General features: G+C 72.4%; 33 protein-coding genes and 1 pseudogene. 18 read left to right on the top strand and 16 right to left on the bottom strand.

Annotated features, from left to right (window positions below):
• Both ABZ808_RS28845 and ABZ808_RS28840 read left to right on the top strand, forming a co-directional pair.
• Positions 1-223, top strand: a pseudogene (locus tag ABZ808_RS28845) (hypothetical protein); the annotation flags it as partial.
• 168 nt (positions 224-391) lie between these two features.
• Positions 392-1,186 (top strand): hypothetical protein, encoded by a 795-nt coding sequence (locus ABZ808_RS28840; RefSeq protein ID WP_357012469.1) that lies wholly within the window; start codon positions 392-394, stop codon positions 1,184-1,186.
• Between the two features lie 228 nt (positions 1,187-1,414).
• Here the strand turns inward: ABZ808_RS28840 and ABZ808_RS28835 are convergent, their stop codons facing one another.
• From ABZ808_RS28835 to fabG, 4 genes are all read right to left on the bottom strand, one after another.
• Positions 1,415-2,194 (bottom strand): HAD-IIA family hydrolase, encoded by a 780-nt coding sequence (locus ABZ808_RS28835; RefSeq protein WP_357012468.1) that lies wholly within the window; start codon positions 2,192-2,194, stop codon positions 1,415-1,417.
• A 45-nt stretch (positions 2,195-2,239) separates the two neighbouring features.
• Positions 2,240-3,268 carry a ferrochelatase gene (locus tag ABZ808_RS28830; RefSeq protein WP_357012467.1) on the bottom strand — a complete coding sequence of 343 codons (1,029 nt, stop codon included), beginning with the start codon at positions 3,266-3,268 and terminating at the stop codon, positions 2,240-2,242.
• Between the two features lie 98 nt (positions 3,269-3,366).
• Positions 3,367-4,134, bottom strand: a complete 768-nt coding sequence (fabI, locus tag ABZ808_RS28825) for an enoyl-ACP reductase FabI (protein ID WP_357012465.1) — start codon at positions 4,132-4,134, stop codon at positions 3,367-3,369.
• A gap of 27 nt (positions 4,135-4,161) precedes the next feature.
• Positions 4,162-4,866 (bottom strand): 3-oxoacyl-ACP reductase FabG, encoded by a 705-nt coding sequence (fabG, locus tag ABZ808_RS28820; RefSeq protein WP_357012464.1) that lies wholly within the window; start codon positions 4,864-4,866, stop codon positions 4,162-4,164.
• Between the two features lie 153 nt (positions 4,867-5,019).
• Between fabG and ABZ808_RS28815 the strand changes: the two genes are divergently transcribed.
• From ABZ808_RS28815 to ABZ808_RS28800, 4 genes are all read left to right on the top strand, one after another.
• On the top strand, positions 5,020-6,258 hold the full coding sequence (locus tag ABZ808_RS28815) for a histidine kinase (RefSeq protein ID WP_357012462.1): 1,239 nt from the start codon (positions 5,020-5,022) through the stop codon (positions 6,256-6,258).
• Positions 6,255-6,917 (top strand): response regulator transcription factor, encoded by a 663-nt coding sequence (locus ABZ808_RS28810; RefSeq protein ID WP_357012461.1) that lies wholly within the window; start codon positions 6,255-6,257, stop codon positions 6,915-6,917. Before ABZ808_RS28815 ends, ABZ808_RS28810 begins: the two co-directional genes overlap by 4 nt.
• A gap of 99 nt (positions 6,918-7,016) precedes the next feature.
• Positions 7,017-7,910: an alpha/beta hydrolase gene (locus ABZ808_RS28805; RefSeq protein WP_357012460.1), complete on the top strand. Its 894-nt coding sequence runs from the start codon at positions 7,017-7,019 to the stop codon at positions 7,908-7,910.
• Positions 7,907-9,148 (top strand): acyltransferase family protein, encoded by a 1,242-nt coding sequence (locus ABZ808_RS28800; RefSeq protein WP_357012459.1) that lies wholly within the window; start codon positions 7,907-7,909, stop codon positions 9,146-9,148. The genes ABZ808_RS28805 and ABZ808_RS28800 overlap by 4 nt, the downstream gene beginning before the upstream one ends.
• A gap of 340 nt (positions 9,149-9,488) precedes the next feature.
• On the opposite strand, the gene ABZ808_RS28795 is transcribed toward ABZ808_RS28800, so the two are convergent.
• The 3 genes from ABZ808_RS28795 to ABZ808_RS28785 are packed head-to-tail and all read right to left on the bottom strand — an operon-like array spanning position 9,489 to position 12,531.
• Positions 9,489-10,439 (bottom strand): VWA domain-containing protein, encoded by a 951-nt coding sequence (locus tag ABZ808_RS28795; RefSeq protein ID WP_357012458.1) that lies wholly within the window; start codon positions 10,437-10,439, stop codon positions 9,489-9,491.
• Entirely contained in the window at positions 10,436-11,437 is a 1,002-nt protein-coding gene (locus ABZ808_RS28790) for a DUF58 domain-containing protein (RefSeq protein ID WP_357012587.1), read from the bottom strand. The genes ABZ808_RS28795 and ABZ808_RS28790 overlap by 4 nt, the downstream gene beginning before the upstream one ends.
• Positions 11,416-12,531 carry a MoxR family ATPase gene (locus tag ABZ808_RS28785; protein ID WP_357012457.1) on the bottom strand — a complete coding sequence of 372 codons (1,116 nt, stop codon included), beginning with the start codon at positions 12,529-12,531 and terminating at the stop codon, positions 11,416-11,418. The genes ABZ808_RS28790 and ABZ808_RS28785 overlap by 22 nt, the downstream gene beginning before the upstream one ends.
• Positions 12,532-12,771: 240 nt before the next feature.
• On the opposite strand from ABZ808_RS28785, the gene ABZ808_RS28780 reads away from it, so the two are divergent.
• The 3 genes from ABZ808_RS28780 (at position 12,772) to ABZ808_RS28770 (ending at position 15,644) form a co-directional block, all read left to right on the top strand.
• Entirely contained in the window at positions 12,772-13,005 is a 234-nt protein-coding gene (locus ABZ808_RS28780) for a hypothetical protein (RefSeq protein ID WP_357012456.1), read from the top strand.
• Positions 13,006-13,381: 376 nt separating this feature from the next.
• Positions 13,382-13,921 carry a PH domain-containing protein gene (locus tag ABZ808_RS28775; protein ID WP_357012585.1) on the top strand — a complete coding sequence of 180 codons (540 nt, stop codon included), beginning with the start codon at positions 13,382-13,384 and terminating at the stop codon, positions 13,919-13,921.
• Positions 13,922-14,315: 394 nt separating this feature from the next.
• Entirely contained in the window at positions 14,316-15,644 is a 1,329-nt protein-coding gene (locus ABZ808_RS28770) for a PH domain-containing protein (RefSeq protein ID WP_357012584.1), read from the top strand.
• Between the two features lie 221 nt (positions 15,645-15,865).
• Here the strand turns inward: ABZ808_RS28770 and ABZ808_RS28765 are convergent, their stop codons facing one another.
• The gene (locus ABZ808_RS28765; RefSeq protein ID WP_357012455.1) at positions 15,866-16,930 is read right to left on the bottom strand and encodes a phosphatase PAP2 family protein; all 1,065 of its coding nucleotides are present in this window, start codon (positions 16,928-16,930) and stop codon (positions 15,866-15,868) included.
• 138 nt (positions 16,931-17,068) lie between these two features.
• Here ABZ808_RS28765 and ABZ808_RS28760 point away from each other — a divergent pair, with 138 nt between their 5' ends.
• Together ABZ808_RS28760 and ABZ808_RS28755 are read left to right on the top strand one after the other, a co-directional pair.
• Positions 17,069-17,473 carry a hotdog domain-containing protein gene (locus tag ABZ808_RS28760; RefSeq protein ID WP_357012454.1) on the top strand — a complete coding sequence of 135 codons (405 nt, stop codon included), beginning with the start codon at positions 17,069-17,071 and terminating at the stop codon, positions 17,471-17,473.
• Positions 17,470-18,300: an MBL fold metallo-hydrolase gene (locus tag ABZ808_RS28755; protein ID WP_357012452.1), complete on the top strand. Its 831-nt coding sequence runs from the start codon at positions 17,470-17,472 to the stop codon at positions 18,298-18,300. The genes ABZ808_RS28760 and ABZ808_RS28755 overlap by 4 nt, the downstream gene beginning before the upstream one ends.
• Positions 18,301-18,408: 108 nt before the next feature.
• Here the strand turns inward: ABZ808_RS28755 and ABZ808_RS28750 are convergent, their stop codons facing one another.
• Positions 18,409-19,344, bottom strand: a complete 936-nt coding sequence (locus ABZ808_RS28750; RefSeq protein WP_357012451.1) for a PfkB family carbohydrate kinase — start codon at positions 19,342-19,344, stop codon at positions 18,409-18,411.
• A gap of 96 nt (positions 19,345-19,440) precedes the next feature.
• Entirely contained in the window at positions 19,441-20,592 is a 1,152-nt protein-coding gene (locus ABZ808_RS28745; protein WP_357012449.1) for an XdhC family protein, read from the bottom strand.
• A 453-nt stretch (positions 20,593-21,045) separates the two neighbouring features.
• Between ABZ808_RS28745 and ABZ808_RS28740 the strand changes: the two genes are divergently transcribed.
• Positions 21,046-22,185, top strand: a complete 1,140-nt coding sequence (locus ABZ808_RS28740) for a lytic polysaccharide monooxygenase (RefSeq protein WP_357012448.1) — start codon at positions 21,046-21,048, stop codon at positions 22,183-22,185.
• 78 nt (positions 22,186-22,263) lie between these two features.
• Here the strand turns inward: ABZ808_RS28740 and asnB are convergent, their stop codons facing one another.
• Complete coding sequence (gene asnB / locus ABZ808_RS28735) at positions 22,264-24,225, bottom strand: asparagine synthase (glutamine-hydrolyzing) (protein WP_357012447.1); 1,962 nt, start codon at positions 24,223-24,225, stop codon at positions 22,264-22,266.
• A 133-nt stretch (positions 24,226-24,358) separates the two neighbouring features.
• Between asnB and ABZ808_RS28730 the strand changes: the two genes are divergently transcribed.
• The 3 genes from ABZ808_RS28730 to ABZ808_RS28720 all read left to right on the top strand — a co-directional run bounded on the left by ABZ808_RS28730 (position 24,359) and on the right by ABZ808_RS28720 (position 29,867).
• Positions 24,359-25,840, top strand: coding sequence for an aminopeptidase P family protein (locus ABZ808_RS28730; RefSeq protein WP_357012446.1), 1,482 nt, complete (start codon positions 24,359-24,361; stop codon positions 25,838-25,840).
• A gap of 372 nt (positions 25,841-26,212) precedes the next feature.
• On the top strand, positions 26,213-27,913 hold the full coding sequence (locus tag ABZ808_RS28725) for a right-handed parallel beta-helix repeat-containing protein (RefSeq protein ID WP_357012445.1): 1,701 nt from the start codon (positions 26,213-26,215) through the stop codon (positions 27,911-27,913).
• Between the two features lie 301 nt (positions 27,914-28,214).
• Positions 28,215-29,867, top strand: coding sequence for a hypothetical protein (locus ABZ808_RS28720; RefSeq protein WP_357012444.1), 1,653 nt, complete (start codon positions 28,215-28,217; stop codon positions 29,865-29,867).
• 70 nt (positions 29,868-29,937) lie between these two features.
• On the opposite strand, the gene pulA is transcribed toward ABZ808_RS28720, so the two are convergent.
• From pulA to ABZ808_RS28695, 5 genes are all read right to left on the bottom strand, one after another.
• The gene (pulA, locus tag ABZ808_RS28715; protein ID WP_357012443.1) at positions 29,938-35,433 is read right to left on the bottom strand and encodes a pullulanase-type alpha-1,6-glucosidase; all 5,496 of its coding nucleotides are present in this window, start codon (positions 35,431-35,433) and stop codon (positions 29,938-29,940) included.
• Positions 35,434-35,577: 144 nt separating this feature from the next.
• Positions 35,578-36,303, bottom strand: coding sequence for a cellulose-binding protein (locus tag ABZ808_RS28710; protein ID WP_357012442.1), 726 nt, complete (start codon positions 36,301-36,303; stop codon positions 35,578-35,580).
• Between the two features lie 88 nt (positions 36,304-36,391).
• Positions 36,392-37,060, bottom strand: coding sequence for a hypothetical protein (locus tag ABZ808_RS28705; RefSeq protein WP_357012441.1), 669 nt, complete (start codon positions 37,058-37,060; stop codon positions 36,392-36,394).
• A 131-nt stretch (positions 37,061-37,191) separates the two neighbouring features.
• Positions 37,192-37,581, bottom strand: a complete 390-nt coding sequence (locus ABZ808_RS28700) for a hypothetical protein (RefSeq protein ID WP_357012440.1) — start codon at positions 37,579-37,581, stop codon at positions 37,192-37,194.
• Between the two features lie 37 nt (positions 37,582-37,618).
• Positions 37,619-38,347 carry a hypothetical protein gene (locus ABZ808_RS28695; RefSeq protein ID WP_357012438.1) on the bottom strand — a complete coding sequence of 243 codons (729 nt, stop codon included), beginning with the start codon at positions 38,345-38,347 and terminating at the stop codon, positions 37,619-37,621.
• Positions 38,348-38,366: 19 nt separating this feature from the next.
• Here ABZ808_RS28695 and ABZ808_RS28690 point away from each other — a divergent pair, with 19 nt between their 5' ends.
• The 3 genes from ABZ808_RS28690 to ABZ808_RS28680 form a co-directional block, all read left to right on the top strand.
• Positions 38,367-38,555: a hypothetical protein gene (locus ABZ808_RS28690; protein ID WP_053652542.1), complete on the top strand. Its 189-nt coding sequence runs from the start codon at positions 38,367-38,369 to the stop codon at positions 38,553-38,555.
• A gap of 61 nt (positions 38,556-38,616) precedes the next feature.
• Positions 38,617-39,339 carry a hypothetical protein gene (locus tag ABZ808_RS28685; protein WP_357012437.1) on the top strand — a complete coding sequence of 241 codons (723 nt, stop codon included), beginning with the start codon at positions 38,617-38,619 and terminating at the stop codon, positions 39,337-39,339.
• A 626-nt stretch (positions 39,340-39,965) separates the two neighbouring features.
• Positions 39,966-40,459: C39 family peptidase (locus ABZ808_RS28680; RefSeq protein ID WP_357012435.1), on the top strand; the 494-nt coding region annotated here is incomplete at its 3' end.

The raw sequence follows: 40,459 nt of genomic DNA, 5'->3' as shown, positions 1-40,459 counted from the left end.
CCACCGCACCACCGCACCACCGCACCACCGCACCACCGCACCACCGCACCACCGCACCACCGCACCACCGCACCACCGCACCACCGCACCACCGCACCACCGCACCACCGCACCACCGCACCACCGCACCACCGCACCACCGCACCACCGCACCACCGCACCACCGCACCACCGCACCACCGCGTCGATCATGGAGTTGTGGTGCCGCACGAAGCGCCACTAAACGGTAGGAATCGGCCACCACAACTCCATGATCGACGTGAGCGGCGGTGAGACGGGTCGCGAGAGGGCGGGCGGGGGCGGGGTGGGGCGAAGGGGGTAGTTCGGGGCAGGCAGGGCGGCCGGAGCGGCAGCCGAGACAGGGCCGCCGGTGACCACGTACCCTTTCGGCATGTCCACCCCCGCAACGGGCGCGGCCACACTCGCGCCGCGCCGGTCGAGCCGGTTTGTTGCCTGGGTGCGCGCGTGGCGCGCCGGGCTGGTGCCGTACGACGAGGTCGCCGACGCCATCGCCGGCGACGAGGAGCACCTCGTCGCGGATGCCCCCGGCACCTGGACCGACGTTCCGCTGGGCGCCGCGCTGCCTACCCTGGCCAAACTCTCCCCGGACGAGATCCGCCTGGTGCTGCCCGCGCCGGGTGACCCCCGGGGTCTGCCCGGTCCGGGGGACTTCGCCGGAGCGGCGTTGGTGACGGGCGAGGCGGTGGTGGCCGGTGGGCTGGGGTTGATCCCCCAGGTTCGCAGTCACACATCAGGCTCGGGCGACTGCTTCGAGACGGTGCTGTGGCGGGTGTACCCGCTGCCTGCCAACGCGCCAGCCGCGTCCCTCGCGCTGCCCGGCGCCGCCGAGGCCGAGGCCGAGCTGGCCGCCGCGCTGGCCGAGACCACCGCCGCACTGACCCGCCTCGACGTCGCACAGTGGCGGCCCGAATTGGCTGGGGCGCTGGCCGCGCTGCGCCGTCCTGATGGCACCACCGATCTGCCGCCCGGCTTCGACCCGCGGGCCCGCCGGCTCTTCGCCCGGGCCGCGGTGCTCGACCGGGTGCTCGCGCTGGCAGGGCACGCCGCTCCCGGCGGCGCGATCAACAACTACGAGGCCCAGCAGCGCGACGCCGCGCTGCGCCCACTCACCGCAGCGTGCCGGCAGGCCCTCGTCGCCGCCTGCAACGCCCCACTGCGCCCCTGAGCACACCGCCGAGCAACACGACGGCACGACACGGCACCGCACCCGAGCAACGCGACTGCGGCACCGCCCGCGCACAGCCGCCGGCATGATCGTGCTCGATCCAGGATGTAGTGGCCTCCAAGTAGGAGGTTTACCACTAAATCCTGGTTACAGCGCGATCAGCACCGGCCGGCAGCCACCAGCCGACCCGCCGCCGCGCGACCAGCCACGGCCGACGGCTGTGGCTGATCAGACCTCGTCGAGCAGGTCGGCGACCGAGTTGATGATCCGGGACGGGCGGTACGGGTAACGCTCCGCCTCGGTGCGGCTGCTGATCCCGGTGAGCACCAGGATGGTCTCCAGCCCGGCCTCCAGACCACACAGGATGTCGGTGTCCATCCGGTCGCCGATCATCGCGGTGCTCTCCGAGTGCGCGTTGATGGTGTTCAGCGCCGAGCGCATCATCATCGGGTTCGGCTTGCCGACGAAGTACGGCTCCACCCCGGTCGCCTTGGAGATCATGGCGGCGACCGAGCCGGCGGCGGGCAGGGCGCCCTCCACCGACGGGCCGGTCACGTCCGGGTTGGTGCAGATGAACCGCGCCCCGTCGTTGATCAGCCGAACCGCCTTGGTGATCGCCTCGAAGCTGTAGGTGCGGGTCTCGCCGAGCACCACGTAGTCCGGGGCGAAGTCGGTGAGGACGTAGCCGACCGCGTGCAGCGCCGTGGTCAGGCCGGCCTCCCCGATCACGTACGCAGTACCGCCGGGCCGCTGATCGGCGAGGAACTGCCCGGTGGCCAGGGCGGAGGACCAGATCGCCTCCTCCGGAACGTCCAGACCCATCCGGCTGAGCCGGGCCGTCAGGTCACGCGGGGTGTAGATCGAGTTGTTGGTCAGCACCAGGAAGGGTTTGCCGGAGGCACGCAGCCGATTGACGAACTCCGGCGCGCCGGGCACCGGCTGGCCCTCGTGCACCAGCACGCCGTCCATGTCGGTCAGCCAACTCTGCACGGGCTTGCGGTCATGCATGATGATCCTCAGAGGTCAGGGGCGACGAGGTCAGGGGCGACGAGGTCAGGGGCGACGGGTCGGCACGCAGCAGACGGTGGGGCAGGTGTCCCACATCGGTAGCTCACCCAGGCGGCGACGCAGTTGCGCACCGTCCGGGTCGGTCCGCTCGGTGACCAGCTCACGCACCATGGTCACGAAACGCGGGTCGGTGCCCGGGGTGCCGGCCCGGACGAAGTCCAGGCCGAGCTGCTTGGCCGTCTCCAGCGCCTCGGTGTCCAGGTCCCACACCACCTCCAGGTGGTCGGAGACAAAGCCGATCGGGCTGACCACCACGCTGGTGGTGCCACCCTGCGCGAGGGCGGCGAGGTAGTCGTTGATGTCCGGCTCCAGCCACGGCACCTGCGGCGGGCCGGAGCGGCTCTGCCAGACCAGGTCGTACTCCAGGTCGGGGGCGGCGGCCGACGCCACCAGCCGGGCGGCCTCGTGCAGTTGCGCCTCGTACCGGCCGCCGTGCGGGCCGGCGCTGGCCGCCATCGACGTGGGTACGGAGTGGGCGGTGAACACCAGCCGGGTGGTGTCCCGCCGGGCTGGGTCGAGTTGGGTCAGCGCGGCCCGGACGGCGTCGACGTGGGGCTCGATGAAACCGGGGTGGTCCCAGAACTGGCGCAGCTTCTCGATGACCGGCGCGTCCGGACCGACGGCTGCTCGGGCGGCGGCGATGTCCTCCTGGTACTGCCGGCAGGACGAGTAGCCGCCGTACGCGCTGGTGACGAAGGCCAGCGCGCGGGTCACCCCGTCGTCGCGCATCTGGGTCACGGTGTCGGCGAGCATCGGGTCCCAGTTGCGGTTGCCCCAGTAGACGGGCAGGTCGAGGCCGTGCGCGGCGAAGTCGGCGCGGATGGCGGCCAGCAGGTCACGGCACTGCTGGTTGATCGGGGACACCCCACCGAAGTGCTGGTAGTGCTCGACGACCTCGGCCAGCCGCTCGGGCGGCACGCCCCGGCCGCGGGTCACGTTCTGCAGGAAGGGCATCACGTCCTCGGGCCGTTCCGGCCCGCCGAAGGACACCAGCACCACCGCGTCGTACGACATGGGGTCATTCTTGCCGGTCGGCCGGGACGACCCGGCGACGCCCCCTGGTCCGGCCCACGTGGATCACATGGACGGGACCGGGGGCGTCGCCGGGGACGTCAGGAACCGATGGCGTGGTAACCGCCGTCGACGTGGACGATCTCGCCGGTGGTGGCGGGGAACCAGTCGGAGAGCAGCGCCAGGCAGGCCTTCGCAGCGGGCTCCTGGTCGGTGAGGCTCCAGCCCAGCGGCGCCCGCTCGGCCCACGCGTCCTCGAACTGGTCGAAGCCGGGGATCGACTTCGCGGCGATGGTGCGCAGCGGCCCGGCGGCGACCAGGTTGCTGCGGATGCCCTGCTTGCCCAGGTGCAGCGCCAGGTAGCGGGACGCGGACTCCAGGCCGGCCTTGGCCACGCCCATCCAGTCGTAGACCGGCCACGCCTTCGTCGCGTCGAAGGTGAGGCCGACCACCGCACCGCCGGGCGACATCAGCGGCAGCGCCGCCATGGCCAGCGACTTGTACGAGAAGGTGGAGACGTGCAGGGCGGTCGCCACGTCCTCCCAGGGTGCGTCGAGGAAGCCGCCGCCCAGGCAGCTCTGCGGGGCGAAGCCGATCGAGTGCACGACACCGTCGAGGCCGTCGACGTGCTCGCGGACCCGGTCGGCGAGGCTGGCCAGGTGCTCGGTGTTTGTCACGTCCACCTCGATCACCGGCGCCGGCTCGGGCAGCCGCTTGGCGATCCGCTCGACCAGGGAGAGCCGACCGAAGCCGGTCAGCACGACCTGTGCGCCGTTCTCCTGGGCGAGCTTCGCTACCGAGAAGGCGATCGAAGCGTCGGTGATGACGCCACTGACGAGCAGCCGCTTACCGGCGAGCAGTCCGGACATCGCAGATTTCCTCCGTAGTCAAAAGGGTCAGTGGCCCATGCCGAGGCCGCCGTCGACCGGGATCACGGCGCCGGAGACGTACCCGGCGCTGTCGGAGGCCAGCCAGGTGACGACCGCAGCGACCTCGTCGGGGCTGGCCATCCGGCCGGCCGGGATCGACTTGCGGATCTCCGCCTTGCGGTCCTCGGACAGGCCGGCGGTCATGTCCGTGTCGATGAAGCCGGGCGCGACAACGTTGGCGGTGATGTTGCGGCTGCCCAGCTCGCGGGTGATGGAGCGGGCCACGCCGACCAGGCCGGCCTTGCTGGCGGCGTAGTTGACCTGACCGGCGCCACCGGAGAGGCCGACCACCGAGGAGACGAAGATCATGCGGCCCCACTTGGCGCGGAGCATCTTGCCGGAGGCCCGCTTGGCGACCCGGAACGCACCGGTGAGGTTGGTGTCCACGACGCTGGTGAACTGCTCCTCGGTCATGCGCAGCAGCAGCGTGTCGGCGGTGACGCCAGCGTTGGCGACCAGCACCTCGACCGGCCCCAGCTCGGCCTCGACGGCGGTGAACGCGGCGTCGATCGAGGCCGCGTCGGTCACGTCGGCCCGTACGCCGAACAGCCCTTCCGGAGCCTCGCCGCTGCGGTGGGTGATCGCCACCCGGTCGCCCTGCTTGGCGAAGGCCTGCGCGATGGCCAGGCCGATCCCCCGGTTGCCCCCGGTCACCAGCACGGTACGGGCCACTGTTCCCCCTTGCTCAGCTGATCTCAGTCGCAGGCGAGCCTAGGCGTTACCGGCAGGTAAGCGCTAACGGGGACCACGTCACACCGGGGTACGACGCGGGGATCAACCCCTGGTGGCACGCCTCGCGGGAGGTTGGCCCGTAGCCTCCCGGTGGTGAACCGGCAACCGATCGCCTCGGCCCTGCGGGCCCTGCGGCAGACCTTGCTCGGTCCGGACGCCCCGCCCGGCCGGCCGTTGCTGGCCCGTTGGCCCCGGCTGGCCCGTTACGCCGCCCCGGCCGGGCTGCTCGCCGCGCTCGGCCTCTTCTGGATCACTCTCGCCGTGGAGAGCGAGTGGGGCCTGCCGACGCCGATCGCGGTGCTGTTCGCGGCGATGACCGTGGCGCCGCTGCTCGCGCTGCCCCGGCGACCGCTGCTGGCCTGGCGGTTGACGGTGCTGGCCCTGCTGGTGTGCACGTTCAATGCGCCGGCCGGACAGCCCGGTCCGTGGACGGCACCGCTGGCGCTCGGGTCGATCGCGGTGGTCGCGGTGGTGCTCGCGCGGGTCGACCGGCCGGTGCTGGTCTGGGTGGTCGCGTTCACGATGGTTCCGGTGCTCACCCTGGTCCGCGCCGAGAACCGGGCGGCCGTGCTGGCGCTGCTCGGCGCGCTGGCGATCGTCGGTGACCTGATCAGGCGCAACCGGCTGTCCCGGCGGGAGTTGGCCGCGCAGACCGAGCTGAGCGAGCGGGCGCAGGAGCGCCGCGCGGTGCTGGAGGAACGCACCCGGATCGCCCGCGAGCTGCACGACGTCGTGGCGCATCACATGTCGTTGATCGCGGTGCAGGCGGAGACCGCGCCGTACCGGCTGACCGACGTCCCGGCGCCGGCCGCCGCGGAGTTCGTCGCCATCGCCGCCTCGGCCCGCGACGCGCTGACCGACATGCGGCGCCTGCTGGGGGTGCTGCGCAGCGAGTCGAGCGGCCCGCAGACCGCGCCGCAGCCGGACCTGGTCGACCTGGGCACGATGGTGGACGCGGCCCGCCGAGCCGGACTACCGGTGACCCTGGACGCCGAGTTGGCCGACGACGGGCGGGTGCCCGCGCCGGTCGGGCTGGCCGCGTACCGGATCGTGCAGGAGGGGCTGGCCAACGCGGCCCGGCACGCGTCCGGCGCCGCGGTGCGGGTCACGGTCCGCGCCGGTCGATCCACCCTGGCGGTACGCGTGCAGAACGCGCCGCCTGTCGACGTGGGCGTCCAACCGGTCGCCGAGGTGGGCGCCGGGCACGGGCTGACCGGCATGCGGGAGCGGGCCACCTCGCTGGGCGGTACGTTCACCGCCGGGCCGCTGCCCGACGGGGGTTACGCGGTGGCGGCGCACCTGCCGTACGACACGGAGGGCGGGGACCAATGATCAAGGTGTTGATCGCCGACGACCAGGCGATGGTCCGGCAGGGCTTCGGCGCGCTGCTCGCCGCCCAACCGGACCTCCTGGTGGTGGGTGACGCCGCCGACGGCGCGCAGGCGGTCGCCGCCACCCGCCGGCTCGACCCGGACGTGGTGCTGATGGACGTACGGATGCCGGTGCTGGACGGGCTGGCCGCCACCCGCAAGCTGCTCGGCGACCGATCCGCGCAGCGACCCCGGGTGCTCATCCTCACCACCTTCGACCTGGACGACTACGTGTACGAGGCGCTGCGTGCCGGGGCCAGCGGGTTCCTGCTCAAGGACGCCCCGGCGGCCGACCTGGTGCACGCGGTGCGGGTGGTGGCGGCCGGGGACGCACTACTCGCCCCCGCGGTGACCCGGCGGCTGATCGCCGAGTTCGCGGCCCGCCCGGACCGCCGCCGACCCCGCCCCACCGACCTGGCCGGGCTCACTCCGCGGGAGACCGAGGTGCTGCGGCTGATCGCCCGAGGTCGCAACAACGCCGAGATCGCGGGTGATCTGGTCGTGGCCGAGCAGACCGTGAAGACGCACATCGGGCGGATCCTGGCGAAGCTGGGGCTGCGGGATCGGGCCCAGGCCGTCGTGCTGGCGTACGAGACGGGTCTGGTCGCCGCCGGCGAGTAGCCCCACGGAGCCAGCCCTCGAACGGCTCTCCGGCACGACGACCGAGCACCACCCACCCGCGCACCCTGCCTCTGGACGACATTCCGGAGGGAGAACGTGATGCGACGACGAGGTGCCAGCCGTGTGGCGCTGGCCGCGCTACTCGGCGTGAACCTGGTCCTGCCGACCCGACCCGAGCCGGTCGCGGCGGCGGGGTTCGTCGAGGCGTACCCGGTCACGGCGGCGGCGATGCGCGCGGCCGGCCCCCCGTACGCGGACTGGGTGGCCGACGGGCGTCGGTTTCTCCTGTTCGACCCGCGCGGCGACGGCCGCGCGGTCGAGGTGCTCGGCGACCTGGCCGTGGCGGACCGGATCGCGGTGCTGGTGCCCGGTGTGGGCAGTACCCTCGCGGACTTCGACCGAGGGCTGGGCGGGGTGGCCCACCGAGCGCCAGCGGTGCAGGCCGGGCAGCTCTATCGGGAGCTGCGGGTGGCCGACCCGGCGGCGCGGGTCGCGGTGCTGGCCTGGCTCGGCTACGACCCGCCCGACGGGGTGCTGAGCGCCGCCGGTGGGGTCAGTGCCCGACGCGGCGCGGCCGGGCTGGTCGGGCTGCTGCGGGAACTGGCCGCGCGCAGCCCGGCGGCGACCATCACGTTGGTCGGGCACAGCTACGGGGCGCTGGTGGTGTCGCTGGCGGCCAGGGAGGCCCCGGCCCAACTCAGCGACGTGGTCACCCTCGGCGGCGTCGGCGCCGGGGTGCAACGCGCCACCGATCTGCGGGGGCGGCGGTTCTGGGCGGCCGAGGCGCCCACCGACTGGATCCGTCGGGTGCCGCCGGTGCGGTTGCCCGGCCTCGGCTTCGGCCGTCGCCCCGGCGACCCGGCGTTCGGCGCCCGGGCGCTGCCGGTGGGCGGGGTGGCCGGGCACGACGGCTACCTCACGCCGGGCAGCGCCACCCTGGTCGCGGTCGCGGCGGTCGTCCTGGGTGCCGAGCGACTCGGAGACGCCCGGTGAGCCGGGACCGTTTCGTCGACGCGCTGCGGGCGTACGCGATCGGCGGGGTGGTGGTGGGGCACTGGCTGGTCACCGGGCTGGTGCTGGCCGACGACGGCGGACTGCACCAGGCCAGCCCGCTGACCGCGCTGCCCGGCCTGGCCCCGTTGACCTGGGTGTTGCAGACGCTCGGGTTGTTCTTCTTCGCCGCCGGGTTCGGCTCGGCCCGGTCACTGGCCCGCCACCCGGGCGGTGCGGGCGGTTGGCTGGCCCGTCGGCTGCGCCAACTGCTCCTTCCCGCGGTGGCGCTGCTGGGGGTGGGTGCCGCGGTGCTGCTCGCCGCCACCGTCGTCGGCACCCCGGACGACACGCTCACCGTCGCGCTACGGCTGGCGGTCAGCCCGCTGTGGTTCCTGGTGCCGCTGCTCCTCCTGGTCGCGTCGACCGGCCCGCTGCGCGTCGCCGTACGCCGGTGGGGGTTGGGGCGCTGCGTCGTACCGGCGGTGGCCGTGGTCGCGCTGGCAGACCTGGCCGTACGTCTGCTGCCGGCCGGCACCGACCTGCCACCGGTCACCGTGGTGGCGGCCTGGACGGTGCCGTATGTGCTCGGCGTGGCGCACGCCGACGGGCTGCTGACCGGTCGGCGGGCGGCCGGAGCGCTGGCCGGTGGTGGGGCCGCCACGCTTGCGGCGCTGCTGGCGCTGGGCTACCCGGTCAGTGCCGTGGGGGTGCCGGGAGCGGGGGTGTCCAACCTGAATCCGCCCTCGCTGCTGGCGGTGGCCCTGGCGGTCACCCAGGTCGGGCTGGCGTTGCTCGCGCGGCCGGCGCTGGAACGGTTGCTGACCCGGTCGCTGCCACACCGGGCGGTGACCGGGGCGAACCGTTCCGCGGTCCGGATCTACCTGTGGCATCAACCGGTGCTGGTGTCGGTGACCGCGCTCACCGCTCGCGTCGGGCTGACCCTGCCGGGGCTGCACACCGCGCCGGACGGCCTGGGCTGGGTGCTGGCCCGCTGTTGCTGGCTGCCGTTGCTCGCCGCCGTGCTGGTCACGGTCGTGCGGGCGGGCCAGCCGGGTCACCCGGGGAGGCGGTGCCAGCCGGGCGGTGGAGGCGTCACCGGCCGGTCGGCCGAGTGCGTCCCGTCGACACCCCAGGTGTACGATCATCGACGTTCCGGCCCGCCCGACTTGCAGGAGGTGATCGCTGTGCGAGATAGCGATCCTCCCAGTCGTGGCCGGGCCGATGGTCAGCCCCGCTGAGCCACGACTCAGTCTGGTGAGCTGACCCCGCTTCGCTCCCCCACCGCCTCGGCCGACGCCGGGGTGCGTGTGCCGCGCCGTCCGACGACCGGACGGTTGCCGGGAGCCGCCCGGTCACGACTTCGTGTGCGCGTCCCCGCCCCCTGCGGTCCGCCCCCGCCTGCGGACCGTCCAGCCGCCACCCGGAGCCGTCCATGAGCCGCTACGTCGCCCCGCTGGGCTTCACCCTCGCCGCCGTCTGGGTGGCCATCGTCTTCGTTCTGGCTGGCGGCGGCCACTGAGCCGGCCGGCCAGCCGCTGAGCCGTGCTGGCCGGCGGCGGTGACCGCCGGCCCACCGGCTCAGAGCATCCGCGACGACCAGAGCAGGCTGAGCGCACCGGCGCAGAGCGCCAGCAACAGCGCGATCCCCGCGTACCACTGGGTCACCTCGCGCGGCTCGGTCCGGAAGCCGATCGAACTGCCCATGTCCTGGTAGACCTGCTTCAACTCGCTCACCGAGGCCGCCTCGTAGAAGTAGCCCTCGGTGGTCTCGGCAAGCTCGGCCAGCGCCAACCGGTCCACGGGCACCCGCTGCAACTGCCCACCGATGTCGACCTGGCCCGTGTCGGTGCCGAACGCGATGGTGGACACCGGCACGTTGGCCGCCTGCGCGGCCGCCGCCGCCTCCTCCACTGCCCGGCCCGAGGTGCGGAACCCGTCGGAGAGCAGCACGATCCGTGCCGGTGGGATGCCCGCCGCGCCATCTGCCGGCACCGACCGGATCGCCTCCAGGCAGGTGAACACCGCCTCACCGGTGGCGGTCGCCTCGGCCAGCACCAGCCCGTCGATCGCGCTGGTCACCGCGTCCCGGTCCTTGCCCGGCGGCACCAGCACGTTGGCCGCCTTGGCGAACGACACCAGACCCAGGTTGTAGCTCTCCGGCAACTCGTTGACGAACTGCTTGGCCGCCTCCTGCGCGGCCTCCAACCGGTTCGGCGCCACGTCGTCGGCCTGCATCGACAGCGACACGTCGATGGCGAGCATCACGGTCGCCCGCTCCAGCGGCTCCTTCCTGTCCACCGCCGGGCGGGCCAGCGCGGTGGCGAGCACCAGCAGGCAGAGCAGGAACGCCGTCGCCGGGACGTGCCGACGCCAGCCGAGCCCCTTCGGTGCCACGGTACGCAACAGATCCACGTTGGTGAACCGCATCGCGTACGCCCGGCGGTGTAGCTGCCGCCAGACGTAGAACGCGGCGAGGGCGACCACCGGCAGCACAGCCAGCAGCCACCACGGTTGCATGAAACGGATCATCGTGTCGTCCCCCGGGTGCGGGCGTGCCGCTGCGCGGCAACGAAACGCACCATGTCCAGCAGCCAGTCTCGGTCGGTACGCAGACGCAGGTGGGCAGCGCCCGCGCCGCGCAGGGCGGCTGCGATCGCGGCCCGTTGGGCGGCGGCGGCCTCGGCGTAGCGCTGCCGCAGGCGCGGGTCGGCGGTCTGCACCTCGTGCAGCTCACCGCTCTCCGGATCGACCACCGGCAGCACCCCCACGTCGGGCAACTCCAGCTCGCGCGGGTCCACCACCTCGATCGCCAGCACATCGTGCCGGACCCGCAGCTTGCGCATCGGCCGGGCCCACTGCTCGGCCGGCGCGAGGAAGTCCGAGACCACCACGGCGACCCCACGCCGTCGGGGCGGCCGGTTGAGCATCTCGACCAGGGCACCCAGGTCGCCCCGGCCGGGCTGGATCGCGGTGCTGGCGACGGTGCGCAGCAGGCCCTGCGCCTCCTTGCGGCCGGAGCGGGCCGGCAGCCGGGTGAGCACTCCCGGCCCGGCCGGCGGTGGGCCGCCCCGAAAACGGCGGGCCGGGGCGGACGCGCCGCCGCCGGTGCCGATCACCGCGCCGATCCGGTTGCCACCTCGCACGGTCAGGTGGGCGATGGCGGCTGCGGCGGCCACCACGACCTCGCGCTTGAGCCACTGCCCGGTGCCGAAGTCCAGGCTGGCCGAAAGATCCAGCGCCAGCCAGGTCTCCAGCTCCCGGTCGGCGACCGTACGCCGCACGTGCGGTGTCGTGGTCCGGGCGGTGACCGGCCAGTCCATCCGGCGGACGTCGTCGCCCGGGCGGTACTCCCGCGACTCCCCCGCCTCGCTGCCCGGCCCCGGCAGCAGACCGGCGTAGTCGCCCTGGAGCAGACCGTCGAGCTTGCGGGTGACGAGCAGTTGGAGGCGGGACAGCACCGCCTCGCTGCGGTCGCCGAGGGGGGCGGGACGAGGGGTGGGTGAGGTCACGGCCGCTGCCCGGGCCAGCCGGCACCCGGCGGCGGAACGGTGGACGGGGTGGCCTGCTGCCGGGGTGCGACCGCCGGGAGCGGAATGGTCGACATCACCCGGTGCACGATGTGGTCGGCCGGAACGTCGTCGGCGAGCGCGTCGTAGCTGAGCACCAGCCGGTGCCGCAGGATGTCCGGGGCGATGTCCTGCACGTCCTGCGGGAGCGCGTAGTCCCGGCCGCGGAGCAGAGCCAGCGCGCGGGTGGCCCGCACCAGGCCGAGCGAGGCACGCGGGCTGGCCCCGTACTGGATGAGCTGGGCGACGTCGGGCATGCCGTGCTCGGCCGGGGTACGGGTGGCCAGCACCAGCCGGACCGCGTAGTCGACAAGCGCGTTGTGCACGAAGACCTGGTCCGCCTTGCGTTGCAGGGCGATCAGGTCGGGTGTGTCGAAGACCGCCGTCGGCTCCGGCGCGCTGACGCCCATCCGGTAGACGATCTCGCGTTCCTCGGCGTCGGTCGGGTAGCCAACCACGATCTTCATGAGGAACCGGTCCCGCTGCGCCTCCGGCAGCGGGTAGACGCCCTCCTGCTCGATCGGGTTCTGGGTGGCCATCACGAGGAACGGGTCGGGCACCCGGTGGCTCTCCCCGCCGATGGACACCTGCCGCTCGCTCATCACCTCCAGCAGCGCCGACTGCACCTTGGCCGGCGCCCGGTTGATCTCGTCGGCGAGCAGGAAGTTGACGAAGACCGGGCCCAGCTCGACGTCGAACTTCTCGCTCGACTGCCGGTAGATCCGGGTGCCCATGATGTCGGCCGGCACCAGGTCCGGGGTGAACTGCACCCGGGCGAAGGACCCGCCGACGACCTTGGCGAGGGTCTCCACGGCCAGGGTCTTTGCCACACCGGGTACGCCTTCGAGCAGGCAGTGACCCCGGGCGAGCAGCGCGACGAACATCCGCTCCACCATCCGGTCCTGCCCGACGATCACCCGTTTGATCTCGAACAGCGCCCTCTCCAACAGGGTGGCGTCCTGCGCGGGCGTGGTCACCGGCGTGGTCACCGCTGCGGGTGTGTCCGGTGCCACCCCGTTCGGCGTCGGGGCATCGGGCGTGGTCGGCTGGGCCACCGGTCCTCCACAGCGTTTGTCGGTCGTCGCGGCTGGTGCGGTATCAAGACTCGCACGCCCGGCTGAGTGTGGAGGTGGGGAGAAGCCGATTTTCGCCGCGCCGTCCCCGGCAACCGAATCGCCCGTCACGGGTGGACACCAACCGGCCCGTGGTGTGTACCATTCATCCCGTCGCCGGGCGGCTCCCCCCGTGGCCGCCCGGCGCTCTAACTTCCGTCCGGCCGCCCTAGACTGGCCGTGATGAGCATCATCCCCTCCCCCGCAGATGAGGCCCTGGTCTGCTCGGCCCGAGGCTGCCGCGCCTCCGCCGTCTGGGCCCTGGAGTGGAACAATCCGCGCCTGCACGACGCCGATCGGCGCAAGACCTGGCTGGCCTGTGCCGAGCACCGGGGCAGTCTCGGTGACTTCCTGGACGCCCGCGGCTTCCTGCGTGCCGTCACTCCGGTGCCCGCATCACCTACCCTCGACATGTGATCCAGCGCAGCGAGCGAACGATGAGGCACAGCAGCGTGGCGTCGCGCGCCGTTGACGAGCGACGTGAGACAGCGCAGGCCGCGTGGAACGGTTCCCGTCGATGAGCGCGGAGGACCGCGTCGACCCCTCGGCCTCCCCCGGCCCCACCTCCCCGTCCTGGCCACCCACCCCGGCCACAGCGCCGCCCGGTGTCCCGCCGCCGCCTGGCGCGTTCCCGGCGCCGGGCACGCTCGGCCCCGAGCCCGCCCCGCCATACGCGTCCTCGCCGGCCCCGCTGCCGCCGAACGCGCTGCCGCCCTCCGGCGGGTACGCCGTCGGCTCGCGTCCGCCCGACCTGCCGTCCCCCGGCCTCCTGCCGCCGCCGGGCGCCGGCGCGCTGCCCAACTCCGGTACGCCCGGTCTCCAGACCCCGGGAGGGTCCGGGAGTCGAGGGCCGTTGGAGCCGTGGCCGGACACCGTCCACTGGCAGTCGATCTCCACCGACCTGATCTGGGTGGAGCTGATCCGGCTGGCGATCGTGGTGGCCATCGGGCTGGCGGTGACGGCGATCGGCTGGGCGCTGAGCGGTCACTGGCTGTTCGGGCTCGCCTTCGCCGTCGTGCTGCTGCTCGGCGCATGGCGGGCCACGGCCATCGTCCGCGCGGTGCGGGCCTGGGGGTACGCGGAGCGCGACGACGACCTGCTGGTCCGGCATGGGCTGCTGGTCCGGCGGCTGTCCATCGTCCCGTACTCCCGGATGCAGTTCGTCGACGTGAGCGCCGGCCCGCTGGAACGCGCCTTCGATCTGGCCACCGTGCAGTTGCACACGGCAGCCGCCGCGAGCGACGCCCGGGTGCCGGGGCTGCGCCCGGCGGAGGCGTCCCGGCTGCGCGACCGACTCACCGCGCTCGGCGAGGACCGGGCGGAGGGGCTGTGAACGCCCGAGGGGCCACCCGTCGGCGACACCGAGGGCCGGCCCGATGAGCGACGAGCCGGACACCCAACCATCCGGCGGAGCGCCTCCCGCCGGCCCTCCGCCGGGCCCTCCGCCCTACGCCGCCGGGCCGCCCTACGCGCCTCCCTACACCGCCGCGCCGTACGGCGCGGCACCACCGGGCCCGATGCCCCCGGGGTCGGTCCCATACGGCGCGATGCCGCCGGGCGCGGTGCCCCCGGGCTCGGTGCCACCGGGCGCGATGCCCTACGGCTCGGTGCCACCGGGCGCGATGCCCTACGGCTCGGTGCCACCGGGCTCGATGCCTTACGGCGCGGTGCCACCGGGCTCGATGCCTTACGGCGCGGTGCCGCCTGGCTCGGTGTACCCCTGGCCGATGCCGCCGGGTGACGGCGAGCCGCGCCAGCGGCTGCACCCGCTCAGCCCGCTGCTGCACGGCGCCAAGTCGCTAGTCGTGGTGATCGCCGGGCTGTCCTGGTCCACGCTGTCCCGGGTCGGCTTCGGCTGGTTCGCCGCCATGGTGGTGGTCCTGGCGCTCGGTGCGACCGTGCTGTCGGTGGTCAGCTGGTACAACACCGGCTACCACGTGGTGGGCCGCGAACTGCGCGTGTACGAGGGGCTGCTCTGGCGGCGTACCCGTGCGATTCCGCTGGAACGGTTGCAGGCCGTGGAGGTCGTCCGGCCGCTGCTCGCCCAGCTCACCGGCCTGGCCGAGCTCCGCCTGGAGGTGGTCGGCGGGGGCAAGACCGAGGCCCCGCTGGCGTACCTCGGGGTGGCCGACGCGGCCCGGCTACGGGAGCGGCTGCTGGCGCTGGCCGGGCGGGCGGCGCCGCCCGCGGCGGGTGTCACGGCACCCTCGGCGGTCCCGGGGGCGGCACCGCCGGCGGCGGCGCCGGGTCGACCACTGCACGCGGTACGCAACAACAACCTGCTGGTCAGCCAACTGCTCACCCCGCAGGCGTTCCTGCTTCCGTTCGGCCTGGCGTTCGTCGTGGTGCAGTTCGCCACCGCCGAGTCGTGGTCGTTCATCGCCGTGGCGAGCACGCTGACCGCGATGGCCGGTGTGCTGCTGCAACCGATCCGCCGGGTCCTCGACGACTGGAACTTCCGGCTGGCCCGCGACGGCGACACGCTACGGGTGCACAACGGTCTGCTGGAGACCCGGGCGCAGACCGTGCCACTGGACCGCGTGCAGACCGTGCGGGCCACCTGGCCGCTGCTCTGGCGGGTCAAGGGCTGGCTGCGGCTGCGCCTGGAGGTGGCCGGGTACTCCATCGCCGAGACCGCCGACCGCAACCGGCCGGACCGGCTGCTGCCGGTCGGTGACCTGCCGACCGCGACGATGATCGTCGCCGAGGTGCTTCCGGGTGTACGCCTCGACGCGCTGGCGCTGAGCCGCCCGCCGTCCCGGGCACGCTGGCTGCACCCACTGGGCCGTGGTGCGCTCGGCGCGGGCCTCTTCGATCGGGTCTTCGCCACCCGATCCGGGCTGCTCACCCGGGAGATGGCGATCGTGCCGTACGCCCGGATCCAGAGCGTGCGGGTCGTGCAGGGGCCGGTGCAGCGCTGGCTGCGGCTGGCGACCGTGCACGCCGACACGGCGGGCGGCTCGGGTGCAGCCGCCGAGGACCGGGACCTAACGGAAGCCTGGGCCCTGGCAGCAGAGTTGACCACCCGAGCACAAGCAGCCCGTCGCCCAACCTAACCCCACCCCGGCCCGCCCCGGCCCGCCCCGGCCCGCCCCGGCCCGCCCCGGCCCGCCCCGGCCCGCCCCGGCCCGCCCCGGCCCGCCCCGGCCCGCCCCGGCCCGCCCGCCCGCCCGCCCGGTGATCATGAAGTTAGCGTGCCGACACGCCGACGCGGAGGGCAATAACCTCATGATCACCGCGGGGGGACTGCGGGGGTGGGGCGGGGCGGGGGGCGGGGTTAGCGGTCGGCGGGTACCGCTGGTGCTGGGGCTGGCGGATTCGTGATGCTGTCGGGGTCGGTTTGCGGCCCTGGTGGTTCGCTGGCGGTTGGTTTGGCCTCGGCCTTCGGGTGGCGGGCCCGCCACGCCGCCCACCCGCGCTCGGCCAGGCCGACCACCAGGAAGGTCAGCCCGACGTACGCCCAGCCCACCAGCACATCGATCACATAGTGCTCACCCGAGTAGACCAGGGTGAGGGTCATCGCCAGCGGGTACGCGAACAGCAGCGGCCACCAGCGGCGCCGGGTGGTGGCCAGGAAGAACACCACCACGAACAGCGCCCACGCGGTGTGCAGCGACGGCATCGCGGCCACCGGGTTCGAGGCGATCTGGCCGGCGTTGAGCACGTTGCCGGCGCCGTGCATGCCGAACGCCTTCCAGCCCCGGGTCGAGATCCGGGCGACCTCGGTGAGCAGCCCGTTCTGCGCGGCCCACCAGGGCGGGGCGGCCGGATAGATGAAGTAGGTCGCCAAGCCGGCGGCGCAGAGGAACCCCCAGCGCCGCATGTACGCGATCCAGCGACGCCTGTCGCGCAGCCAGAGCACCGTGGCGGCGGCCAGCGCCACCACGAAGTGCGAGAAGTACACCCAGCTCGCCGCGATGTCCCACCACTGCACCTGCGGACGGTAGAAGTGCTCCTGCAACCAGACGGTGGGCACCTCACCGCCGGTGGCCCAGCCGAACATGAACTGGTCGGCGACGATCAGCTCCATGGCGTGCGGGGTGGCGCCGTTGTCGGCGAACCCGCGCGAGAGGTTGTACGCGGCCAGCAGCAGCACCACCGGCACCCAGTCCCGGGCGAAGCGCAGGTGGCTGCGCCACGGTCGGTCGCTGTTCCAGGCGATGGTTCCGGCCCAGATCCACACGAAGGCGTACGTCGGGTCGGTGGGCAGCCCGATAGCCAGCCAGGCGGTGACGAAGGCGACCGCCCATATCGTCATGGCGACAACGCGCCGACGGCCCCCGTCCGGGGACGCGGGCGGGTCGGTCCGGGCGGGGGGCTGGGGGTCAGTCACGACGGCCATCGCGGTCAAGGTTAACGACGGCGGTGGCATCGACCGACGGCGACCACCCGGCGAAGCCGTGCCCAGGTGGGAGGCGGTCGGTGTCGGGATCCCCGGGCAGGCGCTCGGCGGGCACGGTGAGCACCTAGGCTGACGACCATGCAGGAGCAGCCCGAGTCGGCCTTCGCGCCGGGTCTGACCGCCCAGGTCGAGTTGACCGTCACCGACGCGGACACCGCCCAGGCGGTCGGTTCCGGGGACGTACCGGTGCTGGGCACACCGCGGGTGCTCGCGCTGGCCGAGGCGGCGACCGTCGCGGCCACAGCGACCGGGATGCCGTCCGGAGCGACGACCGTGGGCACCCGGGTCGAGCTGGAGCACCTCGCGCCGACCGTGGTGGGCCGGACGGTGCGGGCGCAGGCTCTGCTGGTGGCAGTCGATGGTCGCCGGCTGTCGTTCGACGTCACTGTCAGCGACGGTGACCAGACGGTGGCGCGGGGCCGGGTGGACCGGATCATGGTGGATCGGCAACGCTTCGTCGACCGCGCCGGGCGGACGTCGTGAGCGGCGGGTTCGTCGAGGTCGCCGATCGGGTGCACGTGCTGTGTGAGCCGCTGCTGCGGATCAACGTGACGCTGGTCATCGGCGACGACGAGGCGCTGCTGGTGGACACCCTCTCCTCGGCCGTGCAGGCCACCGAGCTGGCCACGGCCGTCCGGGCGGTCACCGACCGTCCGCTGACCCTGGTCAACACCCACCACCACTACGACCACTGCTTCGGCAACGCCGTCCTGGCCGGCAACCCACCCCGCCCGGTGTACGCACACGAGCGGGCCGCCGAGGCCCTGCGCGACGAGCCGGAGCGGCTGCGCCGGGAGGCGTACGACGAGGTGCGCGTAGAGCATCCGGGGCTCGCCGCCGAGCTGGCCGACACGCCGCTGCTCGCCCCGACGCACACCGTGCACACCGAGACGGCGCTCGACCTGGGCGGCCGGCGGGTGCTGCTGCGGCATCCGGGGCGGGGGCACACCGACGCCGATCTGGTGGTGCACGTTCCGGACGTGGACGTGCTGGTCGCCGGGGATCTGGTGGAGCAGAGTGGTCCGCCCGCCTTCGAGGACGCGTACCCCCTGCAATGGCCGGACGCGGTCGCGGACCTGCTGCGGCTGACGACCGCGCGCACGGTGGTGGTGCCGGGTCACGGCGAGCCGGTCGATGTCGGCTTCGTCCGCGCGCAGCACGCCGAGCTGGCGAAGCTGGCCTGGCTGATCCGGGCCGCGCACACCGGCGGCGCCCCGCCGGAGCGGGTGGCCGCCGAGGCGCCCTTCGGCGCCCGCGCCGCCCTCACCGCAGCCCGCCGCGGCTACCGCGAGCTGAACGGCGCGATCTGAGGGCCCACCCCACCCCGTCGATCTTGCACTTGCCGCCCCCGCAAAAGCGGCAAGACGAGGCAAAGCCCCGACCGAAACTGCAAGATCGGCGCGGGAGGGGCGGGCGGGTTAGGGCGCGTAGCGTTGTTCGACGGCTTGGCGGGTGGGCATGGCGGTGGCGCCGCCGGGTGACTCGCAGACCAGGCCCGCCACCCGCAGCGCGAACGCCACCCGCTCGACCCAGCCGTCCGGGCCGCCTGGTTCGCCGTCGGCGAGCAGGTCGGCGATCAGCGCGGCCAGCACCGAGTCACCGGCGCCGGTGGTGTCGACGGCGTTGACCCTGGGTGCCGGCACCCGCACCGGGTCGGCGCCGGCGGCGGCCAGCACCGCACCGTCCGCGCCCAGCGTCACGACCACCGTGGCGGCGCCCAGCTCCCGCAGGTACGCGGCGACGCCCTCGACCGGCTCGCCGGGGTACAGCAGGTCGGCGTCGGCGGTGCTCAGCTTGACCAGGTGCGCGCCGGCGGCGAACTCGGCCACCACCGCGCGCAGCCCGTCCAGCGCGGCCGGGCCGTCCAGCAGCCGGGGGCGCACGTTCGGGTCGAAGACCCGCAGCCCGGTGGCGAGCGACCAGGCCCGGCGGGCGGCGGCGAGGGTGCCCGGTTGCAGCAGCACCACCGAGCCGCAGGAGAGCACGTCGGCGCCCTCCAGCAGCGCCAGGTCCAGGTCGTCGGCGTCGAGCAGGCCGTAGGAGGGCGGCTGCCCGTAGAAGCGGAAGTCGGGCTCCGGGCCGGCGAAGGTGACCACCGCGAGCGTGGTCGGCGCCGGCACCGTGACCACGCCGGCCAGCCCGACGCCGACGGTGGTGAGGAAGTCGCGGATCCGCCCGGCGAGCACGTCGTCGCCGAGCGAGCCGACGAACTGCGCCCGGCCGCCGAGCCGGGCCACGCCGACGGCGACGTTGAGCGGCCCGCCGCCGATCGCCTGCCGGTAGACCCGCTCCCCGTCCCGTTCGGTGTCGAGCAGGTCGACGAGCGCCTCACCGAGCACCACCGCGTACCCCATCCCGGTCCCTTCCCGGTCGTCAGCCGCCGAAACGGTCGGCGCGGCACCAGGCTGGCGCAGCGCGCGGGCCGATGGGCGGCGAAGGCGCGGTACCGGTCAGCCCGGGTGGTGGATCGGTCCGCCGAGCGCGGACAGCGGGCGGGCGCTACCGCCCCAGCGGGCCGCGACGATCTGCGCGGCCACGCTCACCGCGGTCTCCTCCGGTGTACGTCCGCCGAGGTCCAGCCCGATCGGCGAGGCGAGCCGGTCGAGCTGCTCCGGGCCGAGTCCCGCCTCGCGCAGCAGCTTGTGCCGCTCGTCGTGGGTGCGCCGCGATCCCATCGCGCCCACGTACGCCAGTGGTTGGCGCAGCGCCAGCGCGAGCAGCGGCACGTCGAACTTCGGGTCGTGGGTGAGCACGCAGACGACGGTCCGCGGGTCGACCCGGCCGGCGTCCACCTCCGTCCGCAGGTAGCGGTGCGGCCACTGGACGACCACCTCGTGCGCCTCCGGGAAACGTCGACTGGTGGCGAAGACCGGCCGGGCGTCGCAGACGGTCACCCGGTAGCCGAGGAACGCGCCGATCCGGGCCACGGCGGCGGCGAAGTCGATCGCCCCGAAGACGATCATCCGGGGTGCGGTGACGTACGCGGTGACGAAGAGGCTGAGGCCGGCACCCCGGCGCTGCCCCTGGTGGCCGTAGCGGAGCACGCCACTGTGCCCGGCGGCGAGCAGCCCGAGCGCGTCGGCGGTGGCCGCGTCGTCGAGCCGGTCGTCGCCGAGCGAACCGGTCACCCGCTGCCCGGTCAGCACCAGCCGTCGGCCCAGTCGCCGGGCCGGGTCGCTCGGCGCCGCACCCGGGGTGTCGTCGGCGTCGACGGCCACGCAGGTGACGATCGCCGCCGGGTCGCCGGCCTGTCGCGCGGCGGCGACCGTGTCCAGGGCCGCGAGGTCGGCGTCGTCGATCCGTTCCACGTACACGTCCAGCATCCCGCCGCAGGTCAGACCGATGGCGTACGCGTCGTCGTCGCTGACGCCGTAGTGGATCAGCTCGGGTACGCCGGTGTCGAGCACGTGGCGAGCGCGCTCGTAGAGGTCCGCCTCGACGCAGCCACCGGAGACGCTGCCGGTGACCGTGCCGTCGGCGGCCACCAGCATCGCGGCGCCGGGCGGCTGCGGCGCGGACCGCCAGGTGTCCACGACGGTGGCCAGAGCGACCTGTTCGCCTGCCCGGCAGCGGCGGTGCATCTCGTCGAACACGTCGGGCACGCGCTGCCGCCCCTTTCGTCTCGTCGCGGTCCGGTCGACCCTGCCGGCCCTCCCGACCGGGCGGCCACCGTCGCCATGAGCGACCGAATCATCACTATATGGGGGTGGTGTCGGCGGGGCCGGAGGATGAGCCGTCGCGGCTCTGCGTGCCCACTGTTTGGCGCATCGAGGATCGGCTATTGCATGGCGGCCGGGTGGCGTGATGGGATGACGCGTACCGAGCGGTGCGAAGGGCTGTCGCACCGCCGCTTGCCGGGTTGTGTGACGCGAGGGCACCGGTCCCAGAACAGGACCGTTGATGGCGCGTGTCCGCCGGCCGATCCCTGCGCCGGGCGCATCGCCATCACCGCGAACGTCGCATCGGCGCATCAGCGCAGCGATGCGACCAGGCCACATCCCACCCGATTGCGGCGGGGCGGCTCGGGCGGCACGCCTCGCGAGCAAGGAGAACCCGTGAACCGTTCCCGTACGGCCGCGTTGCTCACCGCGGCCGTGACCCTCGCGCTGGGCGCCGTCGCCCTGGCGTCCACTCCGGAGCCAGCCGCCGCGCACGGCGCGGCCATGACCCCGGGCAGCCGCACCTTCCTGTGCTGGCAGGACGGCCTCAGCCAGACCGGTGAGATCAGGCCGAACAACCCCGCGTGCTCCGCAGCCGTGGCGCAGAGCGGGGCCAACTCGCTCTACAACTGGTTCAGCGTGCTTCGCTCGGACGCCGGCGGTCGGACCACCGGCTTCATCCCGGACGGGCAGCTGTGCAGTGGTGGCAACTCCGGTTACCGGGGTTACGACCTGGCCCGCACCGACTGGCCGTTGACCCACCTGACGGCCGGTGCGCGGATGGACTTCCGGTACAGCAACTGGGCGCACCACCCGGGCACCTTCTACTTCTACGTGACGAAGAACAGCTGGAGCCCGACCCGGGCGCTGGCCTGGAGTGACCTGGAGGAGCAGCCGTTCCTCACGGTGACCAACCCGCCGCAGCGCGGCAACGTCGGCACCAACGACGGGCACTACTACTTCAGCGGCAACCTGCCGTCGGGTAAGAGCGGCCGGCACCTCATCTACTCCCGCTGGGTGCGCTCGGATTCGCAGGAGAACTTCTTCGGCTGCTCCGACGTGACCTTCGACGGTGGCAACGGTCAGGTGACCGGTGTGGGCCCGGGCGGCACGCCGCCCCCGACCACCGCCCCGCCGACCACCGCCCCGCCGACCACTGCCCCGCCGACGACCGCCCCGCCGACCACCGCCCCGCCGACGACCGCCCCGCCGACCACCCCGCCGCCGACCGGCGGTGACTGCATGGCGGTCTACAAGGTCGTCAGCGCCTGGCAGGGCGGCTTCCAGGGCGAAGTCATGATCATGAACCACAGCAGTAGGGCGTACAACGGCTGGACCGCGAGCTGGACCTGGCCCAACGGGCAGTCCATCAGCCAGATCTGGGGTGCCACACAGACCTCGTCCGGCTCGTCGGTGACGGCCACGAACGTCGCGTACAACGGCACGATCGCACCGGAGGGCACCACGACCTTCGGCTTCCTGGCCAGCACCAGCGGCACCAACGGCCTACCGACGGTCAGCTGCTCAGGCCGCTGACCCCCTGAAACGACCAAGAGGTTTGCGTCACCGGAACTCCTCCGGCTGGCGCAAACCTCTTGGTCGACAGGGGTCGGGTCAGCGCACCATGGACCCGACGACGGGCTTGGTGAGCAGGGCCGACTGGTTGCGCTGGATGCCCGGGTCGAGAGTCTTGGCCACGAAGATCGCGTGCCAGATGCAGAAGATCAACACCGTCCACACCTTGCGGGAGTGGTCGGCCTCCTCCCGCTTGTGCTCGTCGAGCAGCCGCAACGCGTACGACAGGTCGAGCAGGTCACCCGCGCCCGAGGTGCTCAACACGTGCCGCGCCCACTCGTACATCTCGCCGCGCAGCCAGACCCGGGTGGGGGTCGGGAAGCCCAGCTTCTTGCGGTTGACGATGGCCGGCGGGACGACACCCTGCAACGCCTGACGCATCGCGTACTTGGTGGCGTCCGAGCGCGGCGGCAGCTTGAGGTCCACCGGGATCTTCGCCGCGACGTCGAAGACCTCACGGTCGAGGAACGGCACCCGCACCTCCAGCGAGTGCGACATCGAGATCCGGTCGGCCTTGACCAGGATGTCCCCGCGCAGCCAGGTGTAGAGGTCGACGTACTGCATCTTGGTGACGTCGTCCAGCTCGGTGCACTCGGCGTAGATCGGCGCGGTCACGTCGGTGTAGCGCACCGAGGGGTCGTAGCGACGCAGCAGGTGCTGCTTCTCCTCCTCGGTGAACATCCGGGCGTTGCCGTAGTAGCGCTCCTCGATCGGGGTGGTGCCGCGCTCCAGGAAGCTCTTGCCCTTGACCCCCTGCGGGATCGCCTTGGAGACGGCACGCAGGCCCTTCTGCACGCCGCCGGGCAGGCCGTTGACGGTGCCGAGCGACAGCGGCTCGCGGTAGATCGTGTAACCCCCGAAGAACTCGTCGGCGCCCTCACCGGAGAGCACCACCGTGACGTGCTCGGCGGCCTTCTTCGCCACGAAGTAGAGCGGCACCAGCGCCGGGTCCGCCACCGGGTCGTCCAGGTGCCAGACGATCTTCGGCAGCGCGTCGATCATGTCCTGCGGACCGATCTTGGTGGGGATGGTGGTGACGTCCAGGTGCCGGGCCGACTCCTGCGCGACGTCGATCTCCGAATATCCCGGTACGTCGTAACCGACCGTGAAGGTGAGGATGTTCGGGTTGAACTCCCGGGCCAGCGCGACCACCGCCGTGGAGTCGATGCCGCTGGACAGGAACGAGCCGACCGGCACGTCGGAGCGCATGTGCATACGCACGCTCTCGCGCAGTGTCTCCCGGATCTCGTGGTAGAGCTTCTGCTCGTCGTCGACCGGCGCGGGCCGGAACACCGGCCGGTACCACCGGCGTACGTCGATCCGCGCGCCCGGCGTCCAGGTCAGGTACTCGCCGGAGCCGATCCGGTTGATGCCCTTGTGCAGGGTGCCGGGCTCGGGGACGTACTGCAGGGTCAGGTAGTGGCTGAGGTTGGCCGCGTCGACACCCGCGTCGCCCTGGTAGCTGCTGTGCGCGAACGGCAACAGCGCCTTCTTCTCCGATGCCAGGTAGAGCCCGTCGGCGGTCTCCAGGTAGTGCAGGGGCTTGATGCCGAAGTAGTCGCGGGCACCGAACGCGCGCCGCTCCTGCCGGTCCCAGATGACGAAGGCGAACATGCCGCGCAGCCGGGTGAGCACCTGCTCGCCCCAGAAGTGGTAGCCCGCCACGATCACCTCGCCGTCACCGGCGGTGGCGAACTGCGCCCCGAAGTTCCTGATCAACTCCTCGCGCAGCTCGATGTAGTTGTAGATCTCACCGTTGAAGGTGAGCAGGTAACGGCCGTTCGCGTAGGGCAGTGGCTCGTGACTCGACGCGACGTCGATGATGGCGAGCCGCTTGTGGGCGAACACTCCGTCCGCGTACCGGCCGGAGGCGTCGCCGACCACCTCGACCCCTGTCTCGTCGGGGCCGCGGTGGTGCAGGCATTCCAACGCTCCGGCGATGTGGTCGCGGTGCGCGGCGGCGTTGCCGTTCGCGCTGAAGAAGGCCAGAAGTCCGCACATGGTGGTCATCTTCCCACGCGGTCCCCCGGCCCGTCGCAGCCGTCCGTCGATCCGGAGCGCTCCCGGGGGGCTCCAACGCGAACCGGGTGCGCGGTACCGTCGGGACCAGCAATGACGCGGAGGGAGCGGGGCAATGACCGAGGGACGCACCGACGGTACGCCGACAGACGGTACGGAATCGCACGATCCGGACTTCCCGGAGGCGTTCCTGTCCTTCATGCGGCAGGGCTGGCAGGACACCGAACTGCCGGTGACGCCCCGACCGGAGGCCCCCAACTACGCGAAGCGGCGTGCCGCTCTCTCGGCGGCCTTCCCCGGCGAGACGCTGGTGATCCCGACCGGCCCCGAGAAGGTCCGGGCCAACGACACCGGCTACCCGTTCCGGCCGGGCAGCGACTTCGCCTACCTGACCGGTGACCACGACCCGGACAGCGTGCTGGTGCTGCGCCCGAACGGCTCGGGGCACGACGCCACGCTGTACATGCGGCCCCGCTCCTCGCGGGAGACCGACGAGTTCTTCCGCAGCCGGCACGGCGAGCTGTGGGTGGGCCGGCGGCACACGCTCAGCGAGAAGTCCACCGAGCTGGGCCTGCCCACCGCCGACCTGACCGGTCTGGAGGCCGCGCTGGCCGACCTGGCGCCCGGTCGCACCCGGGTGCTGCGCGGGTTCGACGCCGAGGTGGACGCGGCAGTCCACCCGTACGACGGGGTCCGTGTCGAGGGGCAGCCGCCGCGCGACCGGGAGCTGGCAATCGCCATCTCGGAGCAGAAGCTGGTCAAGGACGAGTGGGAGATCGGCCAGCTCCAGGACGCCATCGACGCCACCGTGCGCGGCTTCGAGGACGTGGCCCGCATCCTGCCGGCGGACCGCGCCGTCTCGGAGCGGCTGCTGGAGGGGATCTTCGCGCTGCGGGCCCGGCACGACGGCAACGACGTCGGGTACAGCTCGATCGTCGGCGCCGGCGAGCACGCCACGATCCTGCACTGGGTGCACAACCACGGCGCCACCCGTCCGGGTGACCTGCTGCTGATGGACATGGGCGTCGAAGGGCGCAACCTCTACACCGCCGACGTGACGCGGGTGGTGCCGGTGAGCGGCCGGTTCACCGCCCTGCAACGCCAGGTCTACGACATCGTGTACGCCTCCCAGCAGGCCGGCATCGACGCGATCCGGCCCGGCGTGAAGTTCAAGGACGTCCACCTGACCTGCATGCGGGTGCTCGCCGAGGGTCTGTCCGACCTGGGTCTGCTGCCGGTGAGCGTGGACGAGGCCATGGACGAGAAGTCCTCGGTCTACCGCCGGTGGACGCTGCACGGTTTCGGCCACATGCTCGGCATCGACGTGCACGACTGCTCGAACGCCCGTAAGGAGAGCTACCGCGACGGCGCCCTGGGCGAGGGCTACGTGCTCACCGTCGAGCCGGGGCTGTACTTCCAGCCGGAGGACGAGCTGGTCCCCGCCGAGCTGCGCGGCGTCGGCGTCCGCATCGAGGACGACGTGCTGGTCACCGCGACCGGCGCGGTGAACCTGTCGGCCGGCCTGCCGCGTACGGCCGACGAGGTGGAGACGTGGCTGGCCGAGCAGCGTGAGGCGGGCCCGCGCCTGCCTGGCTGACGCAGCACCGCACGACACCGACGGCGGACCTCGCCGCCGGGCCGCGACGTTTCGACGTCCGCGCGCCCGGCGTCGGGGTCCGTCGGTGTTTGTGCTGGCCACGCCATTCCTACCGGGCCGACACACCTGCCCTGCCCTGAGGCGAATGCGTGGGTTTCTCAGATAAGTCCGCATCGCGAAGATGGTTCTCATACGGTGGGGATCAGAGGCTGCAACCGATTTGTAGCTGGTCGTGGCGCCTCGGGCGGTGCGACCCCGTCTGATAGCAGGAAAGGGCGGAAGGCTCTGATGTCCAACGAGGTAACGAGTACCGACGGCGGGGCCTCGACAGCTCCGCCGACACGACGACGGCGAGCGCTCTGGGTCGCCGGCGTGGCCGGGCTGACCGGCGTCGTGGGCCTGGCGGCCCTCGGCGGCGTGGCCGCCCGGGACGACAAGCCCAGCTCCGACCGCGTGTCCGACGCGCAGTCGTCGACCAACCAGCAGCCTGTCAGCGACGCTGGCGAGAAGGCCGACGGCGCCAAGGAGAGCGGCGGCCAGGACGACGAGTGGAGCGGCGACGGCTGGAGCGGCTCCGACGACCGGTCCGCCCGGGACGGCAAGCGCGACGACAAGGAGCGCACGAGCCAGGTGCCCTGCGACTCCGACAAGCTGATCCAGGCGATCGTCTTCGCCAACAGCCAGCACGGCGGCACGCTGGAACTGGCCAAGGGCTGCACCTACAACCTGACCCGCAACGACTACGAGGGCAACGGCCTTCCGGTGATCACCCAGGCCATCACGCTCAAGGGCGACCACACGACCATCGGTCGCGATGCCACCGCCGACTACTTCCGCATCCTCAACGTCGGCCCGGGTGGGCACCTCACCCTCAAGGGCCTGAGCATCAAGGGCGGGCAGACCATCCAGCGGGCGATGACGCTGGAACCGGCGACGGTCTGGGCGCCGTACTCGGCCTCGGTCCGCAGCACAGTGGCGGCCAAGCCGGCAGCGGCCGCCGCAACCGCACCGGGCGCGGCAGCCAAGCCGGCAGCGGCAGAGGCCAAGCCGGCAGCGGCGGCGGCGGCGACGGAGGCCAAGCCGGCAGCGGCGACGACGGCGGCCAAGCCGGCGACGGCAGAGGCCAAGCCGGCCGCGGCCGCGGAGGCGGCCAAGCCCGCCACGGTGGCAGCGGCGCCGACCGTGACCCCGTTGGTGGAGGAGCCCGGGTTCAACGACGGCGCCGGGGTGCTGGTGCAGCCCGGTGGTCGAGCGGAGATCCTGGACAGCGAACTGCTCTACAACCAGGCCGGCGGCAACGGCGGCGGGTTGGCCAACTTCGGCGCCGCCAAGCTCAGCAAGAGCACCGTGGCGCACAACACCGCGTTCCTGCACGGCGGCGGCATCTTCAACGCCGGTGTGCTCCAGGTCGACGAGTCGAAGGTCAAGGACAACACCGCGATCATCGGCGGTGGCGGCATCGCCAACGGCGCGGCCGGGATCTTCACCAAGGACGTCGACGGCGGTTCCGTCTGGGTCTACAAGAGCGAGATCACCGACAACAAGACGCTCGGCTTCGGCGGCGGCGTCCTGGACGTCGGGGGCACCACGACCCTGCACGACACGACGGTCAATGACAACGCCGCGCTTCTCGCCGGCGGCGGCGTCGCGGTGGCCGACAGCCAGCTCACCCTCAAGCACGCCACGGTGGCCAAGAACAGCACCGCTGGTGTGGGTGGCGGTGTGGCCGTGGCCTTCGACAGCACCGCGACCGTGGAGAACAGCGCGATCAAGGACAACACCGCCGGATTCTTCGGCGCCGGCCTCTTCAACGAGGACAGCGTCACCACCCTGCGCGACAGCGAGGTGGTGGGCAACCGGGCCTTCGGTCCGTTCGCTCGCGGCGGCGGCATCTACAACACCGACAGGGGCGAGGTCTCCCTGAGCCGGACGACTGTGGCGCACAACTTCGCCACCCTCCCGCCCGGCGGGATCTTCAACCAGCTGGGCAGCACCGTGACGCTGGACGACAAGTCCGCGGTGACCGCCAACCGCCCCACCAACTGCGTCAACGTTCCGGACTGCTTCGCCTGACCGGGCGGGGCTGAACCACATAGAGGGCGCGCCCCTCCGAGCCGACCACCGGCACGGAGGGGCGTACCCATTTGGGCTGCTCACGGCCCGACGGCCGGGCTTGGGGGGCGCGTGCCCGCCCGGGGCCTCGCGGCCGGTCCGGACGGAACGCGAACCAAATGTGGGGTTGTTTCGGATACGCCCGCGAGGCGAGGAACATTCTCATACGGTGGTTTTGGGAGCTACAACCGATTTGTAGCAGGGGACGTCCGCTTTGAGGGTGGCGACCCTGTCTGGTACGAGGAGAGGGCAGAGAGCTCCGATGTCCAACTACCTAACGAACAACGAAGCCTCCGGGCAGGCGACGGCCAAGCGCCGCCGCAAGCTCTGGCTCGCCGGTGGCGTGGCCGGTTTGACGGGCGTGATCAGTCTCGCGGCGGTGGGCGTCGCGGGCAGCGCCGGTGCGGTCAGCGGCCTGAGCTGGAACACCGCGCAGGTCAGCAGGGATGGCAGCGACCAGGGCGGCGACCACGGGCGCGACTGGGACAAGGACCGGGACAAGGACAAGGGCAAGGACCGGGACAAGGACCACGAGCGCGGGAAGGAGGTGCCCTGCGACACCGACAAGCTGATCCAGGCGATCGTCTTCGCCAACAGCAAGCACGGCGGTGTGCTGGATCTGGCCAAGGGCTGCACCTACAACCTGACCCGCAACGACTACGAGGGCAACGGCCTTCCGGTGATCACCGAGCGGATCACGCTGAAGGGCGAGCACACCTCGATCGTCCGCGACGCCACGGCCGACTACTTCCGGATCCTCAACGTCGGCAGCGGTGGGCACCTCACCATCAAGGGCCTGACCATCAAGGGCGGCCAGACCCTCGAACGGTACGAGGCCCTCGAGCCGGCCGCCGTCTGGGCGTCCTACTCGGACTCCGAGGCCATCGCGGCGCAGGTGAAGGCCGGCGTACCGCTGGAGCAGGCGCTCACCGCGCGGCAGGCCAACCCGAAGGCGGGCCTGAAGGCGGCCCCGAAGGCCGCTCCCAAGGCCGCGCCGAAGACTCAGGCGGGTGTCGTCACGCCGCTCGTCGAGGAGCCGGGCGACACCGACGGCGCCGGCATCCTGGTCCAGCCGGGCGGCACCGCCGAGATCCTCGAGTCCGAGGTCGTCCTCAACCAGTCCGGCGGCAACGGCGGTGGTGTGGCCAACTTCGGCACCACGAAGATCTGGCACAGCACCGTGGCCCGTAACACCGCCTTCTTCTTCGGCGGCGGTGTCTTCAACGCCGGCGTGCTCAAGGTCGAGGAGTCGAAGATCAAGGACAACACCGCCATCATCGGTGGTGGCGGTATCTCCAACGGTGCCGCGCGGATCTTCAAGGACGACATCGACGGCGGGACCGTCGAGCTGAAGAAGGCCGAGATCAGCGACAACGAGACGCTGGGCTTCGGCGGCGGCCTGCTCGACATCGAGGGCAACACCACCGCGTACGAGACGAAGTTCGTCTCGAACGCCGCGCTCCTCGCCGGTGGCGGTCTGGCGGCGGCGGACAGCCAGCTGAACCTGCACGGGGTCACCGTGGAGAAGAACAGCACCGCTGGCGTCGGTGGTGGCCTGGCCATCGCCTTCGACAGCGCGGTCACCGTCGAGCGCAGCGCCATCAAGGACAACACCGCCGGGTTCTTCGGCGGCGGGGTCTTCAACGTCGGCAGCGTCACCACCCTGCGCGACAGCGAGGTCGTCGGCAACCAGGCCAAGGGCCTGATCGGGGTCGGCGGCGGCATCTTCAACATCTTCGGCGAGGTCAACCTGTCGAAGACGAAGGTCGCGCACAACTTCTCCACCTTCGCTCCGGGCGGTGTCTTCAGCTTCTTCGGCGAGGTGAACGTGGACAACAAGTCCGCGATCACCGCGAACCGTCCGACGAACTGCCTGGCCATCCCGGGCGGCACCATCGAGAACTGCTTCGCCTGATCACCCTCGGGTGACCACAGCACGACAGGTCGGCCCCCTTCCGCACCACGCGGAAGGGGGCCGACCCGCGTCACGTCTGGACGAACACCGCCACGCTGCGCGCCGGCACGGTGAAGGTGCCGGCCGCCCGGTCGAACGACGCCGTACGCAGCACCGGGTCGGCCGAGGTCACCAGCACCGGGTGCAGCGCCACGTTCGCACCGCGCAGACCGGTCACGGTCTGCTTCGCCGTCTCCGGGGTGCCGTTGAAGACCACGGTCACCGACTTCCAGGCCCCACCCAGGCCACGGGCGTCCAGGGTCATGGTCAGCACACCCGGCGTCTCCGTCTCGCCGGAGAGCGGGAACGCCACCCGTTGCTGCACCTGCTCGGCCGTCCGCAGACCGAACACCGGCGACGACGCCCTGACGCGCAGCAGCTCGGCGTACCGGGCGTCGGTGGTGTTGATCGCCGCGCAGTCCGGCACCAGCGCCGGGTCCGCGAGCAGCGGCTTCGCGTACGACCACTTGTCCTCGTTGTCCTGCGCCGGTGGCAGGCCGGCACCGAACCCGTTGCCCCGCTCGCAGCCCCAGCGGATCTGGTTGAACCAGTCACCGGAGTTGTACGAGTTGCGGTCCAGCGACTTCGACCGCAGCCGCTCGGTGCCGGTGGTGACGAACCCGGTGCCCTGGCTCAGCACCACCGTGCCCAGCGCCAGCACCTGCATCCGGGAGCGGTCCACCGCGCTGGTGGCCTGCGGCAGCTTGTACGCCAGCGCGTCGTACAGGATCTCGTTGTCGTGCGCGTCGACGTAGGTGACGGCCTCCCCCGGCGCGGCGGTGTAACCGGCCGGCGAGCCGTTGTAGTCCACCTGCGCGCCGGTGACCGTGCGTCCGGTCGAGTCGGTGAACCGGTATCCGCGTAGGTTGCCGGTGAGACCCACCTTGATGAGGTCGTGGGCGTGCAGCAGGCGGGCCTTCTGCTCGGCCGCCGATCCGTTGACGGGGTCGCCGTTGGGGTCGGTGTAGAGCCCTGACGCGAAGCCCTGCGCACGAGGGTTGGCGTCGAACGGCCCGCCGCCGCGCACCGCGTCCCGCAGCCGGTCGTTGAAGGTGCCGATGCCGGTGCCGGCCATGTTGGCCTGGGTGGCCTGCACGAACCGGGCGTCGTCGGCGACCTCGCCGAAGTTCCAGCCCTCGCCGTAGAGCATGATCGCCTTGCCGTCCACCCCGTCGCGGGCGACGGTCAGCCGGTCCAGCGCCGCGCGGGCGGCCAGGATGTTCGCCTTCGGGTGGTGACCCATCAGGTCGAACCGGAAACCGTCCACCTTGTACTGCTTGGCCCAGGTGACCAGCGAGTCGACCACCAGCTTGCCCATCATGGCGTGCTCGGGCGCGGTGTTGGCGCAGCAGGTGGAGTTGGCCACCGTGCCGTCCTCCAGCAGCCGCTGGTAGTAGCCGGGCACGATCTGGTCCAGCACCGACTTGTCGTCAGCCCCGGCCGCCGAGGTGTGGTTGTAGACCACGTCCATGACCACCCGCAGGCCGGCGCCGTTCACCCCGGCCACCATGCGACGGAACTCGGTGGTCCGGGCCGCGCCGGCCGGATCGACGGCGTACCCGCCCTCCGGCACGGTGTAGTGCAGCGGGTCGTAGCCCCAGTTGTAGCCGTCGGACGCGGCGACCGCCGCCACGCACGTCTGCTGCTGGGCGGAGTCCGGTGGCAGCGCCGCCAGGTCACAGGCCGGCTGACGCTGGTCGGCCCGCTTCTCGGGGATGGTCGCGAAGTCGAACGCCGGCAGCAGGTGCAGGTGGGTGACCCCGGCGTCGCCCAGCGCCCGCAGGTGGGTCATGCCGGCGGTCTTCGGGTCGGTGAAGGCGAGGAAGGTGCCCCGCCGCTGCGCCGGCACGGTCTCGTCGGCGATCGAGAAGTCCCGCACCGACAGCTCCGAGATCTGCGCCCGCGACGCCGGCACGGCGGCCGGCTTGCGCAACGTCCGCCAGCCCGCCGGTGCCAGCGCCGGGTCGCTCAGGTCGACCAGCTGGCTGTGGGTGGAATCCGCGGCGAGGGCCACCGAGTACGGGTCGGTCACCGACGCGGTGACCATCCGCTGCGCCGCCGGCTGCCACGCCTGCACCTGGTAGCGGTAGTACTTCCCCGTCCAGGCCTGGCTGCCGCGCGCCGACCAGACGCCCGTGCGGTCGTCGCGGCGCATCGGCACCGTCGTCGGCTGCGCGGTGGGCGAGTCGAACAGTTGCAGCGCCACGGTCCGCGCGGTCGGCGCCCACAGCGCGAGGCTCGGCGTCCGGCCCGCGAAGGTCGGCCCGAGGGTGGCGCCGGTGGCACCGGCGTACACGTCGTCGAGCACACCGGGGATCTGCACGCCGGTCGCCGCGAGGAGGGCACCCTCCGCGTCGCGCTCGGTGACCAGCACCTGCCCACGCAGCGCCGCCGGCACCTTGGCCAGGTCCGCCCGGTCCAGCGTGAAGCTGCGGTACGACCACAGGTGCGGGAACGCCGCGCGCTGGGCCTCGGTGAGCCCGTTGCGCTGCGCCCGCAACGGCAGCGTGGTGTACGTCCCGGTCAGCTCCCCCTCGACGACGCTCACCCCGCCGGCGGGCGCGGCCACCAGCGCGTACGTCCTGCCGTCGGTGGGCGGGGTCTGCCAGACGATGGTGGACCGGTCGATCCAGTGCGCCTTCTGCTTGCTGATGTCGGTGTCCCCGCCCACGCTGGTCGCGGTCGTCGGCAGCAGCCGGCCCGGGGTGGCGGCGAGCAGCCACACCTCCCGGCCCGCGCTGGCGAAGTCGAGCCGCTGGTCGTCGGGCAGGTCCTTGGTGTCGCCCCGGTGGATGATGTAGTTCAGCCCGGTGGCCCCGGCAGCCAGCGGCACCCGGAACACCGCGCCGAACGCGTCGGTCGAGGTCGGCGCGAGCGGGGTGGACCAGTCGGTCGGATTGGCCGCGCCGTCCCACAGGTGCAGGCCCCAGCCGGCGTAGTTGCCGTCGGCCCGCCGGTAGTGGATCACCGCGGTGCCCTCCTCGACCGGCGGGTCGGGTTGCCCGGTGGCCGCCTGCCGACTCGGGTAGATCGCCGGGTCACCCTGCTTGAGCCACACCTCCCCGGTCTGGGTGACATCGATCGTGCGGTCCTGGGCGACGTCCTTCGTGCCGTCGGAGTCGACCACCACGAAGCCCACCGACGTCGCGCCCGGCTTGAGCTTCACCCAGGCGAACCGGCCGTAGGAGTCCTCCCCGGCGAACGGCTGTCCCTTCGGCCACTCGGTGACGTACGCCGGGTCGATGTCACCCCAGGCGTACAGCGCCCAGTCGTCGTACCCGCCGGCGGGGCGCTGGTAGTGCACCACCGCCCACTCCCGGGACCCGCCCTGCTCGGGGGTGCCCACGATGGCGGTGGACCGGGCGGTGGCGGTGCGGCCCCGGCCGTCGCGGACCACCGCCTTGTACTCGACCCGGGTGCCGCCAGCCAGGCCGGTCAGGTCGTGGTGCACGGTGTACGGCGCGTGGCTGGCGCTGCCCAGCAGCGTCCACCGGCCGCCCGCGACCCGGGCCGCGACGGTGACGGTCGCGAGCGGGTCGCCGGTCACCGTGGCGGTGACCGCGGCCCGGGTGGCCACCGGCGCGGCGGGGGCCGGCGTGGTGATGGTGACGGTCGGCTTGCCGGTCGGCTGCGCGACGGGCGTGCCGGCCCGGTACGCCACCGCCGACAGCGGCGGGACGGTCACGCTCACCTTGCCGTCGGCGCCGGCCCGCACGGTGCCCGAGCCGCCGTAGATGCCGGTGAACGTCGCGCCGGCCGACCAGGTGTCCACGGTGACAGTCTGCGCGGAGTCGGCGTTGTTCACCGCCACGATGTACTCGGTACGGTCGGCCGGGGTGATCCGGGAGGCGGCGAACACACCGGGGCCGTCGGCGGCGTACCGGGTGACCTGGATGCCGTCGCGCAGGGCGGGGTGTGCCTTGCGCAGCCGGCCCAGCTCGGCGATGGTCCGGTACAGCGGGTGGCCGGTGTCGAACTGGTCGCTGGCGTGGGTGCGGTCGGTGCCGAGCAGGTCGTCGTCGAGATAGTCGGGGACCATCGATGCGAACATGTCCTGCCGGGCGTCCTTGTCCCCGCCGGGGCCGGTGAAGCCCTGCTCGTCACCGGAGTAGATCACCGGCTGGCCGCGGGTGAGGAACATCAACTGGTGGGCGAGTTGGTCGCGGCGCAGATGGGTCGCCGGGTCGGTGCCACCGCCGGCGATGAACGAGCCGATCCGGCCCATGTCGTGGTTGCCGAGGAACGTGGTCGACCGGCGGGCGTCGGTGTCCCGGGCGGCGTAGAGGTCGTCGCGGGCGTACACGTCGGCCAGCGCCTTCGCCGAACCGGCGCCGGCGGTGTACCCCCGCGCGGCCTCCTGGAAGGCGAAGTCGAGGGTCGCTGGCAGGCCACCCTGCCGGACATAGCTGGAGCTGATCTGCGGGTCGGCGCTGTAGACCTCGCCGAACATGAAGAAGTCCTTCTTGCCGGCCTTCTCGGCGGCCCGCTGGATGCCCTGGCTGAACTGCGGCCAGAAGTCCATGTTGACGTGCTTGACGGTGTCCAACCGGAACCCGTCGACACCTGTCGCGCCGATCCAGTCCCCGTACGCCTTGGTCAGACCCCGGACCACCTCGGGCCGCTCGGTCCACAGATCGTCGAGGCCGAAGAAGTCGCCGTACTCGCTGTTCTCCCCGGCGAAGGTCGAGTCACCACGGTTGTGGTACATCGTGACGTCGTTCAGCCAGGCCGGCACCTTGACCCTGGCGTCCCCCGGCTCGTCGAACGTCGGCGTGTACGGGAACGACTCCCGGTTCACCGACGGGAAGGCGCGGCTGCCGTCGGCGTAGTTGCGGTCCTCGAAGGCCCGCCCCTGCGCGTCGGTGTACGGCGAGGTGGCCTTGTCGACGTAGGCGTACCTGTCCTCGGCGTACTTGATGACGTCAGCGGTGTGGTTGACGATCACATCGAGGTAGACCTTGATGCCGCGCTGGTGGGCGAGCTTGACCAGCCGCTTCATCTCCTCCATGGTGCCGAAGTGCGGGTCCACCTGGGTGAAGTCGGTGATCCAGTAGCCGTGGTAGCCGGCCGAGATGTCGTCGCCTCTGCCCTGCACGGGCCGGTTCTTGAAGATCGGGGCGAGCCAGATCGCGGTGGTGCCCATCCCCTGGATGTAGTCCAGCTTGTCGATGACGCCCTTGAGGTCACCGCCGTGGTAGAAGCCCTTGTCGGTCGGGTCGAGGCCGGTGCGCAGCCGGTCGCCGGTGAGGCCACCCCGGTCGTTGCGCCGGTCCCCGTTGGCGAACCGGTCCGGCAGGACGAAGTAGAACTGCTCGGCACGCGCGGTGTTGTCGCCCGCCTTCAGCAGCGCCTCGGCGGTGGGCTCGGCGCGCCACTGGGCGGTGCCGCCGACGGCGAGGGAGGCGTCACCGGAGGGCCGGGGGGCCGCGGCGGCGGGATGCGCGGCGACCGGAGTGCCGACGAGCGTCAGGGTGAGCAGGCAGGTGAGGGCGAGCAGGGCGGTACGCGGAAGCGGCGGGGGTTTCATCGACGGCCTTCCTTTGGTCGTGATTGGCCGCACGCTAACCCTTGCCGAAACAATCTGCAATAGATTGCAAACAAAGTCGTAACCGAGCAACGTCCTTGCGGAAGCACCACGCAGCGACCGGGCCGCCCACCGGCGACCGTCCGATCAGAAACCGCCGCAGCGCACCCCGTCGACCGTGCAGCCGCGCGGCGTGGTCGGCGCCCACTCCAGGTGGAACCGCAACGGCACCGACCTGCCGGCCGGCACGGACACCCCACTGGTGTACGTGAAGCCGCCGTCGAACTGCCGCACCCTCCCCTGTGGCGCGCCCTCCACCCAACTGGTCACCAGTCGCCCCCCGCCGAAGTGGATCCGCACCGTCCAGCCCCGGTCCACCCGCGACGCGTTGACGATCAACACCTCGCCGATGAAGCCCCCGTCGAACCTCTGCACGACCCGGTAACGCCCACTCACCGCCGGCTGCCGCTGCGGTGGTGGCGGGGGTGGCGGGGGCGCCTGTTGCGGCGCCCGGGTCGGCGGCCGAGCCGACGTCGGCACCACCACCGGCTCGACTCGCGGCGACGGCGACACGACCGGGGCGCTCGGCGGCAACCCGGTCGCCCGCGGCGACAGCCCGGGAATCACGGGCGACGACGACCTCGACAACGGCGGTGTCTGCGTCGAGTCGGTCGGCGCACCCGGCACCTGCGGCAACGGCAACGTGGCCGGCGGCGCCCCGTCGTCCATCGGACTCTGCCCCCGGTACGCGCCCAGGGCCACGATGAGCAGCACCACCATCACGACAAGGCCCGCGCACGCCACGATCCAGGGCGACGACGCGATGGCCACCGGACCGCGCGACGGTCGTGGGGCGCGACGCATGCCGGACATGTACCTCCCTCAGCGAGCCGTCCGGGAAGCGTAGCGATCGATGGCCCGACCCGAAAGCGCCAACGCTCACCCCCGCACGGGCGCCCGGTCAGCCCAACCGGCAGGCGACCCCGTTGACCGTGCAGCGGACCGGCTGCTGCGTCGACCCGCCCCAGCCCAGACGCAGGCGCAACGTGCTGGTGTCACCCGGACCGAGCGACGCCCCGCCACTGAGGACGTACTCCCCGTCACCCCGCGCCGACACCGAAACCCCCGGGGCGCCACTGACCCGCAAGCCCCGCGCGCCATCGGCGAACGTCAACTCCACCCGCCAGTCCGCCGGCCGATCCGACTCGTTCCGGACCGACAGCACCGCCTCCGCCGCGATCGGGCCGCCCGTACCGACCTGATACCGGGCGGTGACAGCCCCCTTCGCCGGTGCCACCGCCGAGGCGCTCGTGGCCGGACGCGGCGACCCAGTGGTGGCCCGCGGCGACGGCGTCCGCGTGCTGCGCGACGGCTGCGGCGACGCCGTACGCCGTTGCACCGCGGCCGGCGTCGGCGACACCCCCGACGACGCCGCAGCGGGCACCGTCGGCAGGAACACCGGCGGCGCGGCCTGCGGCGCGCCCTCCCGCTCCCGACTCCGGAACGACAACAGCGCGATGACCAACAGCACCACCAGCGCACAGACACCGAGCAGCACCACGACCCACGGCACCGACACCAGCACCCGCGCCGTTCGCGAACCCCCCGCACCGTCCGGCCGCACCGCCATCAGGTCTCCCCTCGTCCCACCGACGCGCCAGCGTAGCCAGCGCCGACCGGACCGGAAACCGGGCGGGCACGGATCGGGCCGACCGGCCCACCCCGATCGGAAAACGGCGCGACGCGGCGGACGGTCGTCGCTCAGGCCGCCCGGATGACCGTGCAGATGAGCGGACCCTCAGCCGCCGTACGCAACAGATAGCGGTACCGCTCCCCCGGCACCGAATGCCCCCGGCTGTCCAGGAACTCCCACTCCACCGACACCAGGGTCAACGACGCCGACACCGGCTGCACGTCCTCGATCCGAGCGTGGGCGGCGATCAGCTCACGATCCTGGTAATCGGGTGCGGCGCCCACGAAGGACAGCGCGACCGCCGCCAGCGAGGTGAACGAGAAGCTGTACGTGTCGGCCACCACCAACCCGGGCAGGGCGTAACAACCGCCGAGGGCCGGCAGGTCACCGGAGGTCAACGCGACGCCGTACCGGTCGAAGAAGCCGGTCAGGGTGTCGAGATCGGTAGAGGCCTTCACGGCGACAGCAATTGCCCCCCGCCGGGTGGGCCAAACCTCAGCGCGCCGGAACCCGGACCTCGATCTCCGCACCCAGCCGCGCGCCGGCGGCCAGACCCAGGTCGTCCCCACTCCAGAACCGCCCCGGGTCGTACCAGTTCGGACGCCGGCCAGCGGGCAGCAGACCCATCGCCTCGTACGTCACCGCCACCACCTCGGCGCAGTACGCCGTCTCCAGCGCCCGATCCCGGGCCGCCGCGGCGCTCGCTGGGTTCGCATCTGACTCCGGGGTGGACGACTTGGCTGGCCTGGCCAGGATGGCCCGGGACGCGAACTCGGACACCGCCCGACCTGGGTGGGGCAGCGCCGGCACCCGGCCACGCACCCACCGCCAGGCCAACTGGGCCGTCGACGGGAACGGCGTGCCGTCCAACCGCGCGATGGTACGCAGCACCGCCCGCTCCATCTCCCCGTCCGCCGGGGGGTCGAGCTGCCGTAACCAGGCCCGCTGGCCGTACCGGTTGGCCCAGACGCAGACCGCGTCCCGCAGATCGTGCAACTGCACACCGCGCTGGTGGCCGCCCGACCACAGGTCCGGCAGTGACCGACCCAGCTCCGCGTGCCACATCAGCGGCGGCATGTCGTCCAGCACCACCGCCATGCCGACGTGGTTGACCGGGCTGTTCGTGGTGAACTGAATTGCCCGGTCCGGCACGCTGCGACCCCGGAACACCCACACGTCTCCGGTGCGGGTCAACTCGACGGCCTCGTCCAGGCTGATGCTCATGGGGGTCTAGCCTAGGCCGATGCGGCAACGAATGCGGTGGTGGAAGGTCCTCGGGCTCGCCGGTCTCGCCGGGGTCGCGGCCTCCGGCGTGGTCATCGCGCGAGCCGAGCGTCGGCGGCGCGCGTACACCCCGGAGGAGATCCGGCAGCGGCTGCTGGAGCGACACGCGCAGGCCAGCGACGCGGGGAAGCCCGTCGACCCCGCCTGAGGCTCCCCTGTGGACCGGCAGCGGGGCCATCCGGCCGGCGGATGATCGATACCCTCGGGGCATGACGACGCCCGTCGCCCAGCGACCCTTCGTCCTGTCCACCCCCGCCGCGCCGGTCGAACGGCACGGCAACGTCGACCTGCACCTGCCCACCGGTGACGGCCCGGCACCCGCAGTGGTGGTGGTGCACGGCGCCCCACTCCCGCCGGGCGTGCCCGACCCCCGCGACTGGCTGCTCTACCGCGGCTACGGCGCGCTGCTCGCCGAGAGCGGCGTGGTCACCGCGCTGCTCAGCTACCAGGTGACCGAACTGTCGGCGCTACCCGCCACGGCCGACGACATCGCCACGATGGTCGAGCAGGTCCGCGCCGACCCACGGGTCGACCCCGACCGGGTGGTGCTCTGGTTCTTCTCCGGGGGCGGCCTGCTGGCGTCCGACTGGCTGCGCGACGCCCCGTCCTGGCTGCGCGGGATCGCGCTGACCTACCCGCTGCTCATCCCCTTCCCCGACTGGGAGATCGACTCGCGGTTCCTGCCCGTCGACGCGCTCGACGCCGGGTCGACCGTCCCACTGGTGCTGACCCGGGCCGGGCGGGACATTCCGGTGGTGCTGGCGGGCATCGACGCGTTCCTCACCGCGGCCACCACCCACGGCCGCCCGGTCCAGGTCATCGACGTACCGGACGGCCAGCACAGCTTCGACATCCTCGACCACTCCCCGCAGTCCGAGGCGGCCGTCCTGGCAGCACGGGACGCGGTCCTGGCTCTCCTCGCCAACAACTGACCCACCTGTCCGGCGAGTCCGCGACGCGCGGTCCGCCCGCGGTGCGTCCGCCGTGCGAGGGTCCCGATCGGGGCCACCGACAGGCCCTCGCCAGGTGCGCGAGGTGCGCGACCCGCCGTACGGCACCAATCCGACAGCGAGCGCTTGATCGACTCCATGTCGCGGATGTGGGGGTGTCGGAGCGCTGGGATACCGCGATATCGGCGATACGGAGTCGATCATCGCCCGGCGCCGGGTTCGGCGGGCCGGTTTGTCGGGTTTGGGGGTCGGGGTCCCGTGGTCGGTGGCACGCTGGCGGCGGAATGATGGGCCGGGCCGGGTGGTTGTACAGGGGGTAACCACGACAGTCGCGGCCCCGGCCCGACCGCGTTGGCCGCCCGGGAACATCCACCCGACCGGCCCGGTTACATCCCCCGGACCACCCGAGCAGCCTCCCCAGGCCGCTTGGTGAGATCCCCCGGAGCGCGGTGGAATGAGTCGCCGGCCCCGACGGTTACATCTCCCTGGACCACCCGAGCAGGCCCCCCGGGCCGCCGGTGAGATCCCCCCGAACTCCCCCCTTGCACCGCAGCGCACCAGCCCCCGCTGGTGTCGCGGACCCCCGAATCGCAGAGGAGCACGCCACCATGCGTACCGATCTGATTCGTAAGACCGCCCTGACCGCTGCCGGCCTCGCCTTCACCGGCGGCGCCATCGCCGGCCCCGTCACCGCCGCCTACGCCGCCTCCGACGCCAAGCCCACCACCCAGACCCAGGGCAAGGGCGAGCGTCAACTCGACGTCCGCTACGAAGCCCAGCCGAACTTCTACTACTGCGGCCCCGCCGCCGCCCGCAACGCCCTGTCCGTACAGGGCAAGGACATCAGCGTCGACGCCATGGCCAAGGAAATGGGCACCACCGAGAACGGCACCAACAGCATCAACGACATCACCCCCGTCCTGAACAAGGAAACCGGCAAGAACGACGCCTACCGCTCGGTGGAGATCAGCACCCCCGCGGCAGACGACAAGCAGACCGACAAGCTGCGCACCGATGTCGTCAAGACCGTCGACGACGGCCGCGCCGTCGTCGCCAACATCGCCGGCACCACCACCGACACCAACGGCAACACCCACTCCTT

It is taken from the genome of Micromonospora sp. NPDC047527 (genome assembly GCF_040643015.1).
GTDB lineage: Bacteria > Actinomycetota > Actinomycetes > Mycobacteriales > Micromonosporaceae > Micromonospora.
Note: the sequence above shows the minus strand (reverse complement) of the source record. Positions and strands in the feature narration are given on the sequence as shown.

Coding starts and splice junctions, on each gene's coding strand:
- ABZ808_RS28685 (WP_357012437.1), top strand. CDS start 38,617: ATGACGACGCCCGTCGCCCAGCGACCCTTCGTCCTGTCCACCCCCGCC.
- ABZ808_RS28730 (WP_357012446.1), top strand. CDS start 24,359: ATGACCGAGGGACGCACCGACGGTACGCCGACAGACGGTACGGAATCG.
- ABZ808_RS28705 (WP_357012441.1), bottom strand. CDS start 37,060: ATGGCGGTGCGGCCGGACGGTGCGGGGGGTTCGCGAACGGCGCGGGTG.
- fabI (WP_357012465.1), bottom strand. CDS start 4,134: ATGTCCGGACTGCTCGCCGGTAAGCGGCTGCTCGTCAGTGGCGTCATC.
- ABZ808_RS28720 (WP_357012444.1), top strand. CDS start 28,215: ATGTCCAACTACCTAACGAACAACGAAGCCTCCGGGCAGGCGACGGCC.
- ABZ808_RS28690 (WP_053652542.1), top strand. CDS start 38,367: ATGCGGCAACGAATGCGGTGGTGGAAGGTCCTCGGGCTCGCCGGTCTC.
- asnB (WP_357012447.1), bottom strand. CDS start 24,225: ATGTGCGGACTTCTGGCCTTCTTCAGCGCGAACGGCAACGCCGCCGCG.
- pulA (WP_357012443.1), bottom strand. CDS start 35,433: ATGAAACCCCCGCCGCTTCCGCGTACCGCCCTGCTCGCCCTCACCTGC.
- ABZ808_RS28695 (WP_357012438.1), bottom strand. CDS start 38,347: ATGAGCATCAGCCTGGACGAGGCCGTCGAGTTGACCCGCACCGGAGAC.
- ABZ808_RS28765 (WP_357012455.1), bottom strand. CDS start 16,930: ATGGCCGTCGTGACTGACCCCCAGCCCCCCGCCCGGACCGACCCGCCC.
- ABZ808_RS28780 (WP_357012456.1), top strand. CDS start 12,772: ATGAGCATCATCCCCTCCCCCGCAGATGAGGCCCTGGTCTGCTCGGCC.
- ABZ808_RS28710 (WP_357012442.1), bottom strand. CDS start 36,303: ATGTCCGGCATGCGTCGCGCCCCACGACCGTCGCGCGGTCCGGTGGCC.
- ABZ808_RS28795 (WP_357012458.1), bottom strand. CDS start 10,439: ATGATCCGTTTCATGCAACCGTGGTGGCTGCTGGCTGTGCTGCCGGTG.
- ABZ808_RS28810 (WP_357012461.1), top strand. CDS start 6,255: ATGATCAAGGTGTTGATCGCCGACGACCAGGCGATGGTCCGGCAGGGC.
- ABZ808_RS28805 (WP_357012460.1), top strand. CDS start 7,017: ATGCGACGACGAGGTGCCAGCCGTGTGGCGCTGGCCGCGCTACTCGGC.
- ABZ808_RS28840 (WP_357012469.1), top strand. CDS start 392: ATGTCCACCCCCGCAACGGGCGCGGCCACACTCGCGCCGCGCCGGTCG.
- ABZ808_RS28750 (WP_357012451.1), bottom strand. CDS start 19,344: ATGGGGTACGCGGTGGTGCTCGGTGAGGCGCTCGTCGACCTGCTCGAC.
- ABZ808_RS28770 (WP_357012584.1), top strand. CDS start 14,316: ATGCCGCCGGGTGACGGCGAGCCGCGCCAGCGGCTGCACCCGCTCAGC.
- ABZ808_RS28830 (WP_357012467.1), bottom strand. CDS start 3,268: ATGTCGTACGACGCGGTGGTGCTGGTGTCCTTCGGCGGGCCGGAACGG.
- ABZ808_RS28835 (WP_357012468.1), bottom strand. CDS start 2,194: ATGCATGACCGCAAGCCCGTGCAGAGTTGGCTGACCGACATGGACGGC.
- ABZ808_RS28760 (WP_357012454.1), top strand. CDS start 17,069: ATGCAGGAGCAGCCCGAGTCGGCCTTCGCGCCGGGTCTGACCGCCCAG.